The following is a 57671-nucleotide window of genomic DNA, read 5'->3' as shown; positions in this document are numbered from 1 at the left end:
GTTGCCGGGGTTGGTTTGTCGTTGGAAAATATGTCCCAGAGTATCCGCCAGTACCGTATCGGCGAACAGGGACTGATCTTTTTAGCCGATGAAAAAGGGGTGATTAAACTCCATCCCAATACCAAGTATATCGGTAAAAATATCACCAGTTTAGGGGTGGAAGATGCCGGTGCTTTATTGACTAAAACGGATTTTGCCGCCACCGAATATGAAAATAATGGCGTCGAGATGTTGGTGGCCAGCCGTTATATTCCCGCCATCGGCTGGCACCTGATTGCCGAGGTGCCTACCGAAGAAGTGTTCGGTGCCCTGGATGAAGTGACCTGGTCCCTGGTCGTGATGGGGCTGGTGATCGCGGTGATTTCCGTGGTGATCAGCGCCGGGGTTATTCACCGTTTGATTGCGCCGTTTGGCCAGCTGGCTGAAATGCTGGAGCAAATAGGCAAAGGCGGCGGCGATTTAACCCAGCGCCTGGATGACAGCCGCCATGATGAAGCCGGGCGTATGGCCAAAGGTTATAACCAGTTTGTGACCTATTTAGCCGAGTTGTTGCAGCGGGTTTCAAGTACAGGCAACGAACTTTATAGTGCTATTGAGCGTATCGATAACCAGGCAAAAACCATGGAGTCGGATATTGTCGAGCAGGTGGGGAAAATCGAACAAATTGCTACCGCCATGCATGAAATGGGCATGACCGCAGAAGAGATTGCCGCCAGTGCCAATAATGCCGCGGAAAATGCCCAGACTGCCGATAGCGCGGTGCAGCAGGGCAGCGATTCGGTGCAGCAGACTATTTCCAGTGTTACCGAGATGAGTGAGCAGTTACAAAATACCAGCGCCACCATCAGCCAGCTGGCGGAAGATGCCAACTCTATCGATACCGTGCTGGAAGTGATCCGCAGCGTATCCGAGCAAACTAACCTATTGGCGTTAAATGCCGCCATCGAAGCGGCCCGTGCCGGCGAGCAGGGGCGGGGTTTTGCCGTGGTGGCGGATGAGGTCAGAACCCTGGCGTCACGCAGCCACCAGTCTACCGAAGAAATCCGCACCATTATCGAGAAGCTGCAGACAAAAACCCGTGAGGTGGTCAATGCCATTGCCCAAAGTACCGAGCTTAGCGGCAACAGCCAGCAGGAAGCCAGTTATTCCGGTGATCATATTCACAGCATAGCGGACAACATTACCGTGATGAATGATATGAACCTGCAGATAGCGACGGCAACCGGAGAGCAGTCTAAGGTGGTGGGGGAAATTAATCCCCATGTTACCGCGATTGCCGATATTTCCCGGGAAAACAGTGAGGTGGTTAAGCAAACCTCCGATGATTGCGGCAATCTCAGGGATATGGCGCTGCAGTTAAACGAGCTGGTGTCGCGTTTTAAGTTTTAAGTTTATTACTCTTTAAGCAAGCCCTGGCAGTGTTTCAGCTATTTGGGCTTGCTCTTGCCAATCCTGCCTTTCCCCTTATTTTTCCTTGATTGCATCCTGTTTCGTTCATTGATTTATATTTAGACATATTTTGTAAAATAAATGTAATTGATAAAGCTGCCTTTCCCGGCCAGATATCGGGTATACTCCGGATTATTGTCACGAATTCCAGCTTATAACAACAAGGAGAAAAGAAAATGCGTATGGAAAAACTAGCATTACTGTTATCGGTTTTTTTAACGGGTAACGCTTTGGCGGCAAACTTATCCGAGTTTGCCACGCAGCGCCTGGCGGCGATGAATTTGCAGGTAGAAGAAGTCAGTGAGTCTACCATTCCCGGTTTTATGCAGGTTGTCACCGGGCAAGGGCTGTTTTATGTCTCCAATGACGGCAAACAGTTGCTGCAGGGGAATTTGTTCAATATCGAATCTGACAGACCGGTTAATTTAACCGAGCAGAAGTTATCCCAGCTCAGGGTCGCCGGTATCAATAAGCTTGAGTCCGGCTTAGTGACTTTCCCGGCAAAAGATGAAAAGTACCGTATTTCTGTTTTCACCGATACCAGCTGTGGTTATTGCGGTAAATTGCATCAGGAGATGCAAGGGTATAATGACCTCGGCATCACTGTGCAATATCTTGCTTTTCCAAGGGGCGGTCAGCGCTCACCGGCTTTTCAGGATTTAGCCAGTGTCTGGTGCGCCAAAGATCAGCAGTCGGCGATGACGGCGATGCAGGCGGGGGGCAGCAAAGCCGAGCAGCAACCTTTGTGTCAGGCGCCGATAGAAGAGCATTATCAGTTTGGCGTACGCTCCGGTGTTGACAGTACGCCGACGATCGTACTGGAAAACGGCATGTTATTACCCGGCTACCGCAACCCCGAAGATTTACTGGCCTTGCTGAAAAGAGCTGAAATCGCACAGTTGGCTGAAAAAGGCTAATCCTTTGGCTTAACTGCCGGACGGGGTGTTTCTGTGTCCTGTCGTTTAAAGCATAATGCTCGGGTATCCTGAAATTATGCTTTAACACTCTCTTCCCGAATATTTTGTCTCGCGGGCAAACTATGGTGAGCAAGCTAAGGCTGTTACTTTTGATGTGCCGATGTCGTTAATTGAATGACGCTGTCGATATTCTCGGTATTCCATAAATCGTCACAGTAGTTTTGATGAGAGCTCATTTCTTCGCCCAGTATGACTTTTTCAAGTTTGAGCTTGCCATCATTTTTCAGTCCCTGATGGTACAGGGATAACCTTTTTTCATCGGCCTGGCTCCAGCGCTCGCTAAACCTTGTTTTGGTGAGCATAAGGGTTTGATGGGCTTGTGAGAGGTTATCCAGTTCATAATAAGCGCGTGCTAAATAAATATTTGCCAGGTAACTGTCGGTCACGTTCGCGGCCAGGGAGACGACTTTCTGCCACTGCTCAAGCTTAATGTATTCGTCCAGCAAGGAAACCTGGGCATATCGGATGGATACCGGATAGCCTTGTTGCCGGTAAGTTTTTAGCGCCAACTCTATATGCCCGATGGCTTGTGACGACAACCCGGACTCTGAATAGGCCCAGGCCAATAATAAATGGCTGTCGGCGGTGATTGAACCGGAGCTGATAGCTGCATATTTTTCGATATTGGTTTTAAAGCCTTCGATGGCGCTGGCTAAAAATGCTTTTGCCCGGCTCCCTTCATTGTTGATGCCTTGATCCAACGCCGAAAAAGCATAAAAAAAGTAGCTGCGTTGTGCCCTGTGGGGATCATTGAGGGGATCGAGTAAAGCGATCGCCTGTTCAAGTGCCTGACGGGCCAGCTCTCCCTTATGATATTGAATAAAAAAGTAACCGATATAATTTAAGGTATCGATCAGATCAAGCCGGTTGCCGGTTTCAATAAATAAGGTTTTTGCCTGCTCCAGTGCCTCAAGGCGTTTTTTTACATCGAAGTAGTAGTTTTGGCCGATGGCCAGCAGGGTCAGGGCTTCGCCTCTTTTGTTGCCTAACTCCCGATAATATTTCAGCGCCTGCTCCAGTTTGGGCTGGTTTTGCCTGAGATTAACATCAGGATCTGTTTCCAGGCCGATATTGGTGGGGCTGCCCAGATAATATAAGGCATCCGCTTCGTTTTGCAGCGAGGCAAAAGGACGGCTTAATTCATCCGCCTGACTCAGCAAGGCGTGCCTTTGTTTGTTATCCCCCAATAGTTGGAAGTACTTTGCCTTGCTGCGTATTAACTGGGCTCTTTGATAACGCAGGGATTTATCCTTTGTTAATGCCAGCCCCTGCTTAAGTAACGTCTCGACTTCGTCGAGCCTGTGCTGTTGTATCAATAATTTTGCCAGGCCTAGATAGACGCTGCTGCCAAGAAAGGCATCTTGTGATAATGCCGGGACCGCAAGTAATTGCCGGTAATAGGCTTGCGCTTGCTCAAACTCTGCCAGCAGGGACAGGGTATCGGCCAGCTTAACGGTGGCGGCGAGATTGCCGGGTTCATTGAGCAAGGCTGCTTCAAAGTAACGTTTGGCTAATGTGGCGCCTTTCGTCTGCAGCGCCTGTGTGCCCTTGGCATAATCCTGCTGTGCGTCTTTGTTTTTAAAAAGCGCCAATGCCGCCTTGCCATCGGGAGATTGGCTTGTGCTTAAATGCTGTGCCACCTGGCTGATCAAGGAAGGTAAAGAGGAGGGCAGGTTAGGGAAACGGATGCTGCCGCTGGCAAAAACCCCTTTAAGATCATGGATACGATAATTGAAACGTAGGGCTTTACCGTCTTTATTAATGGTGGCGGCAATGGCATATTTGGCATTGATGCTACCGAGCAAGCCTGAAATCTGTTCGCTGTCGCTTAAGCGTTTATCCAGTTGGCGTATCGCCATTGCCCCCTGCAAGTGGTAGCTGGGAATTACCTGTAGCGGGATAAATTTTCTTAACCCCTGGGCGAACATGTCGGAATAGCCCAGTTCCAGCCATTGCAGCTTGCTGTCGCCGGTGTCGTTGATAAAAGGTAATACCGCGACTTCGGCCTTGCTGGCTGCTAAAGGCGCTTGCGGGGTATCTTTTACCGGCCAAAAAAAGACAGTGATAAAGAGGGCGAAAGCCAGTGCCAGAAAAGCCGCTGCTTTTATTTTAAGTCCGGGTTTACTTTGCCTCTCAGGCTGCGGGGAAAGGTTTGCTGCTTTTGCGCTTATCGGTTTTTCCGGGGCTTGTTGCTTGTTTTCACTTAGCTCAGGTGAAGTTCCACTTAGTTCTGGTTTCTCTGTTATCGGCGCACTTAACGCGACTTGGGGATAAATCCACTGATAACCTTTTAAGTGTACGGTGCGGATAAATTTTGGCGACTGGGCGGATTCAGCAAATAATTTGCGTAATTCCCTGATACTTTGCAGCAGGGAATTTTCCCTGAATTCTCCCTGCTGCCAGATGTTTTGTAATAACTCATCTTTGCTGACAACCCGCTCGCGGTTTTCTAATAAATAGAGCAGCACGTCGGCAACTTTTTTTCTTAAATACTGGCTGCCCGATTCCCGGTTGTCTGAGGGATCTTTTTGCCAGCTTAACTCACGGGTATCCGGATTGTAGGTAAAGATAGAAAACTGGTAACTGTGCATGTCTTGCTCTGGCCTGTCAGCTTAACCGGAATGATTGCCGTGATAGATGGCGATATGATACCGCCGGAGCAAGGGAAAAACAGTCTTTTTTTATTTTCCCCCTTTCTGCTGTGATTGTTAATAAAGTCAGTAATAATAAGGGCTACAGCGTTTTTTTAGCTAAATTTCAGGAAAATATAAGGTAAATATCAGCTTGCTGGCATAAGTTTTATCCCGTTTTTCCCCATACTGGCGTCATCTTAAGTCATGAGTTGGTAGCCGTTATGGAAACCTTTATAGAAACAAGCATAGGGGCATATTTAAGCGCCGGGCAGTTCTCCTTTATCAGTCTGGTCATGGTTTATTTTGCCGGTTTACTCACCAGCACCACGCCATGTGTTTATCCTATGATCCCCATAACTGTCGGTGTGTTTTCCCTGGAAACCCGTCATCAAGCAGACAGTAAAACTGGCCGCGGAAAATTTTTCGGCCCTTTGGTTTATGTTGCCGGGCTGGCGCTGGTATATGGCAGCCTGGGTATTTTTGCGGCGGCCACAGGCAAAATGTTTGGTGAAATATCGACTTCTCCGCTGGGTTATATTCTGATAGCCAACCTCTGCTTTATTTTTGCCTTGTCGATGATGGGCTATCTGAAAATCCCCCAGTGGCATCCGGGGCAGCAGTGGCTGAGAAAACTGACTAACCCTTACCTGAGATTATTTTTTATCGGTGCGGCTTCCGGCTTAGTAGCGGCTCCCTGCACAGCACCGGTATTGGGCATGTTGCTTATGTATATCGCGACAACGGGTGACCTGGTTTATGGCGGCGTGCTGATGGTGATCTTTGCCTACGGTTTGGGCTCATTATTACTGCTGTTCGCCTTTTCTTCGCAATGGTTCTCCCGTTTACCCAAGTCCGGGCGCTGGCTCAATATCAGCAAGGTTTTTATGGCCTTGTTGATGGTTTTAACCGGGGAGTATTTTCTGACCGAAGCCGGAAAACTACTGTTTTGACTTTTATATACAGGACGTATGGTATTCCGCGGTGACAGGAGGTCAAAGAGCGGTAGAAATTACAGGACGTATGGTATTCCGCGGTGACAGGAGGTCAAAGAGCGGTAGAAATTACAGGACGTATGGTATTCCGCGGTGACAGGAGGCCAAAGAGCGGTAGAAAATACAGGACGTATGGTATTCCGCGGTGACAGGAGGTCAAAGAGCGGTAGAAATTACAGGACGTATGGTATTCCGCGGTGACAGGAGGTCAAAGAGCGGTAGAAATTACAGGACGTATGGTATTCCGCGGTGACAGGAGGCCAAAGCGCGGTGGAAACAACTTATTTTAACTTTATCGAAACCAAGGAAAAAGTAATGAAAGATGACCTTTTAAGCCAAATAAAAAACCTCCCCCGGGCTGTACGAAAAAAAGGGAGATTAGTGCTGAGTTCGGTGCTGCTGATATCAAGTTTCAGTTATACGGCAGCAGCCGGGCAAGGGCTGGCGGGTCAACAAGCCCCGGACTTTGCCCTGACAACACTGGCGGGGAAGTCGCTGGTATTGGAGCAGTCGCTTACTAAACCCGTTTATCTTAAGTTTTGGGCAACCTGGTGCAGTTATTGTGAAGAAGAAATGCCGCACCTGCAGCAGGTACATGACTTGTATGGCGAGCAGCTTGATGTGGTGGCGGTGAATGTCGGCATGAACGACTCCATTGCCAGGGTAAATAAGTTTATGGAAAAGCGTCGCTTGTCGGTACCCGTTAGCTTTGATGCGGTGGGGGAGCTGGTAGAAAAATTTCATGTCACCGGTACGCCGCAGCATATCCTGATCGATAAAACCGGGAAAATTATCCATAGGTCGGCGCTGATCACCGATGATTTACAGCAAAAAATACTAAACGCAATCAAAGATTAACCGGAAGCAATCAGGAGAGAATGATGTTTTTTAAAATGGTTTTACCCGTGTTTACCTTTAGCCTGGCGGCTGCTGTTGCCGCCGCTGAACTTGAAAGCGGCAGTCGGGCCCCGGTTTTATACAGTGAAAATATTAAGGGTGAAGCGGTTAACAGCGAAGAAATCCTAAAAAATAAAGCGCTTTATCTGCTGTTTTTTGATCCTTACCGGCCGCGGGGCATTAGCCGGTCATTGGCCTTATACCAGCAATATAAGGAGCAGATAGAATTTATTGCGCTGGCCCCTGCCATGAACAGCACCCTGGCGACAGTGACAAAAGCGGCAAATGAGCTCGGCATTGATTATCCGGTGGTTTTTGATGAAAACCATCAAATATCCCGTTTATTTCATGCCTGGCACCAGCCGACCCAGGTATTGATAGGACAGGACGGCAAGGTGAAGTTTTACAGCCAAAGCGCCGCCGATATTCAGCCGCAGATGGCAGCCCTGGCCTTTGCCGGACAAGAAGCGGCCATTAAGGAGAAGAGCGAATGAAACATTTAATGATTAAGGTTAAAGCCCCGGCTGGAAAAATGGCGCTGCTGCCCAGGTTTATGCTGCCCAGGGTTATGCTGTTTTGTTTGCTGTTGTTGAGCTTTTCCTTGGCTAAGCCGGTGTATGCCAACAACTTGCATGACCATTTGCGTCGTATATCGGCGTTGGAATTGGCGTCGGCAGTTCATGATAACTCCGGAATCAAAGCGCCCGGCATCCATGGGCAAACTTTAAAGAAAAAAGCGTTTGATTATAGTGGTGGCAGCGATAAGCCGCTGGTGCTGATGTTTGCCGACAGCCTATGTCCGTTGCCGCATTTTCCCAATTGTCAGCAAGAAATCGCCGAGTTTAATCGCCTGGCCCGAAAATATGCCGACAAATTGGATTGGTTACAAGTGGTGAAGGGTTACTATGTTGATGAAGCCCATGTAAAACGTTATATCGAAAGGTTTGCCATTACGGCGCCGAGTATCTGGGATCGGAAAAATAAAATATTTACCGACTATCAGGTCTTTGCAAACCCTTATGTGGTGGTGATAAACCGCCGGGGGGAGATAGTTTTTCGTAAAGACGACTTTAGCGCGGAGCTGGAAAGCCAGCTATTAACTTTGCTGAATTAACCTGGCTTAGTTGATATAACCTGTATCCTTGCGGGGCCGCCAGGGGGAAGCTTTTTCCCTGGCGGCTTTATTTTATCTGGATTAGCTCCTGATCAAGGAGATTAATGCGTTGATAAAAATATCTATATCCGCCTGTTGGACATCAGCATGGGTTACCAGCCTCATGGGATTCGCTGCTGTGATCAGGATGTTTTTGGCTTTTAACTGTTCGGCTAAGACCTTCATTTCTATATCACGACTGACTTTGGCAAATACCATATTGGTTTGAATATGTTCAAGGTTGACTGCAAAGCCTGCGATTTCATTGAGGCGTTTACCTAGATAACGGGCATTTTCATGGTCCAGCGCCAGATTTTTAGGATTTTCTTTCAGGGCTATCTCGGCCGCCGCCGCGAGTATACCTACCTGGCGCATGCCGCCGCCGAGCACTTTACGCCAGCGCCTGGCTTTAGCAATCAGCTCGCTTGAGCCTAACAATAAAGAGCCGATCGGTGCTCCCAGGCCCTTAGAAAGGCAAATGGTCATGGAATCAAAATGTTTTGCTATCTCAATAATATCAACATCTAACGCACTGGCTGCATTGTAAACCCGGGCACCGTCAAGGTGTAACTTTAAGCCATGTTCATTGACAAACTCCCGGGCTCTGGCCAGATAGTCCAGTGGCAGCACCTTACCATTAATGGTGTTTTCCAGACTGAGCAAGGTGGTTTTGGCAAAGTGCGGGTCTATGGGTTTGATTGCCGCGCGCAGCTTGTCGAAAGAGAGGGTACCGTCTTTTTCATTTTCTATCGGTTGCGGCTGGATTGAGCCCAATACCGCAGCGCCACCCCCTTCAAACTTGTAGTTATGGGCCTGTTGCCCGCATAAATACTCGTCTCCCCGCTCGCAGTGCGCCATCAGGCCGAGCAGGTTTGCCTGGGTGCCTGAACTGCAAAAAATTGCTGACGAAAAACCATGCCGCTTAGCCGCCCAGGTTTCAAGGGCATTTACCGTAGGGTCATCGCCATAGACATCATCACCGACATCGGCATTGGCCATTGCCTGGCGCATTTTGGCATCGGGACGGGTTACGGTATCTGAACGAAAATCTATCATAACTTTCCTTTTAGGTTGGCAGAGGGCAAATCAACGGATAACTATATCATTTATCAGAAAAGTTCAGGCAAAGATTTTTGATAAAAAGCTTGTTGTTTATTTTGTGTTAAATAAATGTTTGTTTTTCTTGACTTGGTATCTGGTGCTGGCTATGTTGAAAATTGCAAATAAGGAGCTATCTATTTGTGAATATTAAAGAAAAATAACAGAAGCATAAGGAGATTGAAATGAAATTGAAATTAAATAAAAAGAAGTTAAAAAACCTTTCTCAGGATAAAAAGCGTTTGCCTGCTGAAATGACTCCTCAAGTCGGAGGCGGTTTATCCGGCGAGCCTTGTCTGTTCACTTTTAATTATAAGTGTTATCCCGAATCTGCTCACGTGCTTCACTGCACTTAATTCTTTTTGGCCAGCACCCGGCTGTAAAAACTGTGGTTTGATTTCCAAATAACAGCCCCGCTTTCGGGGCTTTTTACATTCAGGATGTAGGTATGCCGCGGTGTCATGGATGACAAAGAGCGGCGACATTCAGGACGTATGTATGCCGCGGTGTCATGGATGATAAAGAGCGGCGACATTCAGGATGTAGGTATGCCGCGGTGTCATGGATGACAAAGAGCGGCGACGTTCAGGATGTAGGTATGCCGCGGGACAAAGAGCGGCGACACTCTGGATGTATGCCGCGGTGTCATGGACGTCAGGAAAGGGGATTTTTTTCGTTATTGGGATCCGGGCTAAGCTTTTGATAAAATGGGCAGGAAGAAATAAAGCGGATATATAAATTGATTTCAAAAAAAGTAAGAGAGTTTTTTGTCTCCTTAATGGAGGCAAGAGCACAGACAAGCTCAGACATTGGTGCCAGTGCCGTTGGCTACGATCCTGAAACCGAACAATACACCGGGGTTTTTAATCCTGCTGTGGTCAATAAGTTCATTGACGAAGGCGTGCTTGAACTGGTGGCCGACGAAAATGGTTTAACGACGATATTACTCAATAACCGATCTGATTTTTTAAGTGGTTTTGCTTCCGGCGTCAGTGAAGCTAAATTGGGGCGGGATCAGTATTATGCCGACTATAATGCCAACCCTTTTGCTTTTTCCGTCGGTTATGAGCATTTTCTGCAGATAAACAAGAAAAAACGCCCGATACCGGGTTATTTGTGTCATGGTTTTGTTGATGAACAAACCGGTGAAATTCATAAGCAATAGCATTGAATAAGTTAGGAAGAGGATATGTGTGGTCGTTTTAGTGTTATCAATGAGCACTTAAGTGCCCGGGTCAGCGACTTGCTGGGGATCAGTTACAGTACAACTACTAATACCGACCTGTGCCCAAGCCAGTTCATTTCTGCCATTGCCGCCGACGGCAACAGCTATCAGCAGGGAGAGCTGGTATGGGGCATTAAGCCGGACTGGGCTAAACGCCTGCTGATTAATGCCCAGGCTGAAACGGCGGCGCAAAAGACCACCTTTAAACAGGCCTATGCCAATAACCGTTGCCTGGTGCCCATGACCGGCTGGTATGAGTGGCGCACGGATAACCGGTCCAATAAAAAAGAAAAGTTTCTGTTCACTCATGTCCGGGAACAACCGCTGTTTATGGCGGCCTTGTGGTTTGCCGGACAGCCCAATCAATTGGTTACCCTGACAACCAAGCCAAATGATCTCTGTGCTTTATACCATAAACGTATGCCGCTATTGGTTTTACCTGAGCATATCGACTATTGGCTCAGAGGGGCTCCGGCGCAGCTGGAGCCTTTGCTTGGTGCCGTTGATGATCACCTGATTAAGGTTGAAGCGGCATAAAGTATTTGCACTTATTTTGTCGTGATTTCATGTTAACGGTGATAAAAACTCTGCCAGATATTCTGTCTTGAGCCGCTCAATTTCGCCGTTTTCTCTCATGGCTTTGATAATAGAGGTGATTTGAGGGATCAGCGCCTGATGCTTTTTATGCAGATAGTGATATAAGTGTCTTTTGATAAAGGGCGGCTGCAGTAATTTGATGTTTTTAAGTTGTAATTTGTTAATGGCGACCTGGCCTTCCAGGCTTGAGGTGATTGCGATATCGATACGGCCGCCGGCTAACAATAAAAATAATTGCCTATTGCTAGCCACTAACTGGCGTTTCATTTCCCGGGTATATTGCTCGGCAAATTTAGTCCCCCGGCGTAAGCCGATAATATAGGTGGATAAACCGTTTTTTTCATCCGGTGCCAGGGTGCCTGAGCGGATAAACATGCTGCCTTCTAAGATATTAATCGGCACCGGGATCATACGTAAATTAGTATATTCCCCGCTGATGCCGGCGATCCTGTTTACTTCACCGTCGAGCTGACCGCTATTGGCGCTGATAAGAGATCTGGCGGCAGGCTGTTGCAGTACCCGGGTTTGGATACCTAAACGCCGGTATGCCCGATTGAGTATGCGGGCAGAAAGTTCTGCAAGGGGATCGTCCGGGGATGAAAAAATCAAGGTTGCCGGCTGGGGGCGATCTGTTATTTGCCGGGCAAACACGATATCGGCGGTGAGTAAATTCAGCAGCAAACAGCACAGTAAAGGTTTGATCATAAGAGAAATTTAGTTACCGCCTGATTTCTATTGAAATTCATGCTCTGCCTGTTATCTTAGCCCAACAAGATTATATACATAAAGGGATTTTATGTTTGTTGAATTTCGTTTGCCGATTTTTCCTGCCTAAATTGCCCCTGGTGAATCCCATAATCATGGATCTAATGTGCTGTTAATTTTGTTTTAGCTTGTTCGGCCACTTTTTAGCTGTGGCCAAATGAATAAAGGATTATTTATCTGCCCGCTTGTGTTACCCGGGCGGAGACCATTTGGAGGTTGTATATGAGAACAAATCGAATCGAGTCTATTGATATCTTGCGTGGGGTGGTCATGTTGTTGATGGCCCTGGATCATGTCCGGGATTATTATTTCAGGGATACTTTTTATTACGACCCCATGGATCTGGAGCAAACCTCACTGGCAATATTTTTTACCCGTTTTGTCACCCATTTTTGTGCTCCTGTATTTATTTTTTTAGCCGGTACCTCGGCTTTTTTTATGGCGCAAAGAATGCCGTTAAAAGACTTGTCGGCCTGGCTGCTCAAACGGGGGATCTGGCTGGTGATTCTGGAAGTGACCTTAGTCAAATTCGGCTGGGACTTTAATATTCATTATACGGAAACCAATTTACAGGTGATTTGGGTGCTGGGTATTTCCATGATCTTGCTCGCCGGTTTTATTCATTTACCCCACAAGCTCGGACTTAGCCTGGCGTTGCTGATGGTGGCCGGCCACAATCTGTTTGATGGTGTCAGTCCGCAGCTGGGCACTTTATGGTCGAATATCTGGATTTTCCTGCATCACAGGGATGTCATTCGTTTTGACGATATGACATTGGTGGTTGCCTATCCCATTGTGCCCTGGGCCGGGGTGATGTTGCTGGGCTATTATTTTGGCCGCATTTACCGCCAGGATTTCAGTCAGGCAAACAGGCTGAAATTATTGTCTCAGCTGGCCGCTTTTTCGATCGTGACGTTTTTCGTGTTGCGCTATTTTAACCTCTATGGCGATGCCCGTTTATGGCAGCAGATGGCAACGCCGGCCATGAGTTTGATGTCATTTTTTAATGTCAGTAAATATCCGCCGTCGCTGTTATATCTGCTGGTGACTCTGGGGCCGGCCTTTTTGTTGCTGGCCGCCCTGGAAAAAGTGCAAGGCCGCTGGACTGTGCCCCTGATCAAGATAGGACGGGTGCCTATGTTCTATTACCTGCTGCATCTTTATGTGATCCATCTCGGTGCTATGCTGGTGGCGGTGTTGCAGGGTTATGATGCTTCGGTGATGGTGCTGGATCATTTTATCGGCATGGTGACTGAGTTGCGTGGTTATGGCGTGGATTTAGCCAGTACCTATCTGATCTGGATCTTTATTGTCTTGCTGATGTATCCCTTGTGCCATTGCTATGATAACTATAAACGCCGCCATCCGGAAAAGGCCTGGCTCAGCTATTTGTAGAAAGGGAATTTAAAAAAAGAGTAAATTGCAGAGCAACGCCGGCAGCAGTCTACCGGCGTTGTCTGTTAGTGCTAAAAGGTTAACTCGGCCTTGACGGCAAAGTGGTCGCTCAGATCATACTTGGTAAAAACATCCTTGTGGATGCTGCGCGGTGTTACCACCCTGGCTTCTGACTCAAGCGGTGTTAAGTGCCGGGTAGAATATAAGACATAATCAAGGATCTCAGGTATGCCGGAGGTCCAGGCGTTGACATTGCCGTCGGCGGTATAAAGGTAACCGCCACTGCGGCTCACTTCTTCCGCCTGCAGGATATTGAGCATATTGATGTACTCCTGCTCATAGTTTGCCTTGTCGACATTGAGATCTCCGGCAATGATCACCGGCTCATCACTGCTGATATCCTTGGCTGTGATAAAGTCTGACATTTGCTGGAACTGGTTGGCCCGTGTGGTCTGGTTTTTTGGCTCCGGCCAGGCCTGGGTATGGCTGCCAAACAGGTGATAGATCTTGCCTTGTTTGTTGATTTTCCCGTAAATCACCCCTTTGGCGGCAATACAGTCGTCTGCGTCGCAGTCATTGTAGGTGATTTGATCTTCTGCTTCTATCGGCCAGCGGCTGACAATCAGTACGCCGCCGTCTTCCAGCGCGCCGCTACGATCGACAACTTTGGTCTGGTAGGGATATTCATCTTTCAGGCCGTTTAAAAAGTTGCTGCGGTTGCTGTTATCAAATAACTCGGAAAAGACAATGGCATCGTAACCGTCCAGCTCTTTGGTTAGCAGGTTCAGTCGCTCGCCGACGCTTTTTGACACTATGCCCGGCAGCAGGGCCCAGACATTGTAGGCCAGCACTTTAAAGTTGTTGCTCTGTCCTACGCTGGGGTATTGCGGCTTGGGATGAATAACATAATAAAAATCATCGCCGTTAACCCGGGCCGACTCTGCTTTGACCGCTATTGAGGTCTCGCTAGTGATAAAATCCCGGGTAATGCTATGGATATTTCTGTCGTCATACCAGGGGCTGTCGTCCATACCGTGCCAGATGGAACTGAAATTCCAGGTGCCGGTGAGTTTTTGCCGTAAAACCGTGCTGCTGCCGTCTTCACTGGTCACCTGGGTGTCAAAATAAAAGTCTTCGCCCCAGGTGATGCCGGTATCCCGGTTCATTTCCAAAAAACGCACTGTGGCCAAAGGAGGCACTTTGGTGGCGTGCTGTTTCCAGTGCTCGCCTTTGTTTAAGGAAGCGCCGTATTGGCTGATATCCAGGGTTAATTCTTGTTCGGTATTGTTGGTCAGATAGATATAACTTTCTGCGTTGCTGGCCAGGGAGGCCAGTAGCAGGCTAACGCCGGTGATAAATTTAAACAGATATTGCTGCATGAAACTTCCTTTTATTTATATTATGGTTTTTATATCAACGAGTTTGAGTGTTTAACCGGACTCTTTACTATTACGCGACCAAGGATTAAATTTTCTTGAGCGCAGGCTGTTTATCTTGCCTCTTAATCGATAAAGTTTCCAGTTGTTCAGCTCTGACGTGAAGCAGCTTGCCGGGGTTGTCCTTCTGTTTTTTCCGGGCTATTTACTCTTGGCTTTGTTTGCAGTTATTTAGCTTAGGGCCTGTTTATCTTTGGCCGTGAATTATCTTTTTGGCTGTTTTTGCACCTATCCGCGTTAGAAAAATGTCATGTAGAACAACTACACATCCATTTTTTTGCCTTGATATGTGCAAAAACCGCTCAAAAATCTTAATCCCCTCTAAAGATAAACAGGCCCTGGTTGTCAGTTTGATTTCCGGCCAATTAGCCGCTTTTTTCAACACGCCACGGGGGATTTAAGCGGTTTTCTCCGGCCCAGTAAAGTTTTATTTTGTTACCGCTGGGATCAAATAAAATCGCCTCCCGCCATAAAAACGACATGTCCTGGGGCATCTGGCTGAACTCGAGTCCTTTGGCTATTAACTGCTCAACCAGCTGGTCCAGCTCCTGATGTTCAAAATAAATGGTGGTTTTGTTGGTAAAAGTGTCTGTTTCCAGGGACAGGGAAAAGGTTGCTCCGCCTTCGGGACATTCAAAACGGGCGTAGTGCGGGGTATCGACGATTTGTAAAAAGCCCATTTTCCGGTAAAAGCTTGCCGCTTCTTCCATATCGTTAACGGGCAGGGTGACTTGATTTAAATTCATAAGTTTTCTCTCCTTTAACTTAAATTCATAGGGTGAGTTGCGGGTGGGCTTTTTAAGCGTGAATCACCTGTTTGGCATAGCTGTGTTTGTCGATATCCAAAATTTCAACCGTCAGGGATATCGCGCTTAGGCCCAGTTTACTCAATTGCTCTAAGATGGCCTGTGACAGCAAGTTTTTTTGCTCCGGGCTGCGTCCGCTCAGGAGCTTGGCCTGGACATGGATGAAAAACCGGCTGCCCTGGCCTAATTTGGCATGCTGATAGGCAAGTGCCCGGGTTTTGATATCCTGCTCGTCAAAGAGGGCGGCATTGACCGAGCCCAGGTGGACAGCCTTGATGATGTCCTGGATATGGGGTTCCAGCTCGGATGAATACTCGATAATGTTATGTGGCATAGTTGTCTCTGCTGTTTTGTTTCTGCACTACTTCTGCATTGTGGCGGTCAAGGCGCCTGCCCCTATCAGCATAGTGCCGCTGACTTTGTTAAAACCCGTTTGCAGTTTGGGTGATTGCACTTTTTGGCGCAGTTGTCCGGCAAACAGGCTATAAAAGGACACGCTTAACCCCGATACCAGTAAAAAGGACATCGCCAGTATCAATACCTGGGGCAGGTAAGGCTGGGCGGTATCGATAAATAACGGGAAGAAAGCCATAAAAAAGACGATGCCTTTGGGGTTTAATGCTGTCACCAGCAAGGCTTCCTTAAAGATGGTGCCGCTGGCTATACCTCCTTTATCCGTATCTTCTGCTTTTGTGGCTTTACTCCGCCATGCCTTGATGCCCAGATAACAGAGATAAGCCGCTCCCAGGTATTTAAAAACAGTAAACAGGGTTGCAGACAGCGCTAAAATGGCGCCCAGGCCAAGCACAGATAAACTCATGGCAATCATATCGCCGGATAAGACCCCTAAGAGCAAAGGCAACACGGAGCGTTTACCGTAAGTTAATGACTGGCCCATGACCAAGAGCAGGGTAGGTCCGGGTGAAAAGCATAACATCATTGCCGCCAGGGTAAATGAAATCCAGGTTTCTATGGTCATAAAAATCTCCTTAAAGTGCCGGCCGCTATTGTCTTAACCAAGGTCATAGCGGGCAACAGATTCGATAATAAACTTTATATACTTTTTTGTTTGTAAAGTAAATGATTTACTTATTGATGATGCGGTTTTGTTTTTAAAAACGCTCACCCTGGTTCAGGGGGAGCCGGCTTATGTGACAGCAGTATTTCTTGCATACGTATTCAGCTTTTTGGCCGGATAACAGGTTAAAGCAAAAAGAACGGTGTTAATGAAGCATGATTTTCAGTGGCCGAGGGAGCTTTTTTCGCCTGATAAAATGTTAATGCGCGCGTCCGGGAAAAATAATGGCTAAAGTTTCTTCCCTGTTTAAAACAGGCGCTGGCGGTATCATTTATCAGCAAGTGTTTGTGTTTTCAAGCTTAGTTTTTGCTTGTGCTCTATCTGCGGAAACTGTTTGTTGGTGATATGAGGTTTTGCCCTTTTTATAGGCTTGCACCGCTATTTTCCTTGTTCGATAATGGTGCCCGAAAATATGAATACGTATGCATCATATGTTCTTGGCCTGGAGTCCGCCTTATATTAGTTTCATCCACCCATGAGTGGGTCACTAAATAACCATCAAAGATCAGTTGGGAATGCTGAAGATAAATAAAACAAGGATGGAACGGGGGAAAGCATGATGAATTTTAAAGCAAGTAAAGTTACACTGGCGCTGCTCTCAAGCGGCTTTATGGCGGTTACACTGCCGGTATTGGCGGCTGAAGAGCAATCGGCTTCGGGTCAGGAACAAGGTGTTGGTGAAAAAGAAGCCGTGGTTGGCACCGAAGTCATAGAGATTAAAGGTATACGGCGCAGTCTTATCAGTTCACTGGATAAGAAACGTTTCTCAGATATGGTTTCTGAAGTGATTGATGCCGGGGACTTGAATTCTCTGCCGGATATTTCTATCGCCGATGCGTTAGGACGTCTTCCCGGTGTGACCACCGTCAGAGCCAGTGGTCAGTCTTCCCAGTTAAATATCCGCGGCATGAACGGTGATTTTATTCAGACGACCCTCAACGGCCGTGAACAGGCCAGTACCAGTGGTTATACCGCAGGCAGTCGCTGGATTGCTTTTGATCAATATCCGTCCGAGCTGATCTCCCAGGCAGCAGTATACAAATCTCCCAAAGCTTCCCTGGTGGAAGGGGGCGTTGCCGCAACGGTGGAGTTAAAAACGGCCAACCCGCTGGAAGCAAAAGAAGATCATAATTTTGTTACCAGTGCACGGCTTTCCTATAACGATGCTGCTTCAGATGTCGGTGCCGATGATATGGGCAACCGTTTCAGTTTTTCTTATCAGGGCAAGTTTCTTAATGAAACATTAGGTTTTGGCTTTGGACTGGCGCATATGGAGCAGCCAAATAATGCCGAAGAATATAGTGCGCGTAAGTATGAGCGGCTACAAGATTTTGACGGTGACGGTGTTCAGGAAAGAGCTCCAAACGGTTACCAGATACGTGCGGCAAAAGGCACGGATGAACGTTTAGGTTTGATGTCGACTTTAGTTTATCAGCCTAATGATGTTTTTAAGGCTCAATTTGATTTTTTCAGATCGGAATTTGAATCTGAAGATAAAATGAACGGCTTAAACATCGACGGCTTAAATAAGGATAACAGTTTATACAATGTTGCCAACCCGGTTATTTCTGATGGTTACCTGGTCGGCGGGGATGTTACCTTAACCGGCACTAACGGTCCCTGGGTGGAAATGCGCTCAGAAGATCAGTCAACCGATTCCACCACTGACAGTTTTGGTTTAAAACTCGAATGGGTATTTGACGATTACGAAATTTACTTTGATGCCGCCCATTCTAAAGGTAAAAAGACCCGTCTTGACCGTATTGCTTCCATGCATGCTTACGAATTCGGCACGCAAACTTTAGAAGATGGTACTGTGGTTGATACCTGGCAGGAACTTAGCGGCCAGGGCTTTTCTTTTGCCAATAACAGCAAAGATGCCGTCGATATGGTATTAAATACCGATTACACGGATTTATCTCATATGCGCCTTGGCGACTGGGAGCAGTTCCCCCATGAATATACCGATGAAATCGACAGCATCAAGGTAGACTTTAAATATCATCTTGATTCGGGTTTTATCAGCTCCATTGAAGTTGGCGCCCGCTGGTCCGACAGAACCTTCTCAGACAAACGTTCTACCTTCAGATGGGGAGCTCGTGAAGGGCAAAATGGTTATCAACTGCCGGACGGCACTATCGTGACCAACCAAAACTGTGAATTTAACCACTATGATCATGCCTGTACCCCGATTTCCCTGGACGGGTTCGCCACGGTCAAGAATATGAACGGTTTTTCCTACTTGGATTTAGACCTGGTGGGCATTGCTGATGCTGCTTTTGGCCTGGGTAACTATGATGCCCAACAAACCTGGGAGCATAACTGGACCCTGATTGAGAGCGGTTCGGTACGGGAGAAAGTACTGGCGGCTTACGCCATGGCCAACTTTGAAAGCGAAATTGGTGATATTCCGGTTACGGGTAACTTTGGTGTCCGGGTGGTGAAAACCGATACCAAATCCCGCGGTATCCAACAGCTTCAAGGGGATGAAACCGGTGACGGCATTACCGATGATAACGGTGTAACCCGCGACGATTACGCCAATGTAAATTACGGGCCTGAGTATACCGATACCTTGCCGTCTATTAACCTGAACTTCCAAATCAGCGATAATGAGCAAATCCGTTTTGCTGCGGCCAAAGTGATAGGTCGTCCGCCGGTACATCAGTTACGCGGCGGCGCCGGATCATGGGCGGATACCGCTAATGACGGTGTCAGTCAGCGTTATAATGTCTGGTCCAAAGGTAACCCGAACCTGGACCCCTTCCGCGCTACGCAATATGATTTATCCTATGAGCACTTCACCGAAGGCGGTGGTGCATTTGTTGCGGCATTATTTTGGAAAGATATCGATACCCTGATTGAAAGTGTCACCTATAACGAAGGGGAAATTGCCTGGTCACAAATCGGTATTGAAGCACCGGAAGGTTTTGTCGAAGGCCAGTACCAAACGACACAAAATAATGATCAGGGGGGTTATATCCGCGGGGTAGAATTGGCTTATACCACGGTATTTACCCAGTTGCCGGGTGTCTTCTCTACCTTAGGTATGAATACTAACTATTCCTATACCGAGAGTGAAACCACGGTCGATGGCGGCGGTGTTTTTGATGATCAGCAACTGTCGCTTCCCGGTCTGTCTAAGCATGTCTTTAGTGCGACTTTATTCTGGGATATCGACAATTTCAGTACCCATTTAAATGTTCGCTACCGCGATGATTATATCTATGAGGGGTCAACGCCCGGCGGTACTGCCTATCAATATGCCGATGCCTATACCGTGGTCGACTGGCAGGGAACTTATTCCTTTGATAATGGTGTAGATGCGGTATTGCAGGTGAATAACCTGACCGACGAAGCTAATACCACTAACTATGGTACGTCGCTGGCTAGCGGGGAATACAAGAAGTTCGGTCGCCAGTTCTTCCTTGGGGTTAATTACTCATTCTAGTGTTAATTGGATAAGTGTTAACGTGAACTGTCATTGAAAAGAAAACCACTTGATCGCAAGATTAAGTGGTTTTTTATATACAGGACGTATGGTCAACTTACACGCTCCAGGCGTAAGTTAAGTACCTAAAGTCCAGTACGGCAATGCCGAGGTTTAACGGAAGAAAGAGAGCGGCTATAGACAGGATGTATATTGGTTGTGATGTTATGGATGACAAGCAAGGAGGATTAACCGGGGCGTTATCGGTGCTTTGTTGTTAAGTTGGCCGTGCCGCCAGGTAATGAAAAGATCGAGGAGTATATGATGTCTGAACATCAGGCTAAATCAATTGTTATTGTCGGCGGCGGTACTGCCGGTTGGATGGCCGCTAATTTGATGGCGAAAAGCTGGCAACATCTGGGTTTTAATATTCGTTTAATCGAATCTCCGGATATCGGCATTATCGGTGTGGGCGAAGGGTCTACCCCCCAGCTTAAAGGGTTTATGGATTTTCTGGGCATTAAGGAAAGTGATTGGATGGGACAATGTAATGCCACCTATAAAAATGGTATTGAATTTGTCAATTGGTCGACTAAACCCGGATTTTCCCGCTATTTTCATCCGTTTCCGGCGCAAACCGATGACTATAGCGCCCCGGGCTTTTTTCATAATAGTTATATCCGCCGTAAAGGCATCTCGGTTGAAGGACATCCCGATCACTTTTTTCTGGCCAGCTACCTGGCCAAACATAAATTAGCACCTATCCCGGAATTTCATTTTCCTTTTGAAACCAATTATGGCTATCACTTTGATTCGGCCTTACTCGGCAAATTTTTGGCGGGAAAGGCACAAGAATTCGGCGTCACTCATACCCGGGGAACCGTTGCCGAGGTGAAGTTGCATCTTAACGGCGATATCCAAAGTGTGATCACACAAGCTGGTGAAACTATTGCCGGGGATATCTTTATTGACTGCACCGGATTTGCCAGTTTATTGCTGCAACAGCAGCTGAAGGTGCCGTTTAAAAGCTTTGGCAATAACCTCTTTAATGATGCCGCGGTCGTATTGCCGACAGAGCAAACGCAGCAGCTAGGTTCACAAACCATTTCCACTGCGCTAAAACATGGTTGGGCCTGGGAAATCCCGTTAACCAACCGTAACGGCAATGGTTATGTTTACAGTTCGGCTTATTCCAGCAGCGATAGTGCCGAAACGGAATTAAGGGCCAAGCTTGGCTTGCTTGATGCTGACGTTGAGGCGCGCCACTTAAAAATGAAAGTTGGCAGGGTAGAGCAACACTGGCATAAAAACTGTGTTGCCGTCGGTTTATCCCAGGGCTTTATCGAGCCGTTGGAAGCCACCGCCTTGCACCTGGTGCAGGAAACGGTGCAAGGCTTTATTGACTGCTACCAAAAAGGCAACTTTTCCGGCCAATATCAGGGGGAGTTTAATGCCAGTGTCAATGCCCGCTTTGAGGCCGTGCGCGATTATATTGTCGGCCATTATCGTATTAACTCACGCACCGACAGTCAGTACTGGCTGGATAATGCCAATAACAACCAGCTTTCGGCGAGCCTGGTTGCTATTTTACAATGTTGGATGCGGGGGGATAACCTCAGTGATGAACTGGATCGTCAGAAAATTGATCATTACTATCCGTCGATATCCTGGCATTGCTTGCTGGCGGGTTATGGTTTGTATCCTGATAGCGGGCAATTAAAGCCCGGTAATGAATATGCCAATAAGTATAATATCGGGCAGATCACTGACTTTATCAGCCGTTGCGGATTGAACTTTAAACCACACCGCCAGAAGCTGGCGGAATTGAGTGCGGGTTAACTTTTTACTTAAACTTTTGCTTAAATTCAGGGAGAGTTTTAAATCGCTGAAATGTTTTATCGTTTACATCATGTTGTTAAAGTTTTACCTTCACTTTTTACTTTAAACCGGGCAAGCAGGTGACAATGAAAAATATTCAATTAGGAAAATCCGGGCTAAACTCCTCACGGTTTATATACGGCTGTATGCGCATTACCGGCGATAACTCTTCAGCGGACAGGGCAAAAGGGAAACTGGCGCTGCGCACCGCCATTGAAGCAGGTTATAACCACTTTGATCATGCCGATATCTATGCCGGCGGTTTAAGCGAATCTTTATTTGCCGAGGTATTAAAAGAAAACCCCGGGCTGAGGGAGCAGTTGATTATCACTTCCAAGGCCGGGATCCGTATTGAGAATACCCCAAACCCTGGCGATCCCAAATGTTACGATTTTAGCCGGGATTATTTAGTGAATAGTGTTGACGGTATCCTCAAACGGCTGGAAATCGAGACATTGGATATGTTTTTACTGCACCGCCCGGATTATTTATTTCATGCCGCTGAGGTGGCGGATACCTTAATGCAGCTCCACAGTGCCGGTAAGGTGAAACATTTCGGCGTCAGCAACTTCACGCCCTCCCAGCTCAGCTTATTGCAATCGGCATTGCCTTTGCCGCTGATGGTAAATCAGGTGGAAATTAATATCCATAATATCAACAGCTTTACCGATGGCACCCTAGATCAGTGTCAGCAGTTGGGGATAACTCCGGTTGCCTGGTGCCCCCTTGGCGGTGTGGCTTATTCGGCCTGGGGCAACACCTTTAGCGCCGCAGACGAGCAAAGGATCGAAAATGAGTTAACCCTGCAGGCGGAAAAATATCAATGTCAGCCGTGGCAGGTGATCCTTGCCTGGTTATTGAAACATCCGGCGCAAATATGTCCTATTATCGGTTCCACTACGCCTGAGCGTATTCTTGCCGCCAAGCAATCCCTGGAGTTGGATTACAGCCGGGAAGATTGGTATCGCCTGCTTGAAGCCCGAAATGGTGAGCCGGTTCCTTAGTTGGCAAAGGAGAATTTATTGCTTTGAGGAATGATGTTATTCCCCTTTAATCTAATGCAAAACATTACAAGGCATTACAGGATATTAACAAGTACCCGTCAGGGTGTTATTATTTTCTTTACTGTGGATTGGAACCATCCCGATCTTACAGGCTGTGCTGTTAATTTTTTGTTTTATGTAAGAGGGGGGAAAGATGGACAAAACTGATGATCAGAGTAAAAAAAGCAGAGCCAACCTTTCGGAAAAATTTTCCCCATATCAATCTCTTATGGCCATTTTATTGATCAGTATGCTGGTTTTTGCCAGTGTACTTTTGTATCCCTCTAAAATTTCTGAGCAATTTAATTTTCCTTCGCTCAGCCTGTGGCAATACAACAGTGAAACTTCTTTGCTACCCAAACCTTCCGGGGAAAAAGTGGCTAAAGATAAGCTGGAGCCATCATCTTTTATGACCAGTGAACAGGTGAATTTAGGGCAACTGCTGCTTGAGTTGGCCAATGCAAAAAATTCCGGCACCTCAACATCTTATAACCAGGCGATGGGTCAGGGAGCCTGATTTTCACTTATCTCGATTTTTATTCTTGTTGGCAGGTACAAATAAGGTTATAAATAATTGCTTGTGCATTTGGGTTGATGATACGGCTTCACCAGCGGGGGATAAATGTTAAAAAATAGCGCCTTTATAGTGATTTTTTCCCTGCAATGTATTTCAGTCGCTTGTGCCCAGGAACCCCTTGAAGTTGTTACCGAAGACTGGCCCCCTTATAGTTTCTTGTTACCCGATGGCAGTGTCGGCGGGATCGCGACAGAGAAAGTCCGCACTGTGCTGGATAAAGCCGGGCTTGAATACCGCATTAACCTTTATCCCTGGGTACGCGCCTATAAGATGGCGCTGACGCAAAAGAACGTCTTGATCTATTCCATATACCGCTCCAGGGAGCGGGAGTCAAAATTTCAATGGCTTTGCCCGTTATTGCCGACACATCCCATGTATTTTTATGCTTTATCCAATCGAAAAGATATTAAGGTCAAGACTTTGGAAGATCTTAAGCAATACACCATAGGGATCACCAAAGAAGAGTATGGCTATCAATATTTGCTTGAGCATGGCTTCAAAGAAAAGCAGCACCTGGACATCACCCCTAACTACGACATTAATCTGCGTAAGCTGATCGAGAAAAGGGTGGATTTTATTATCGAATCCAGCCATACCATGCAAATGAGGTTACAGGGCATAGGTTATAACTTTGAGCAGGTGACGCCGGTTTTTGAGATGGATACAGATACGGTTGCCGATAATTGCATGGCTTTTAGCCTGAAGACACCGCCAGAAATTGTCGAGCAGGTAAGGCAGGTTTTTTTCCAGCGAACAGAAAGATAATAAGTTGTCTTCCTGTTTTTTACATTGTAAATAAAATGTAATTTTCATTTACAATGGTTGGCAACTACATTAGGGTGATTTAAAGGTTTGACAGTAATCAAGCCTTTAAATTTTCTAAAAAATAAAAGGAATAACAATGAAATCAAATTTAAAGAAAATTGCAGCCATCGCGTTCACAGGTATTACACTTTCAGCAGCTTCTTATGCCTATGCAGCAAGTTCCGGCTATATTAAAGAATTCGTTTATTATTCTGATGCAAGTTATTCAACGCCTGTTGGCGAAAAAGTGGTTAACCAATGTCGTGGAACCACTTATTCGAGTGGCCAAGTCACTTCTTATGTAAGACTTGTTGGTATGGAAATGTGCGGTGGCAATGAGTTTTAACTAAAACGCATAAACACTTGTTGTGCATTTAGCCAGTCTTATCCAGGACTGGCTTTTTTATAGTTTGCTCTAAATAGAAGGTTTACAAAGTTGAGTTGTTATATTAATGTTAATTTTCAGGTGAGTTGTGGTAGCGAACTCGGTCGGAAAGACCGGGCCCTCGTTTTCTAATCCTGGTTAATGTTAAAAACAATAAAAGGGTTAACCTATGCAAACATCTTTAAAAAAACTTATTTCAATCGGCTTGACCGGTGCAACCATTTTTGGCGCTTCTTATGCCTATGCCGCATTTTCTATTTTAGAATTTGCTTTTTATTCTGATGCCAGTTATTCAACGGTTGTCGGAGAGAGGGTTGTTAACCAGTGCACTAATAGTAGCTATACTTCAGGCACGGTGACGCCTTATATGAGGATTGTCGGCTCTGAGTCTTGTGGCGGTGGAATTCGCCGATAAGCAAGGATTTTCTCGGGGTTAATCCGGGAAGTTATATTCGGGCAGGCGGTGAAAACTAAGCGACCAGTTTAAGTTGGAAAACCGTCCATTAATAAAGCCAGTTATCCGGGATAACTGGCTTTTTCTTTACGCCATATCGGCGTGAGCATTAACTACTTTACTGTTAAAACTGAGCAGTAAAGTCGATAGTGTACAGATCGTAATCGATGTCACTGTCGGTATTGCTTTGGTAGCTGGCGCCTAAGGCGTAGTTTTTGTTGAAGTAATGCTTGGCGCCGACAGAGTAGTCGTCGTCGTCATTGTAGCTGGCTGCCATTGATGTGTGGCTGTTGAAGAAATATTCCACACGGCCTGCCAGATCATTGTCGGCATCGTCAATATCACTGAAAGAGACTTCTGCTGTCAGGTAACGGCCTTGTCCCAAGTCGGTGAAGTATTTTGTTGCCAGGGTCTGAACATCAGTATCGTCATCGGTAGAGTAAGTAAAACCGATATAATCACTGTCATTAATCTGATGGTTATATGAAGCAGAAAACAGATATTCATCGTTATTATCATCTTTAACAACTTTGATTAAAAAGTCATCAGAGATCAAGTAACCTAAGGTCAGGCTATAAGTATCGTCGCTACCGCTATGATCAAAGTCGTTATAGTGGTATGTCGCACCGACTAATAGCTTGTCGATAAAGGCTTCGCCGCCTAAGGTGAAATTTTTGCTGAAATCGGTATCGGTGAAGCTGCCAAATACATTGCTGGTTTTATTGATATATTCGAACTCATCCAGCGGCCCTAAAGTTGACTTTTTGTCGAAATAATAACGGCTGTTGAGGGAAAAAGCATCGCTGTCGTTATATTTGGTATCTAAGTCGCTGTATGAAACGGAAGAAAAAGACTGGTAATCCTCAGCGTGGACTCCGGTGCTGGCTAAAAGGGAAGTGCCGGTTAATAATAAGGCGGCAATAGGTAATAATTTCATAAAACATTCCTGATTGTAGTTTGACATTGTCAGTGTTAAAAATGACGGGCGCATACTAAATGTTTCGTACGAAAGATGCTAGCTATTAAGTTTATGAAAATGTTAGTAATTGTAAAAGTTGTGTGGAAAAAAAACAAAAACAGCATGTTTTCTATTCTTGTTTTGTTTACTGATATAAAACAGATTATTAACAAGGTGGCGGCGTAGGAGAGAGGAATAGCCTGTGCAGCCAGCAAGGGTAGTGGCAAAGCGTAAACTTGCTTCCCGATAAGTTGCTAAAGGGAAGCTTTTTGTTAAACAGGCCCAGGCCTTAAGCAAATATTCTTTGGGACCAGCGGGTAAGGCCGGCGGTCACACTGCCAAAATTATCTCCAATAATAAACTGGCTGTCGGGGTATTGGGCTTGTAAATGATCTCTTAGCACCGGGGACTTTGCCGTACCGCCGGTAACAAAAATGGCATCCGGCTGGCAACCGGCCTGTTTTACGGTGTCTTGCATTAACTCATTGATGCTGGTTAATTCCCGTTTGGCGGCGTCGAGCAGCAGTAACCGGCTGACATCAGCTGTTTTATCTCCGCTTGGGTTATTGGCGGGATTATTAAGATAGTCCAGCGCAATTTTACCGCTGTCATTGTCGCTCAGGGCAATTTTTGCCTGCTCGGCACTGTTGACCAGCTGGTAACTGAGTTTTTCCTGGTGTACTTGTATTAAGTGTTCGACCAGCTCGGGTTGCTCGGCGTCACGTTTCAGCTGTTGCAGGAAGCGGCCGTTAGCTCCGCTGTAAAATTCTGTCTGGGCATTGATATTGTTGATGGCCACGGCTTCGCGGTAGCTGTTGACCGGCATAGGCTTGCCACTTTTAAGTAAGCTGTCCATGCCCAGCTGTGGCATAATGCCTTTAAGCGCCAGCTGGATATCAAAATCATTTCCGCCGATACGTTGCCCGCTGTGGCCGAGTAAATGCACACTTCTGTCCAGGCTTGGCATCAGCTGCGGGCCCATCAGTTGCATAGAGCAGTCGGTAGTACCGCCGCCGATATCCACCACTAATACCCGGGTTTCCCGCTCAAGGCTAGCTTCAAACTCAAACCCGGCGGCAATGGGTTCGAACTGGAATTCTATATCCCGGTACCCGACCCGTTTGGCGGCATTGGTGAGTACATCAATTGCCTGTTTATTGCTTTCTTCACCTTTTAATCCCTGGAAATTTACCGGCCGGCCGATCACCACCTGGTGTAACTCCTGCTGCAATGCCTGCTCCGCCAACTGCTTAACATGGGCCATCATCGCCGCGACGATATCTTCGAACAGGGCGATTTGCTGGGGTTTGAGGCCGCTGGCGCCGAGGAAAGATTTAGGGGACTTAATATAATAGCCTTCCGACGGGTCTTCGAGGTAGCGCTCAAGCGCCTGTTTGCCAAAAAACAAATCGCCGGGAATATCATCCAGTGCCAGCTCGCGTAACATGCTCTGGCCTCTTTGTAACTGGAAGCGCCTTAAACCGGAAAATTCTGCTTTAGCACCCGGGCTTAACTGCTGCTGCAACCAGTTAACTATCACTTCCCTGCTGGGGGCATATAGTGAGGAAGGCATATAGGTGCCGTGATCGGCTAATGAGATCAGCTCAGGCTTATCCCCCGACATGATCCCCAGGGCGCAGTTTGAAGTACCGTAATCAAAACCTAACATTTTTCCTCTCCGGTTTGCAAAAAAGCCGCGTAGCATACGGGGAAAAACGCCGATACGCAAGGGCAAGGGGATTTTCGTCAGAAAGAAAAAGACAACTTTAAATGGGGGAAGAAACCACTTAAAAAAGTACTTTTATTAATCAATGTATTAGCCGTGAAGCAAAATTTAATGCGCGGTATAGGGCTGTTTTTTTATGACCTCGTGATTGACATTATTTCCTCATGAATTTATTATCGACGAAACGTCACTGACGAATCGTCATTTAAAATTCGGTAATTAAAACTGACGACAACATGGTAAACGATCCCTTATGGCACCAAAAATATTAGATGAACATAGCTTGCAGGCCCGAGAGCAAGAAATTATTGATGCGGCTATTGCCTTAATTGCCCGCCTCGGGGTGGCTAATGTCACCATGGATAAGGTGGTGGCAGAAGTCTCTTATTCCAAAGGCACAGTGTATAAACACTTTACCGGCAAAGAAGACTTGTTGCTGGCGATAGGTAACCAGGCCATCACTATTATGTCGGATTTATTTTTCCGGGCCTACCGTTATCCCGGCTGCGCCCGCGAACGTATGTTGCTGATCAACTTCTCTTATCTGATCTATGCCATTTTACATCCAGCCCTGTTTCAATCGGCTATTTGTGCAAAAAGCCCGAATGTCTACGAGAAATCGACGGAAAAGCGGGTGCAAGAGCAGGAACAACTGGAAATGAAGCTGATGGGGATTTTTTTTGGCCTGATTGAAGAGGCCATTGCCGACAAGAGTTTTACCTTACCCCCTCATATGGATATGCAACAGATTTGTTTTTCCAACTGGTCGCTGGGATACGGGGTGATCTCTTTGCTGGCGGATGAGCTGGAGTCATGCAGTGGCCGTATGGGGCTTGTGGTGGAGCGGGAGCTGTTCAACCAGCATAACTTATTGCTCGACGGCATGCAGTGGGCGCCGTTGAGTTTTGAAAAAGATTATAAAGCCAGTCTGAAAAAAGCTTTGGAAGAAGTCTTCGGCGAAGAGCTGGCGAGGATAAAAGCCTTGGGGCGTGAACTTAATTTTTAATCACATTTTTCACATGACAAGCGGTACGAGTTAAGATAATATTTTGTACGAAATTCGTACAGGCCTTGCATGTGAAAAACAAAGAATAACGCGGTGTAAAAGCCGTTTTTTTTACAGAGTATAGTGACGATTCGTCACAATGGAGAGGGCAATGAAAGAGAAGTTTTTCAGCTTTGTCGGCAAACATCCTATATGGGTGATTTTAGTTTGTCTGGCATTGGTGGTTACCGCGGCAGGCGGGGCTCAAAAGCTGGTTTTTAAAAATGACTACCGGATATTTTTCGGGGAAGAAAACCCCCAGCTGATGGCATTTGAAACCATGCAAAAAGTTTACAGTAAAAGCGACAGTGTCTCTTTTATTGTTGTACCTAAGGGGGATAGTATTTTTACTGCCGAGCATCTGGCGGCGTTAAAACAGCTGACCAAAGAAAGCTGGCAGGTGCCGTATTCTACCCGGGTAGACTCTGTCACTAACTTTCAGTATACCTTCGCCGAAGAAGACGACATGATCGTCGAAGATTTGGTGATGAATCCGCAAAGGTTAACTCCGGCTAAACTGGCGAAAATCAAGGAGGTTGCCCTGAACGAACCTCTACTGGTCAACAAGATCATTTCTCCCAGCGGCCATGTTTCCGTGGTTAATGTTACCGTACAGCTACCCGGCATAGATCCCATCACAGAAGTGCCGGAAGTGGCAACTTTTGTCCGGGAGATCAAAGCCAAGTTCCTGGCGGATAACCCCGGCACTGAAGTTTATTTGTCCGGTATGGTGATGATGAACAGCGCCTTTGGCGAAGCTTCTCTTAACGATAGTGCGACCCTGATCCCGCTGATGTTTTTAGTGGTGATTATCACTATCGGTTTCTTACTGAGAACGATTACCGGCACCTTTGCCACTATCCTGGTTATCGCCGTAAGTATCGTAACGACCATGGGCCTGGCCGGCTGGTTGGGCTTTTATCTGAGCGGGCCTTCTTCTTCGGCACCGACCATGATCCTGACACTGGCAGTGGCGGACTGTATCCACATTCTTACCTCTATGTTTTACGAGATGCGCCAGGGAGCGGATAAGCGCAGCGCCATTGCCACGAGTTTACGCATTAACCTGCAGCCGATTTTCTTAACCAGTGCCACTACGGCTATCGGCTTTTTAAGCATGAACTTTTCCGATTCACCGCCGTTCCGTGATTTGGGCAACCTGGTAGCCATTGGCGTTATGCTGGCTTTTGTTTTTTCTATGACTATCTTCCCGGCCTTGCTGACGGTGTTGCCGGTGAAAGTGAAACAACAGAAAAATGGCCGCAAAGATAAAATGGCCTCGCTTGCCGACTTAGTGATCAACAAGCGTCGGTTATTACTACCGCTGACCAGCGCCATCATTATTGCCTCAGCGTTTTTTATTCCCAACAATGAATTAAACGACGATTTTGTTAAATACTTTGATGAAAGCGTGCCGTTTCGGGCATCAACCGACTTTATGTCGGACAACCTGTCCGGCATGATGCTGATGGAAGTTTCGGTGCAAACGCAGACTCCAAGCGGTATCAACGATCCTGAATACCTGCAGACGATTTCCGATTTCAGTGACTGGTTGCGTCAGTTGCCGGTAACCGATCATGTTAATACCATTACCGATACCTTAAAACGCTTAAATAAAAACATGCACGCAGACGATCCTACCTGGTATAAGTTACCGGACAGCCAGGAAATGTCGGCGCAATACCTGCTGTTATATGAAATGTCCTTGCCATATGGTCTGGACCTTAATAACCAGCTGGATGTCGATAAGTCTTCTACCCGTATTATTGCCACCTTTAAAAACCTGACCAGCAACGAGCTGGTAACCCTTGAAGGGGAAATTAATGCCTGGTTTGCCGAGCATGCGCCCCAATATAAAATGGATGTTGCCAGCCCGAGCCTGATGTTTGCCCATATCGGTCAGCGTAATATTTTCAGCATGTTGCTGGGTACTACTCTGGCCCTGGTATTGATTTCTGTGCTGCTGGGTATTGCCCTGCGCAGCTGGCGTTACGGCGCGATTAGTTTATTGCCTAACATGATCCCCGCCGCTGTTGGTTTTGGTTTATGGGGGCTTTACGACGGCCAGGTGGGTCTTGGCATGTCTGTGGTGATCGGTATGACCTTAGGTATCGTAGTAGATGATACCGTACATTTCTTAAGTAAGTATTTACATGCCCGTCGCGATAAAAATCTCGACAGTAAAAAAGCCGTGCATTATGCCTTTGATAATGTTGGCCGTGCCTTATGGATCACCACTTTTGTACTGGTGGCCGGGTTTGGCGTACTGGCGCAATCAACTTTTAAAATGAATGCCGATATGGGCTTGTTAACCGCAACGACCATCTTTATAGCCCTTGTTGTTGATTTCTTATTTTTACCGCCGCTGTTGATGGCGATTGATAATTCCAAAGCGAAAAAAGTTCAGGAGTAAATTATGTTGACTCATTCCTTGTTAAAGAAAAATAAAATAGCCGCGGTATTTGCCGCGACAGCCTTAACGCTGCTGAGCAGCATGGCTCAGGCACAAAGCCCGCAAGAGCAGGGCCTGGCGATTTCTAAAGAATCTAAAGAGCGGGATCTCGGCTGGAGTGACAGCACCGCAGATATGTTGATGTTGCTGCGTAATAAGCAGGGACAGGAAAGCGTGCGGGAAATTAAGATGAGAAGCATGGAAGTGGCCAACGACGGCGATAAGAGTCTGACCATTTTTAATAAACCCCGGGATGTTAAAGGCACGGCGTTTTTAAGTTTCTCCCACCCGGTGGAAGCGGATGACCAATGGTTATACCTGCCGGCATTAAAGCGGGTCAAACGTATTTCTTCCCGTAACAAGTCCGGTCCTTTTATGGGCTCTGAATTTGCTTTTGAAGATTTAAGCTCTTTTGAAATTGAAAAATACACCTACAAGTATTTAGGGGATGAAATGGCCAACGGCCTGGACAGCTTCAAGGTTGAGCAATTCCCGGTGGATGAAAATTCAGGTTATACCCGCCGTATCGTCTGGATCGATAAAAAAGACTATCTGATACAAAAGATTGATTTTTATGATCGCAAAAATTCCCTGTTAAAAACCTTGACCTACAAGGGCTATCAGCAGTACCTGAACAAGCACTGGCGCGCCCAGAGCATGGAAATGGTCAATCACCAAAATGGTAAAAGTACTGAGTTGAAATGGGATAACTATGCCTTTAAAACCGGTTTAACCGACGGTGACTTTAATAAAAACTCTTTAAAACGGGTGCGTTAATATGGCGGCTAAATGGCTGACGGCCACAGCGGTATCACTCACTCTGGCGGCAAGCACTAACGTGCTTGCCGAGGAATTTGAGCTTAGCGGTAAGGTGGGGATGGATGCCCGTTATTTTCTTGAGGACAGTCAATATAGCGGGCAATTTGACAACAGCCAGTTTTCGGTATTTGTCGAGCCGGAATTTTACTGGAGTTGGAACAATGGTGACGACAGTCTGACCTTTAAGCCCTATTACCGGTTAGATAACCAGGATGATGAACGCAGCCACGGTGATATCAGGGAGTTCTCTTATATTCATGCCGGCGATGACTGGGAGCTTAGGGCCGGGATCCGCAAAGAATTCTGGGGGGTGACTGAATTCCAGCACCTGGTGGATGTTATCAACCAGAGTGACAGCATTGAAGATGTTGACGGTGAAGACAAGCTTGGCCAGCTGATGGTCAACTTATCCCTGGTGGAAGACTGGGGCATAGTAGATCTTTATCTGTTGCCGGGCTTTCGTGAGCGTACTTTCGCCTCAGAAGACGGACGTTTACGCGGCCCTGTGGTGATAAATGGTGACGATGCCGAATATGAATCCTCTGCCGGGCAGCAGCACCTTGATTTTGCCGTGCGCTGGAGCCATACCCTGGGGAATTTTGATATCGGCAGCTACTGGTTTCACGGTACCAATCGTGAGCCAGTGTTCATCTTATCTCAAGGTCAGAGCGGGGAAGGCGGCCAAACCGAGCTGACTCCCTATTACCAGCAAATGGATCAGCTGGGGCTGGATGTCCAGGCCACCATAGAAGACTGGTTATGGAAGTTTGAAAGTATTTACCGTCATACCGAAACCGATAATTTCTGGGCTGCCCAGGCGGGTTTTGAATATACCTATGTCGGGGTGATGGATACTGTGGCTGATGTCGGCTTATTGCTGGAATACGGTTGGGATTCTCGCGGTGAAGCCGACTTAAGGTCGACCGGTGCGGCAATGCAAAATGATTTGTTTATCGGCAGCCGACTTGCCTTTAATGATGTTCAAAGCAGTGAGATCCTTTTTGGTATGGGGGCTGATCTTGAACATAATGCGGTGAGTTTTGTTATGGAAGCCACCCGGCGTTTTGGTGAAGATTATAAGGTGAATCTGGATATACGTTTATATCAGAGCAACGACCCCTTTGATGCCCTTTACAGCATAAAGGATGACGACCACTTGCAGCTGACGGTGGAGCGTTATTTTTAGGGAGTTTTAGCTGTTAAATTGATTTCCTGGTAAGGAGCCTGTGTCTTAGGGACTCAGGCTCCTTTTTTATACATGGAGGTATTTATCCTGCGCTTTTCTTTTTATAAAGAGCAGGATGAACAGGAGCAGGGTTTATACATGGAGGTATGTATCCTGCGCTTTCCTTTTTATAAAGAGAAGGATGAACAGGAGCAGGCTTTATATACGTACATCTACCTGGTGCACGCCATAACCTCGGCCGTTTTCACCGATGGCAAAACTCGAACGTCTCATTTGTGCCTCTACTTGATCATTCTCATCATAAAAGCTGTAGGGAGTGTCGATGGCTGACAGGTTTATTGCCGCAATTCCGGCATCTTCCAGAGATAACCAGCGCTGTTGTGCCCCCGGCTCAGCTTCTCCTTCGCTCTCTCCTTTGGGTTGCCATAAATACAATTGGTCAAAATGTTCATCGTCTTGGTCGATAAAACCGTTTTGGTTGCTGTCAAAGGCAGCCAATTCATGAAAACCGTTGCCGCTGGCAGGACCAAAGAGTTCGCTGCCGTCATCGGCGCGGCCATTGGCATTTTGATCAAAGACCAGGTAACCGACATCACCGGAAAATATCGGTAGCTTATCCAGGGTATTATCGCTATTGATATCAAATGCCTGACCGCCTTCGATATGTCCCAGGCTTTGGTTGCCGAACTGTACCAGCAGGGGATCTTGCAGATTACCTGCCCGGGTAGCAAAACGGCGGTAACGTGTGCTTTCACTGCTGATGTTAAATTCATAACTCAGGGATATTTGCTTGTCATCAAGCTGGAATTGTCCCTGCATTTGGTAGCTTAAACTTTGCTCCCGGGTAAACCACTCTTCAACCTGCACCTGTTCCCCAGCCCTGAAGACTTGATTGTCCACCATCACAAAGTCAGCACCGCTATTGGCGGCATTAATTGCCTGATCCGGGTTCAGGGCATTGCCTTGCCCGGAATCCGGTGGGGAGGCGAAATCAAAAAGGTACTCTTCCAGATCCAGTTCTTTACCAAAATAGGCGGCCAGAATAAGCTTGATCGACTCCAGGCGAGGACTGAGTGGCCGGGCATAAATGGTTTCTGCTGAGGGGGGCGGGCTGGTGCTGTTGATGGCAACGGGTAACTCGTCAGATATCGTCTGGGGTTGACCGGGGCTTTCGCTTTCTTCCTGAGTTGGCCGCGGTGTTGCCGCTGTTTGTGGCCCGGTTCTGCTCAGGGTACGGCCACTGGTTTGGGTGTGCTGATACTGCTGCTGTTGGGATACTGCAAGCGTATGGATAGCCATGATGGACTCCTGTTGATATGGCTTGTTATCGGCAGTAGTGGCTAAAAGCTGAGTAAAATTTCATCCTTTATTTGTGCTTTAGCTCAAACAAGGCCATGCAAATATTTATCTCGCTGTTCTTTGGGAAATTTTTCAATGCTATACCTGAGCATGGTCCTGGACATTTTTTGGTAATGTTGTTGTAAAAACTTTTGTTCCAGGGGCAGGTCTCGTTTGCCCAGCTCTCTGAGCATCCAGCCTACGGCTTTGTGGATCAGGTCGTGATCGTCACTCAGTAGTATCTCGGCGATGGCCAGGGTCGGCTGATATTGTTGGTATTTGATAAAGTGCAAGGTGGCAATGATGGCGATCCTGCGCTCCCACAACACTTGCGAATGCGCCAGTTGTGTTAGCGGTGTTTTATCCCGGTTTAGCAGGTAACCGCCGACAATGACATGGGCGGAGGTATCCACCAGATCCCAGTTATTAATATGTTGGGTATTGCTCAGATAAAGCTGGTAAATGGCTTCGCGCTCAGCTTCGTTTGCCCGTTTGAAGCGGTAAACCAGCAGCAATAAGGCAAACAGCCTGATTTCGTGGTAAGGGGAGGATAATACCTGTTCAGCCGTCTTAAGGGGGACTTTCTTAAAGTGTTTTACCTGCTGGCGCAGCACAGGAACCCGGATGCCGAGAAATTTATCGCCATAACCGTATTCCCCCTTGGCGGTTTTAAAAAAGCGCTGCGAGTGTGCGGCGATATCGGGGTTGGCCAGTTTTGTTAAGTGTTCGCTTATGCTCTGGTAGCTCATGAGTGGATCTTCCCGTTGTTGAGCTTTTTTCGATGAGAGGCGAGCTGATGAGCTTCATACGTTGAAAAAAGAGCCTGTTGTTATAACGCCAGGATAACAGCAGGCTCACGTTTATTTTTATTGTTTACAGTACCCGGATACTGGCCTTGTTGATCATTAACGGCTCGGTAGGTTTACCGCGGCGGCTGCCTAATTTTTCCAGCTTTGCCAGGGTGGTGTCTAAGCCTTCGATCACTTCACCAAAAATGGTGTGCTTGCCGTCAAGGAAAGGTGTCGGTTTAAAGGTGATGAAAAACTGGCTGCCGTCGGTACCCGGTCCGGCGTTGGCCATGCTTAAAATGCCCGGCTTGTCGTGGGAAACGGTATCGGAGAATTCGCCGTCGTATTTATAACCCGGGTTACCGCGGCCATTGCCTAAAGGATCGCCCCCTTGCGCCATAAATCCGGGGATCACTCGGTGAAAGGTCAAGCCGTCGTAAAAACCCAGCTGGGTTAAATAGATGGTGCTGCTGACATGCATAGGCGCCACTTCGGGGTTGAGTTTAATGGATAACTTGCCCTGGTTGGTTTCCAGATCCCAGATGTAACTTTTGCCCTGGGTGAACTCCATCATTTCCGGCTGCTTTAGCTTGGTTTTCCAGTCATCCTGGCTTTTATCGATTTGTTGGCTGGCGATAAAGTTATCGGCTTTTTTAAGCGCCTGATCTTTATCACTACATGCCCCCAGGTTGACCAGCAGCAGGGCCGCTGTGCTCCAGACAAGAAGTTTTTTGCTGATACTCGGCATTGTCATTTCCTATTTTGCAATGAGATTCTTTTTATGGGCATACTTTATTATCTTTACCATTGAATAAACAAGTAAATTACCTGTTCAACGGTGAAATTATTTTTCCTTTGTTGCGCTTTATCATAACCGGGCGGTGATGCTGCCTGTGCTGAGGTGGTGTTTCTTTTCCTGTGCGGCCGCCTTGATGATCCCCAATTGCAGTTCAACATGGATGTTACCGTCAGCTTCACTGGATAACAGCAACATGCGGCTTTCCCCGTTGAGATTGAGCTGTTGCTCCCGGCTAAACCGGTATAACTGCTGCCATTGCTGCTCCAGCTGTACCGCCTTGCCGGTAAAGGTCAATGAAGCGCAATCAAAGGCCTTGGCTTTGCGGTATTTATAAGGAGGCAGGCGCTTGGTTCTTTTCGATACCGGGAAGCCGATATCGGCGGTTATCTGCTGTTTGCTTTGTTGTTCACCTGAGCGGTAACTCAGTATTAACGGGCCATCGATTTTAGCATTGGAGCGTTTGGCCAGTTTGACACTCATGTCCATGGCCTTGGTTTTAATTTTATCCGCCAGCTGGTGTTTTTCTGTCTCGATCCGGGTGTAGAAAAAGTGGAAGGGCTGTACGGATTTTATTGAAATGTTATTGGCGCTGTTACCTGGTAATACACCTGTGCTGCCGGCCATGGCCTGTGCCGATAAAACCAATATACACAAGCCGGTAAAAATGCCGCTTGAAAAGCGGTTGTTGAATTGCCTGATGACCTTTTGCATATAATCCCTCCCTTGATTCATTCATCTTGATTACCATAACAAATATTACTAAATGGTAAAGCCTGATTTGGGTGATTATTGCCGTGGGGGATGATTTTTCTTGGTTAGTGCATCAAAGCCCTTTATCATCCGCTTATTCAAGCCAAGATCAGAAAAAATAATGAGTAAGAAATTTTACGTTGTCTGGAAAGGAGCCAAAACCGGGATTTTTACTTCCTGGGGAGAGACCAAAGCTTTAATTGATGGTCGCTCAGACGCCCAATACATGGGGTTTCCTTCTTTAGCCGAAGCCGAAGCCGCATTTGCCCAATCTTATACCAAGGCCTTGATGAAAAGATCCCTGGCAAAAGGTAAGGCATCGGGGGCAGGAAATGGCAAAAAAGAAGCGCAGGGACCCGGCTATCAAGGTCAGAGCCAAAGCAAATCGGCGCAGGTACAAATTTATTGCGATGGCGCCTGTTCGCCTAATCCGGGCAAGTCAGGCACAGGGCTTGCGATTTATGAGAACTCGGTATTAACACAGCTGAGATACGGGTTATACCATCCGATGGGCACCAATAATACCGCAGAGCTGGGCGGTATCCTGGAGTCGATGTTATTGGCGCAAGCTTATATTGAGCAAGGAAAAACGGTAGAGATATTATCCGATTCCAAATATTCCATCGATTGCATCACCAAATGGGCCAAAGGCTGGCAAGCGAAAGGCTGGACCCGGGGCAAGGGAGAGGAAATTAAAAACCTGGAGATAATCCAGCGCAGTTTTGCCCTGTATGAACAACTGAAATCTCAGCTCTTTATCAGCCATGTAAAAGGACATGCCAATATCGAAGGCAATGAACTGGCCGATCGCATGGCGGTATATGCAAGAATGAAACAGGAAACCGCTTTGGTGGTTTATCAGGATGCCCTGGATATTCCTGCCATTCTGGCGATGCCATCCGGTTAAGGCTTAATTGCCCGTTTTCATGTTATTTAGCCCCTGATATATTTTGTGATAATAGCGGCAAATTAACGCTGAAAGAAATGACAGACGGTAACTGTCTGTCATTTTTTATTATGGTGCTCTGGATGTTGAATTTACGGAATAAATTGATAAACACTGTGCTGATATTAGCAATAGGGCTGTTTTCGCCTGTTGTTGCAGCTTTGCTGCCGGTAACCGGGCACTTACCCATCAGTAAACTGTCATTAACCGCTTTTGAACGCTGTTTCCCCGAAGATTCTGCATTTCGCCGGCATGATGAGATTAAAAAAAGGATTTTACGCGCTAATGTCGCAATGGATGAAGGTCGCTCTGCATTAAGTCGGGAAGATAAAGAGATAGCGGGAGAGAGGGGCTATTTTACCTTACTAAATCGCATTGATAACTGGCACTTTTATAACCCCAATAAAAAACAACCGAAAAAAACGCAACAGGGACTAATACATAAGTCTTATGACAGGTTGTGGCTTGAAGCTCTCGAATACTTTATCAATCATAAAAAGTGGGAAAATAAAGTGCTGTTTTTGGGTGCCCTGATGCATTTATTAGAAGATACCGGCGTACCGGCCCATGTTGTGCCTGTTTATCATGGCCCGACTATCGTTGAAATCATGGGGGATTTCGAAAAATATACCGATTATATGCAAGAGAAAAACTATGTTAGCGGTAAGGGCCTGACCGAGATGATTAAGGATGAGATCGACCTGATCCCGCCGGATGAAGCAAGGTTGAGGGCATATGTTAACTCAGGCTTTAGCCGCGAATGTCATCAGATTAAGCAAAGCCAAGTCATGACCCCGCAGCAAATCCGTGATGATCTGGCTGAAGTGACTTTGGCCGGGCTAAATCGCGAGATTGCAGGCTGCAAAGGCAAACGCTGGAATATTTTTTGGGATAACCCCGTGAGAAATGAAGCGGGAGAGGCGTTAGAAGATGATTATTTCCGTGCTTATAATACCGATGATGATTTTCCTTTATTCAATCATCATGGCTTAATTAAAAACACTAAGGGTGAAGTCGTCTGTACCATGGGGGAAGCCGATGCCCGTTATCAGGAGTTTGTTTATGAACTGCATAAGCAAATGATCAAAAGTGATGTCCGGTTACTTCGATGGGCGTCGAGTCAATTTTCGCAATAATAACCGGTGAAATGATAAAAGAAGCTGCAGTGCCGGCTGTTTTGTCATTGTATTATTGATATTTGTTATAAATCGCCTTTATTTCTCCCTGGCGTACCATTACCCCGAGGGCATCATTTAACTGTGGTAGCAGGTAGGCCTTATTTGGGTGGAGCCTCATTTTCACTTCCACCTGGTTAATTACCCCGCCGACTTCAAATTCCCGGTATTGCGGATGATGTTTCTGATGATAGTAATAGCTTTGTGCGCCTATGAAGATGTATTTTACCCTGTCTGCCTGTAATAATTTCAGCAGATGTTGTTCTGACAAGCCATCGACCCGCTTGATTGCGCCTGAGCTAAATGCGTCTTCATATTTGGGGTAGGCATAACTGCGGATCACACCTATGGTTTTTCCGGTGAGATCTGCCGGGGTTGAAAATGCCAGGCGGTTTTGCTTTTTAAAGACCAGAAGATCGGTGGAGCTTGCATAAGCAATGCTATACAAGGCTTTTACCGGGCTGGATTGGCGCCAGAGTTCGTTGATGCCCGGTTCTATATCCACACGGCCTAAATCAAATTCTTTTACCGCCCGGGGCGGAGTGTAGGCGTGCATGGTAAAGGTGTGCTCGGTCAGTGCAGATAAGCGGGAAAAAATGTCGATATGAATGCCGCCAAACTTACCGTTTTGTCTGATGGTGTACGGGGGATTAGCCTCGGAAAGTAAGATGACCTTTATTGTTTCTCCATGGACTTTAGCGTGGTGGAATAAAGTGCTCACCAGGGCGAGGCTGAACAGAATATTGCTTAGGTAAGGCTTCATAATAAGCTAAAGTTAATTTTTACCTTATTATAGTAAAAGGGCATCGGGTTTGTTTACACATCAATCAAAGCGTTAGAAACTGGTTATTTATCATGTTCTTTGTCTGATAAAGAGCGGGTGCTGTTTTTTGTTTCTGCCGGGAAAAGATAAAGCAGGCTTAAACTTCATTTTGGCAGCTATACAAGCCATGCCATCAAAAGCCCGTTCCTGTTCTATACTAAGAGGGTCGTAAATCTGCGATGTAGTTTAGGTAGTAGTTGTATGAACAAGCCACTTCAAATAGAGCAGTTTGAATGGAGTCAGAGTCAACCGATTAGTCAGCAATTACCGTACACCTTTACTAACGGATTAGTGTTTAATGGCCTTAACGGACAGTGTGGCAATTGTGGGCAGCTTATCCGGCCTGATGATATACATGGGTCTATTTCTACCTTGTCGGCAGAACGTTGCCTGATGGTAGCTAAGGGCTATTGTTATTATTGCGATACCCTGACATGTTTTAATTTCATCATAGATCAGGAGGGGCAAGCCCAGGTTGTGGATATCGAAAAATCCACCGCAGCACACAATTGCACTAAGCCCAATTAATATCCGGGCAGGTTTTTTGTCTTAATTACAATCATCATAATCAAAAACGGCGTGGGTAAGCTCCCACGCCTTTTTTTATACATGGAGGTATTTATCCTGTGAGTATATGGATATGCAGGAGCAGGGTTTATACATGGAGGTATTTATCCTGCGAGCATATGGATATGCAGGAGCAGGGTTTATACATGGACGTATTTCAGCCTGTTCTACCGGTGGAGAGGGCAATGCATCCTGAAAGTAATCCTGTGTGCATATGGAGATGCAGGAGCAGGGGTTATACATGTGTCTCGTCCTGAGATAAGTTGCACTTTAGCTTGTGTTTAATCTCTTGTTAAAACTGCATTTCCCCGTGATACACTAAGCCTATTTCATGTTAGCCAAATCATTTGCCGGTAACTGTCACTATGTTAGCTTTTGTTAAATCCCATTATGCCGGGATCTTTGTCTGCGCCATTACTGCCATTGCCGCCAATGCCCTGGCGCACCGTTACCAGGCACCTGTGATGTTATTTGCCCTTTTGCTTGGTTTGGCGCTGCATTTTTTATATGACTCTAAAAGACACCAGGTAGGTATAGACTTTTGCAGTAAAGCCGTTTTACGTTTTGCCGTGGCCTTGCTGGGAGTACGCATCGCCTTTGCCGACATTGTTTCACTGGGGGTGATGCCGCCGCTGATCGTTATTGGCAGTATGCTGGTCACTATTTTTTTTGGTGTTTTCCTGGCACGTTTGCTGGGGTTGCCTAAAGTATTCGGGGTACTTTCCGGCGGGGCGGTGGCGGTATGCGGGGTTTCTGCGGCCGCGGCCATTTCCACTGTCTTGCCGAAAAAAGCCCATCAGGAGAAATTTTTTGCCCTGACGGTGATCAGCATTACCGCGTTAGGCACCCTGGCCATGTTGACCTATCCGCTGGTGACTGACTTTCTTGGGCTCAGCGATGAACAGGCGGGGGTTTTTATCGGCGGCGCCATTCATGATGTTGCCCAGGTGGTCGGGGCGGGTTATTCCGTTTCCACCGAAACCGGGGATATTGCCACTTACATCAAGTTGCTGCGGGTGGCCTTGCTTTTGCCGATTGTGGTGATGATATTTTTTGCTTTTAAAGAGAAAAGTTCGCGTTTAAGTGGCGGTGTCAGCAGCTTTATTCCGGGGTTTTTAATCGCGTTTTTTATGCTGGCGCTGGTGAATAATTTAGGTTTTATTCCCGCGCCCCTGGTGGAAATTATCAAAAGCATTTCCGGCGGCGCCCTGGTGGTGGCTATGGTGGCGATAGGCGTGAAAACCTCGTTAAAACAGGTGGTATCCGTGGGCTGGAAGCCGGTCTTTTTGATGACTATGGAAACTGTCTTTTTTGCCCTGTTGATATTGGCGGGTATTTTCTTTATCGGCTGATCTTAGTGGATAACTTGTCTTAGCGACTTGCTGACAAGTGTAAAAAATGTAGTTAAATGTAACTGCCGGGTATACTTATGTATAGCTTAAAAATTATTTTGTAATCAAAGTGTTACCCTGCCTGTTTTACCGCTTGTTTCACTTTTCATCTTCTGGTTTCCGGTCTTATAATCTTTGTCATCAAGTTATTTCCCGTGCAAAGAAACCTATGATCAATAACCGATACTTACTTGCTTTTTCATTACTGTCCCTGCTTCCCGGCTGCGGCAGTTCAGACTCGGATGAAGATAAAACCCCGGTTGAACCGGTGGAACAAACCTTCACCCTGACCTCACTTATCACCAATAAATGCGGTAAGGAGTCAGCCTTTACCCAGGTGGAATTGTTATTACAGGATGATAACTGGCAATTGCTGGAAAAATATTTACCGAATGAAAATGGGGTGATCAGTTTCAGTACCACATCGGCCAATATTAATTACACCCTGGTGGCGAAAAATCAGCAGGGAGATCAACAGCAGGGGTTGGATATTGTCAGTTTTTACCAGGCAGACAGTTCAGTGGCGGCAAAATATTACGGCCGTTATGATCAACAGCTGGATAACAGCAGTTGTGAGTGTGTGACCCAGGATGTGGAGTTAAGGCACAGGTCGTTCACTACCCGGGGTTTAGTAGCCAGTTCATTGCCCTATGCCGGCTTTGAGGAAGTGGACGAGCAAACCACTTTATACCGGGATGTTGAAGCCTGCCGTATCATTGGTGAAACCTGGCCGGTGCAGTCATTTATGGTGCTGGGCACAGATAATGCCGGGGATGCCATAGGCGCCGCGGATATCCATGATAATTTCGATGGCAACGACGACTTGTTGTGGGAGTTTTCTGCGGTGGAGGTTGCCGATGAAATCGCGCTGGAAAATGATCAGCAGTTGATGTTCTCGGCGCAAATTATCCAGGGCAACAAACATTTTCCGCTTACGGTTGCACAAGGCGACAGTAGTTTGATTTTATTCAACAGCCATTTGTATAGCAGCGAAGCGGACTATATCAGTCAGACCAACCGTGTGTACCAGTTAAAAGATACCTTCTTCGGTACCACCTTAACCGAGGCCAGCCATCAAAAAATCTCCAGTGATTATGCCCAGTCGTTTGAAGTGGAAGTCTCGGAGAATAAGCCTGATGTTGATGATGAAAACTTTTCCGAACTGGGCAGTGACGGCAGTTACGATTACAGCGGGGCGGGCAATTATCCGCTGGCGGTGATCACTTATACCTATTCCGCTTACGATGCCGATATCGGTTTATTCCCGGTCAAATGGACCAGTTATGGCCCGGATGAGGGCGTTTTGCCAAGTTCGGTGCCTTTGTCCGGATATGAAGATATTATCAATGACGATACCGATGTCCAGCTCACCGATATTGAACTTATCCGCAGCATGAGCAGTTCCGACTACCAGGATTATATCCGTTACTATCAGCAGGCAAAGCAGCAGGAAGTTGAGAGTAAAAACGTGGATAGCAGTGATTTTGTCAGTGATCTGAAAAAGTTACATTTGCAGATTAACCTTAATTAGGGGAGGAAATTAAAGGAGGAAACCTGAACAGGCATCAAGTGTATTTCATAGCAACAAAAAGCCCGCATCGCGGGCTTTTTGTTTTAATCCCCTAAGTTTTTCGGCTTTGAGATTAATGTTTGAACTGTAAAAAAGCAGTTCGTAATCATTACTGGCGATAATTCAAGGTCAGTAAATATTGCGCCGGTTGACCGACATAATGATTATTGGTGACATAATCCCGGTCGAACAGGTTATTGGCTTTTAACGTTAACTTCCACTGGCTGTTAAAGCTATAGGCGGCGCTGAGGTTGACCAGGGTATGGCTGGGCAATTCTGTTGTGCTTGGCCATTCGCTGTCTTCACGTTTCCCTTGATAATTGACGCTGGCAAGCAGATTCAGGTTATCAAAATCCCGGCTGATTTGATAACGGGCGGTATGTTTTGCCCTGCGGATCAATGGCTTGTTAGTGCCGTCATTAACCGCATCCAGATAGCCCAGCTGCAGGGATTGCGAGAAACCGAACAAATCCGCTGTTAAATTTAACTCGGCCCCTTTGATGGTGGCCTTATGAATGTTTAACGGGTTGTATTTAAAGTTTTCATCCGGCACCCATTCGATCAAGTCATCTATTTTGGTTTTATAGACACTCAGTTCGGTTTGGATATCGGCAACACTGGTTTTAAGTAAAATTTCGGCGCTGTTGGAGGTTTCCGCTTTTAATTCGGGGTTGCCGTAAGAAAAGGCATCTTCCGGGTAGTAGAGGTCGTTAAAGCTCGGCTCTTTAAAACCCCGGCCTAAATTGATGCTGATCAGTGACTGGTCGCCAAAGCGTAACCCGGCGCTGGCATTGTAGGTAAACTTATTGTCTATGCCTTCAATATCATCGTAACGCAGTGCGCCGTCAAGCAGGATAGTCTCTTCATCGTAGGCGATATGGCCGTATAGCGCTTTTTTATCACGCTCGGTTTTATCGTATCCCGGCTGATTGTTTGCTCTTTTTTTGGTATCGACTTCTTCCCGGGTTAAATCCACTCCTACACTGGTGGTTAATGCCTGAGAAACCTGATAGCTGCCAAGCCAGTTTGCCTGCAGACGTTTGGTTTCAAAAAAGCTGCCGTCTTTTTTGTTGCCGCCTTCAATAAAATCGATGGATTCATCAATTTGCTGGCCCCAGGAGAATTGCTGATACCAGAGTCCGGTGTCCTGGATGGCGGTTAAATGCCATTGTTTGGTCTCTAGTTCGCTTTTATTGTTGCCGCCAAAGGCGCTGTCATAATCGCTTTGTCCCTGGTTATATTTTGCCAGCCAGTTTACCCGCCACTGTGGGTTGATGTTCTGGGTGCCGATGATGGAAATATCTTCTCTGTGATAGCCGTCATCATCCGGCTCTGCGTTGTCCAGGACATCATAACCTTCCGCCGATTTGGCTGATAAGGTGATGGTGGTTTTGCCGTCGCCATGGGCAAAAGCACTGCTTAAGCTGCCTTGCTGCTGGGACTGGTTGCCGACAGATAAATCAAGGGCCAGTTCACCGGCATTTAACTGGCGGGTAAAAATCTGGATCACGCCGCCGATGGCATCAGAGCCCCACAGGGATGCCCTCGGGCCTTTGATAATTTCGACTCTTTCTATCTGGTCTGTTGAAATGTTGGCAAATTCTACCAAACCTAAGGTGGCAGAGCCGATACGTTGTCCGTCGATGATCACTAAGGTATGGCCGGCGTTGGTGCCCCGGCTGAAGATGCCGGTTGTCTGGGCAATACCGCCGTTTTGGGATAATTGAAAGCCGTTGACATCGTTGATCAGTTCGGCGATGGAAAGCGCCGGAGATAAATCTATCTCTTCCCGGGTGATGATTTTGACACTGCTTAAGATATCGGCGCTGTTTTGCTGGATACGGCTTGCCGTGACCACCAGGGTTTCATCCACCGAAATGCCGCTCTTGGCTGAACCGCTTTCGGCTGGTGCTGCTACTGCAAGCGTTGATGTTAATGCGCTGGCAACGCTTAATGCAAGTATGTTTTTTTTCATATTTTCCTCAATGAAGCACCCACCGTGCTTGATGTGATTAACAATACCAGGCCGGTCTCCGGACTTATCACTTTGCCGGTAAAGCAAAGTGAATTACCGTTGCGGGGGCAGTACAGGATTCATACCCGGGGTATAACACCTGTTTCCCGTTTCACTGCGGCCAAGCCGGCTGATTCGAAAAATGAGCCTGTGTCCTGGCAGCAGCACCTGATATCAGATTGATGCCCGGGCAGCTATTCCCGGGCGCTTAAAGTCGTTCGTTTTCCTGTTTATATGCCGGATAAATAAGACTGGCGTACCTTGTCGATATCCAGGCACAGCTTATCCAGAGCCAGCAAACTGCGGCGCGTCATGCGGTGCAGGGCGTCGGCATCCGGGGTGATAATATTGTTTTCACTCACCGCCTGTATTGTCGGCCAGTCGCGCCAGTTAAAGCCTTCTTTGTCTTTTTGGTTGACCGACAGCGGCTGGATGATGAGTTGTATCGGAGTTTTTAATACCTGCTCGATATTGACCTGGGGATACGGGCTGCTCACCTGTTCAAACGGGTTCTCGGCGCGGCAGATATTCAGGTGTTGCTGCGGCCAGCTGCCCCTGGCGATAGTGGTGAGTGGCCTTGACCATAATTCATAAAAGGCGGTGATGGTTTGTTTATCGCGGTAACGGTCTTTAATATCGTCAAGCTGCTTAAGAAATGCATCTGCTACTTGCCGTCCCTGCTCGCTGTGGCCGGATAAATCGGCGAACTGGCGCAGCTCTTTGGCAATATCGCGAAAGGTTTTCGGCTCGGAGTAAACCACCTTAAAGCCGAGCTGGCTTAACCTGGCTAAATCATCGCTGGGGTTGCCGCTTTTCCAGGCAATGATTAAGTCGGGCTGCAGGGCGATCACTTTTTCCAGTTGCAGCCGGATATAGTTGCCTATGCTGGGGATATTTTTCGCCTGCTCGGGATAGTCGGCAAAATCTGTGGTGGCGATGATTTGTTTGCCTGCACCGACATCATAAAGCATCTCAACAATATGGGGGGAGAGGGCGATAATTTTTGGTAATGGTTTGCTTTCTGTCTCCTGTGGCTTGGCGGCTAGGGAAAGACTCGTCAACAACACAGTTGCCAGGGTTATCATCAGGGAAACTTTTACGGTGACAGCTTTGAACAAGATCATTACCAGTCAATTCCTTTTTGTGCTTTTACCCCGGCATCAAAGGCGTGCTTAACCGAGCGTACTTCGCTGACGGTATCGGCAAGATCGATCAGTGCCCGGTGACAGGCGCGACCGGTGACGACCACATGCTGCATTTTCGGGCGGTTGCGGATAGCCTCGACAACCTCATCCAGATCCAGGTATTTATAGGTGAGCATATAGGTAAGTTCATCCAGTAATACCAGGTCGATATGGGGATCGCTGAGTAAACGTTTACTTTCCTGCCATACCTTGCTGGCTGCAGCTATGTCGCTGGTTTTGTCCTGGGTATTCCAGGTAAAACCTGTGCCCATGACATGAAATTCTACCCCGGCATTGGCCAGCAATTCCCGCTCGCCGCAGGCCCAGCTGCCTTTGATATATTGCACTACCGCGGCATTTAAACCATGGCCGACCGCGCGGGCAACCGTACCGAAACCTGAGGTCGACTTGCCCTTGCCGTTGCCTGTGATCACGATAAACAAGCCTTTTTCCTGCTGGGCGCTGTCGATTTTCGCATCCACTTTTTCCTTGGTGCGCTGCATCCTTTGCTGGTGCTGAAGTTCTTTATCGTTTGAGGTAGCCATAACGTTTTCCTGCTGTTGTTTCTTCAATAACCTTGCTAATAACTATGGGTCATTTTTGCTAATTTTTTCGGGTCCGATACATGATCAATAAAAAGAAAATACTGCCGGTAGCGGAGGTAATGATGCCGATGGGAATTTCGGCATTTTCCAGTGCGGTGCGGGCAATAACATCGACCCAGAGGATAAAGGTACCGCCGATAAGCATTGAACCTAAAATCAAGGGGATAGTGGTGACGCCGAGTATCTGCCTGACAATATGGGGGATCATTAAACCGACAAAACCTATGCCGCCGCAGTAGGCGACGATAGTGGCGGTTAAGGCCGCACACAGGGCCAGCATTATCAACCTGAGTTTATCGGCATTGACACCTAAGCTGGCGGCGCTTTCATCGCCGAGCAACAGGGCATCGATATGGCGGTGAAAGGCGAGAATGACCATCAGGGCAAACACCAAAACCGAACTTATCACATAAAAATTTGCCAGCTCGACCCGGGCCAGGCTGCCCATTAACCAGAATAATACCCGGTTGGTGGCAAAGGGCTCCCCCAGATAAAGCAAAAACTGGCTGATGGCAGCGAGCATAAAAGAAACCGCGACCCCCGCCAGTAAAAGCTGCTCCATGCGCTGCAGGGCCTTGGCGATTAGCACCACTATCACTACGGCAAATAAAGCGCCGAGAAATGCCGCCAGCGGCAGTGCCAGGGTCAGCATGTTCGCCAGGGTGATGCTGGCGATAGTAGCGCCCAGGCCTGCACCTGAGACTATGCCGAACAGGTAAGGGTCTGCCAGTGGATTGCGGGTGGTATTTTGTAAAATAGCCCCGGCTATCGCCAGGCCCATACCGGCAACTAAACCCACCAGGATGCGGGGCACCCGAACCTGGTAGAGCACCATATCGATTACTGGTGTCGGACAGGAGGCGGTGAAGCAGGTAAGGAGTTGCTGCGCCCTGATATTAACCGGACCAAAGGTGAGGGCGCCGCCGATACTGCTCAGGCATAATAATGCCAGTAAGCATAATTTTATCGGTAAGCGGTGCAATTGGGCCTGACTCATTGGCTTGCTTCTCCTGCATCCCTTGCATTACTTGCATAAGTGTTGTGTTCGGGCAGGTGAAAATAAACCCGGGTTTTTCCGGTAACAGGATCTAACTCCTGCTGACAGTTAAGGCGGAAGACCTGTGTTAATCGCGAGCTGCTCAACACTTTTTCGGGGGCGCCATCGGCAATAACCTGCCCTTGGTCGAGCAAGAGTAAACGGCGGCAATATTGTGCGGCCAGGTTTAAATCATGTACCGTCATCACCACAGTGATTTTTAAGCTTTTTACCAAGTTTAAAATCTGGTGCTGATAATAGACATCCAGATGATTGGTGGGTTCATCCAAAATCAAGACCTCGGCCCTTTGCACTAAGGCCCGTGCGATCAATACCCGCTGCTGCTCACCGCCGGATAAGGTATTGAAGGCATCATGGATTTTATCCGCTAAGCCGACTTTTTCCAGCGCCAGTTCAATTTGGTGTTTATCAAAATCATTATCCAGGCTAAAAAGGGTTTTATGGGGCAATAAACCCATGCGTACGATATCGGATACCGAAAGGTTAAATACCGGGGCCGCTTTTTGTGCCACCAAGGCAAAGGATTTCGCCAGTTCCCGCGGAGCATAGCTGCTGATATTTTTGCCTTTAAAGTTTACCGAGCCGGTAAAGTCTTTTTGCTGGTTGAGCAGACAATTGAGCAAACTGGTTTTACCGGCACCGTTGGGGCCGATAATGCCCAATACCTCACCTTTCGCCACTGTCAGTGAGATATCTTTGAGGATGCGTTTATCGCCGACTGCCCAGCTAAGCCTGTCCAGGCTAATAAGGGCCGGCATTAATCTGTACCTGCCGATATTGTGCGGTTAATTGTCTGGCTTAACATCTTTTGCCCCGGCCTTGAATTTAATGTTTTAAGCTAGCAGGTGCAGGAAGAGAGTACAAATAGCACTGAAAAGTCAATGAATTGTCACTCAAGGTGTAGGCCCGCACCTTTAGTTCATAAGTGTTCAATGGCAGGTTTCCTGGCTTTAGGGATAACCCGATAATACCCTTCCCGGCTTTTGCCAGTGGTTTGTATTATCAGCCCTGTTTACAGTTGCGGGTACAGCCGTGGATTAATGTTTAAAAGTCAACACTTTAAGACAAGCACCACGTTCCCTATTAAGTTTGCTTTATGCGGCTTCATTTTTGAAAGAGAAAAAGCGAAGCCTAAAGAAAACACCATCTTAGGGCGGCAGTGTACTGGTTATTTTTATCACTGGCAAGCTTTAGCGGTTTAGATGGCTAAATAAGTTGAGTGAAATAAAAAAGCCGCCGGTAAAGTTGCGGCGGCTTAAATGGTGAAGAAATTGGCTTTCTCTTCGGCTCTTATTTAGTGCATGCTTAGTGAATCTTCAGCTAATGTTAAGTGACGGCACCTGCCGCTATCTCATCTTGATACTGCTCTTTTTTCGATTTGGCCAAACCAAAATCTTCCAGTATGGTATACAGGCAAGGCAGTACAAACAGCACCAGCAAGGTGGAAGTGGCAATACCGAAGACGATACTGGTGGCCAGCGGGATCAATATTTGCGCCTGCAAGCTGGTTTCAAACAACAGCGGCGTCATCCCGGCGATAGTGGTGACCGAGGTTAAGAATACCGCGCGGAACCTGTCGTAGCTGGCTTTGGCCGCCGCCTGGTGTACCGAATGTCCTTCTTCCACCCGTTTTTTGACAAACTCTACCAGCAAGATCGAGTCGTTGACAACAATACCCGCCAGGGAAACAAAGCCTAACATCGAAGGCATGGTAAAGCTTAACCCCATCAGCAAATGCCCCCAGATGGTGCCTATCATCGCCAGCGGAATGGCCACTAACACGATTACAGGTTCGACATAACTGCGGAACTGGAAGGAAAGCAGTAAAAATACTCCTAAAATGCCGAAAACAAACGACTGCACCATAGATTGCTGGGTAATGGCGGAGTTCTTGGTTTCCCCTTCCTGACTCAGCTTAATATCCGGATATCTTTGCTGGAAATCCGGTAGCCAGCGTTTGGTCAGATCTTTCATCACTTTTTGGGTGTTGTTGACCGTGCCGTCGATATCCCCGTAGACGGTAACCGCCCTTTGGTTGTTGTAACGGCCGATGCGTGAATAGCCGCGGGTGGCGGTAATTTCTGCCACTGCCGACAAAGGGATAATGGCACCGCTGGTGGGGTGAATGATCGGGAAGTTATCGAAATCGGCAAATTCATCCCGGGACTCGGGGGTTAACATCACGGTAATTTCGAAGGTTTCCAGATCGACATTGGTTTCCAGTACCTTGTTGCCCTGGAAGGCGCTTCTGACCTGGTTGGCTATGGTCTGGGCGTCTATGCCTAAGTTATAGGCGCCGTCTTTTAATTTCAGGGTAAATTCAGGCTTGCCGGGCCTGAGATCGTCTAACAGGTTGTTGACCCCGGGATAACCGGCCAGCCAGGTTTGCAGTTCGAACGAGGCTTGCGCCAGCTCATTGAGATCATTGCCGGTCAGACGTATCTGGATGGCCCTGCCGCTGGGACCTATGCTCGGCTCTTTAAAGGATAGGGTCAGGGCATCCGGGATAATGCCGCTGCTTTGTCGCCAGCGGTTGATAAAATGCTGCATCTTGGTATTGCGTATTTCCGCCGACAGCAAGTCGACATCTATGGTGGCCAGGTGGGGGCCGGATTCGAATGCATCCGAATTCTGATTGAAGCTTACGGCAAATGATTTGACTAAGGTATGAGCTTCGTCTGCCTGCAGTTCCTGCGAGGTTTTATCCAGCGCGGTTAACAGCTGTTCAACCACACGCTCGGTTTGCTTTAACGGCGTGCCCGCCGGCATTAATATTTGTGCCTGCAGCCTGTCCCCTTCGACATTGGGGAAAGCAGAGAACTGCAAGATGCCCGAGGCGAGCATGCTTACCGACAACAGGAAGAACGCCAGTACGGCGCCGATAAAGGCATAACGGTAATGGATGATTTTTTCCACCAGTACATAAGTGCGGGTTCTTAAGTGCTCGAATTTCTGCTCGAACTTAACGCGGAACCTGGACGGTTTTTGCTTTTCGCCATGGGTGAGGGAATGGTGCAAATGATTGGGCAAGATAAAAAATGCCTCGATCAGGGAAACGGAAATCACCGAAATTAGCACGATAGGGATCACTTTAAGGATCTGCCCGAGATCTCCCTGGAGAAATACCAGGCCGATAAAAATGCACAAAGTAGTGGCATAGGAAGAGGCAACCCCACGGGCGACGATTTTAGTCCCCTTTATCGCCGCTTCCATGGGTTTTAAGCCTTTTTTCAGCTGGGTGCCGATAGACTCGGCAATAACGATAGCATCATCCATTAAGATGCCCAGCGCCAGCAACAGGGCAACCATGGAAATCATATTGATGGTAATGCCCATATGGCCGAGCACAAAGGCGCTGGCTAAGAATGAGACCGGCAGTCCCATTACCACCCAGAAGGCATAACGTACGGTAAAAAACAGCCACATGGTGGCAAAGACCAGCAGCAGTCCCTGCCAGGCGTTGGTGAGCAGCATATTGATGCGGTCTTTGACTATGCTGGTGGCATCCTGGGTAATATCGAGGGAGACACCGGCAGGCAGGCGGGCGGATTCGGTAACTATGATCTCTTCCACCGCCGCCAGCACCTCCAAACTGTCGTCTATGGTATTTTTTTCTATTTTCAGCAGGGCGGCGGGGCGGCCGTTAAATTCTACCTTGTCTTCAGCCAGTTCAAAGGTGTCGATTATGGTGGCGATTTCCCCGAGGCGGACTTCATTGCCTTGTTCGCCGGTTAAAATCACCAGCTGGGCCAGATCCAGGGCGCTGCGTCTTTCATCGCTAAAGCGAAGTTGGGTTTCGCTGTTTTGTGTTTCAATCGAACCCAGCGGCAAGTCGAGGTCCTGCTTGCTGATAAGACTTACCAGTTGCTGCAGATCCAGACCGTAACGGCGCAGGTTTTCCTGGGAAACCTGTACCCTGAGCTGGCGCTCGGAAAAACCGCTGATCTTCACCAGCGGGATCTGGGGGTGTTGCAAGATACGCTGCTTGAGGCTTTCCGCCAGGGTTTTTAGCTCAGATCTTGGCAGGTCTGCAGTTAAGGCGACGGAAATCACATGTTGGGTGCGGCCTTTTTCCGTCACCACAGGCTCTTCGGCGTTATCGGGAAATTCGTTGATGCCGTCGATGGCGGTTTTAACATCATCGGTGAATTTAACGAAATCCCCCTGCTCGAGCATTTTTATCGTCATCAAGCCGAGGTTTTGCCTGGCTTCACAGACTTTTTCCTCGATAAAACTGATGCCGTCAAGGGCGTCTTCGAGCGGCAAACAGATCCCCTGCTCGACATCCACAGGTGTTGCCCCCGGATAGGGAACATTGACCTGCAGCGAGTAGGCTTTGACTTCCGGAAAGGTTTCCCGCTTGATATCCGGCAGGACACTGATGCCCATAAAGATCAGCAGCAGCATCAATAAGTTGGCCGCCGTCGGGTGGGCGGTAAAATAGCGTATCATTGTGCTTTCCTCACCCAGGTATCCAGTTGCTGCTGCAGGGCCAGGTCATCGACCGGGGACAGGCTCATGCCCTGTACCGCGGGGAAAACATCCGAGGTAATAATTTTATCTCCCGGTTTTAGGGTATCGGTAAACAGGGCCAGCTCTCCCTGCAGCTGGACTTTGTTGAGATTGAGGCGCTCCAGGGTATCTGCTTCACCTACCCGATAGATTTGTCCCTGGTGCAGGGCGAATCTGGGGGCGACTACAAATGTTTTTTGAGCGCCGTGCAGGTTTACTTTCATATAGTTGCCTGCCAGCAAGGGGGGCTTGACGCCGGGATCGATATTTTTATAGACGCCTTCAACACTGACTACAACCCCCAGGGTGCGGGTTTGGGAGTCTATGCTGCCGGACAGGCGTTCTACTTTTGCCTGCCAGCTCAGGGACTCGTTACCGGCCGCATACAAGGTGGCGCTCAGGCCGAGGGAGCTGAAGATATCACTCATGGTTCTGTCTGACAGCAAGTCTTCATAATTGAGTTGGCTGCGGTCAAAGCTGGCGGCAATCTGGCTGAACTGCTGCAGGGAAAACTGGGCATTGACTATCATTTTGTCTATGCCGTAAGCTTCGAATAACAAGGTATTGGTGCTGACGTACTGATCGAGTTCGGCGCTTACCGCACTGATGCGGCCGTTAAAAGGCAGGCGGATTTCGGTGCGGGCCAGGTCGCGTTTACTTTGCTCTAACTGCGCCTGTGAAATTTCAATTTTCGCCTGTAAGACTTCGATATCCGAGGGCAGGGTGATCTGGGTATTTTTCAGCTGCTGGACTTCTTGCTGTTGCTGCAGCATGTTTTGTCTTTCGGCGTCCAAGGTCGACAGGGAAACGGCGCCGGACTTACGCAATTTTTCCAGGCGGGCCAGTTCTTTTTGCCGCACTTTCAGTTTTTCGTTGGCCAGCTTCAGATCCAGCTTGTTGTTTTCTACCGTCAGTTCCATTTCTTTTAAACTGGCTTGGCTGGATAACAGATCTGCCTGTGCCTGCTTTAAATTGAGCTGGTAATCCCTGTCGTCGATGCGCAGCAGCAGGGTATCTTTAGCCAGTATTTCACCTACTTTTAATTCCGGGTGAATATAGGTGATGCGCCCGGATACTTCTGCTTTGGCCTGCAGCGTCAGATCAGGTTCAACCGTGCCAAAGCCGGTGATGGCGGGACGGATCATGTGCTCGGCTACGGTTACGGTATCTACCGGCACCGAAGGCCGGGCCTGGGGATTGTGTTTCATTTGCGGCTGCAGTTTAACGATCAACACCATTAAGGCAATACCGCCGGCAAGTATCGCGGGTAAGGCAAACTTTGTCTTTAAGAAGGATTTTAACCATGTTTTCATTGGGCTGGCCCTTTAGTCATTCCGGATATAAAAAGTTGATAAATATGCTCAGTCCATTGCGGGGTATTGAGTTCCTGGTTTGTGATTTGCCATGCCTGCTCCCTTATCGGAGTCACGATAAAGGGGGTGACGATTAAGCTGATCAAAGAAAAGGCGGCATATTTGGGGTTAATGTCAGCGCGTATTTTTCCCTGTGCCTGCTGCCCGGCGATAAGCTCAGGTAAAAGGCCAGCCATGCGTTTGGGAAAACGTTCGATCATGGCAGCCCCTAAGGTTGAATCCGGGGTCATGGCTTCACTGTGTACCAATTTCATTAATCCCGGGTTTTGATTGACCATAGTGAGCATAAAAGTGATCACAGCTTTTATTGGTTCTTTTTCCCGGTGTAAATCACGCAGGCGGCTAAATTCTTTATCCGAGAGCTGATCTAATAAGGCAATAAATAAACCTTCTTTGTTATCAAAGTAATAACTGACCATGGCGGAGTTCACTCCCGCCACTTTACCTAATTCACGTATGGTGATTTCGCTAAAGCTTTTTTCACTTAACAGGGCTAGTGCGGCATCAAGCAATTTTTGCTTTTGCAATGCCTGTTTTTCGCTGTCGACCGGACGGCCTTTGCTGCTTGTCTGGTTTCCCTTATCTGGCATTAGAGTACTGGTATTTAACTAATCATGTGATTAATTAAATCGTATGGTGAGATATTAGTCAAATAGAATAGCCAACTTTAATGTAAAGAACTGTCATTTCTTATATGGAATTGTCAAAGCGTTAAGGTTGGTGATCGAGACTTAGGACTTGAAGGTCAAGAGGGGAGGCACAACAGCATTAGCAGTACGAGCCGAGCTGGCAGTTGCGAGGGCAAGGTTTGTTTTTAAAATAAAAAAGGGAGCCGAGGCTCCCTTAAATAGATAAGTGGTAAATATTACCTGGTTTACCAGATTTTAACGCGCTTTTCAGGCGGTAAGTACATGGCATCGCCTTCTTTAACGTCGAAGGCTTCATAGAATTCATTCATATTCGATAATGAACCCAGAGCGCGGAACTCGCCCGGCGAATGCGGATCGGTGGCTACGCGGTTACGCATAGTTTTTTCAACCATTTTACTGCGCCAGATTTGTGCATAACCCATGAAGAAGCGCTGGTCGCCGGTCAAGCCGTCAATCACAGGGGCTTCTTTACCGTCTAAAGAGGCCTTGTAGGCTTTATAAGCGATAGTGACACCGGAAAGGTCGCCGATGTTTTCACCTAAGGTTAATTCGCCGTTGACGTGTAAATCGTCAAATACTTTGTAGCCCTGGTACTGATCAACAAGGGATTTGGTACGCTTGGCGAATTCGGCTAAATCCTGCTCTGACCACCAGTTACGCAGATTACCTTCGGCATCGTATTTGCTGCCTTGATCATCGAAACCATGGCCCATTTCATGACCGATCACCGCGCCGATACCGCCGTAGTTTACCGCATCGTCGGCAGCCATATTAAAGAATGGCGGCTGTAAAATAGCGGCAGGGAACACGATTTCGTTACGGGTCGGGCTGTAATAAGCATTAACCGTTTGCGGTGTCATGCCCCATTCCCATTTGCGGATTGGGCCGCTGAGTTTTTCCAGTTGTTTTTGGCTGCTTACGGTGCGAGAGCGGATAATATTGCCGACTAAGTCGTTGCCTTTGATGGTCAGTGAAGAGTAATCTTCCCACTTATCCGGGTAGCCGATTTTCGGGGTAAAGGCGGCTAATTTCACATGGGCGGCTTTTTGGGTCTCTTTAGACATCCATTCCAGCTCGTCGATGCTCTGGCCATAGGAGCTACGTAAATTCTCAACTAAAGTGCTCATGCGAGATTTTGCTTGTGGGGTGAAATGACGACCCACGTACACTTTACCTATGACTTCACCTAAGTTGTTGTTAACCACAGCCACGCCGCGTTTCCACAATGGACGTTGCTCCTGGCGGCCGTTAAGCTGCTTGGAGAAAAAGTCAAAATCTTCATTAACGATATCCTGGCCAAGGTAAGAGGCGAAGCTGCTTAAGGTATGGAAAGTTAAATAGCTTTTCCAGTCTTCAAGCGAGGTTTCGGCAAAGATGGTGCCGAAAGCTTTAACGAAGTCAGGCTGGTTGATGATGATGTCTTTTTCACCGGCAACCCCCATGGCAGCCAGGTAAGCCTGCCAGTTAAAGCCATCTGTGAGGCTGGATAAATCAGCGGTAGCAAATTTGTTGTAACGCTTTTCGCTGTTGCGGCTTTCAACCCGGGTCCAGTGATGCTCGGCCAGTTGGCTTTCCAGGTCCATAATGGTTTTTGCTGCCGTCTGGCCGTCAGTAAGACCGGCAAGCTTGTACATGTTTTCAATATGGGTCAGGTAACCGCTGCGCAATTTAACAAAACGCTCTGCTTCATTAAAATAATAATCTCTATCCGGCAAGCCTAAACCGCTTTGCCAGATATGGCTGGCATAGCGGCTGGAGTTTTTGGCGTCGATGCTGATATAAAAGCCCAGCGGGTTGGCGATGCCAAGGGCATCGTATTTGGCAAAGAAGCTGGCAAGCTGATCTTTGTCATCGATATTGTTGATCACATCCAGGATATGCTGAATTGGTTTAATACCCTGAGCATCGCGCTCTGCGGTATCCATATAAGAGCGGAACAAGTCGGCTACTTTTTGCTCGTCGCTGCCGTTTTTCAAACTTTTAGCATCGGCCAGCTCTTCGATAATGGCTTTAACATCATCATCGGCTTTATCGCGCAGATCATAAAAAGAGCCGATAGTGGTTTTATTGCTGGGGATATCATGGGACTTTAACCAGCCACCGTTGATATATTGATAAAAGTTGTCCTGGGGACGGACGCTCATGTCCATATTCGCTTTTTCAATGCCCGAGGCTAAAGCGGTTTTTTGCATAGCAGTATTTGTTGAATTTGTTTCTTCTGTGGTGTTACAACCGGCTACTAACAACAAAGAAGAGCATAAAGCACTTGTTATTATCGTTTTCATATGGGGAGCTATTTCCTGTGTAATTAAATGTTATCTCAAGTGATATTTAGCGGACAAGTCAAAGAATGCCCGACAAATCGCACTGTTTGATAATGTCATGCAGCAGATAGTAAGGCTTATAGTCCATAAACGCCAGTATGGGACACATACTATTAACATTTTATGACAATTTAGCGTCAGGATAATTTTACATTTGGGTAACAGCTGTTAACCGGTTTACAGCGCGGGAAAGCAGGGCTTTTTGGCGTTAACTGTTTATGCTAAAAGTAAAAATTACCTTTGTGGCTGCATATGGGACAGGAACAGGTTTAGCGCGCACTCACACATTTCTTCAATACTGCCGGCGTCGGCATAAATACCGTCAATCAATAACCTGGCGATACCATGCATGGTGCCCCAGGTGACCTGGGCCAGTCTCAGGGTATTTTCACCTTCGGGCATCAGGCCTTTTTGCTGCCAGATCTTGGTCATTTCCACCTGGTACTGGAAGTTGGGGTAGGCGATATCCCGTAAGGTCTGGGTGCTTTTGGCCCCTTTCCAGATGGTACCGCCAAACATTAAGTCATATAAAGCCGGGTTTTCGGCG

At 47.3% G+C, this 57671-nt stretch carries 50 protein-coding genes and 2 riboswitches (2 of these 52 cut by a window edge); of the genes, 26 read left to right on the top strand and 24 right to left on the bottom strand.

The genetic code is table 11. The features are described 5' to 3' along the window. Together QL234_RS23600 and dsbC are read left to right on the top strand one after the other, a co-directional pair. Positions 1 to 1389, top strand: the 3' portion of a protein-coding gene (locus tag QL234_RS23600; RefSeq protein WP_281560225.1) for a methyl-accepting chemotaxis protein. Its footprint begins 534 nt before the window's first position; the window shows 1389 of its 1923 coding nt (coding positions 535–1923); the start codon falls outside the window, past its left edge; the stop codon is at positions 1387 to 1389. A gap of 242 nt (positions 1390 to 1631) precedes the next feature. After that, complete coding sequence (gene dsbC / locus QL234_RS23595; RefSeq protein ID WP_160298201.1) at positions 1632 to 2366, top strand: bifunctional protein-disulfide isomerase/oxidoreductase DsbC; 735 nt, start codon at positions 1632 to 1634, stop codon at positions 2364 to 2366. Between the two features lie 143 nt (positions 2367 to 2509). On the opposite strand, the gene QL234_RS23590 is transcribed toward dsbC, so the two are convergent. Continuing rightward, entirely contained in the window at positions 2510 to 5017 is a 2508-nt protein-coding gene (locus tag QL234_RS23590) for a winged helix-turn-helix domain-containing protein (RefSeq protein WP_281560224.1), read from the bottom strand. A 263-nt stretch (positions 5018 to 5280) separates the two neighbouring features. Here QL234_RS23590 and QL234_RS23585 point away from each other — a divergent pair, with 263 nt between their 5' ends. The 4 genes from QL234_RS23585 (at position 5281) to QL234_RS23570 (ending at position 8062) form a co-directional block, all read left to right on the top strand. Further along, positions 5281 to 6009, top strand: a complete 729-nt coding sequence (locus QL234_RS23585; protein WP_281560223.1) for a cytochrome c biogenesis protein CcdA — start codon at positions 5281 to 5283, stop codon at positions 6007 to 6009. Positions 6010 to 6366: 357 nt separating this feature from the next. Beyond that, on the top strand, positions 6367 to 6909 hold the full coding sequence (locus QL234_RS23580) for a TlpA disulfide reductase family protein (protein WP_281560222.1): 543 nt from the start codon (positions 6367 to 6369) through the stop codon (positions 6907 to 6909). Positions 6910 to 6929: 20 nt separating this feature from the next. Continuing rightward, positions 6930 to 7442 carry a redoxin domain-containing protein gene (locus QL234_RS23575; protein ID WP_281560221.1) on the top strand — a complete coding sequence of 171 codons (513 nt, stop codon included), beginning with the start codon at positions 6930 to 6932 and terminating at the stop codon, positions 7440 to 7442. Next, positions 7439 to 8062 (top strand): TlpA disulfide reductase family protein, encoded by a 624-nt coding sequence (locus tag QL234_RS23570; protein ID WP_281560220.1) that lies wholly within the window; start codon positions 7439 to 7441, stop codon positions 8060 to 8062. The genes QL234_RS23575 and QL234_RS23570 overlap by 4 nt, the downstream gene beginning before the upstream one ends. A gap of 81 nt (positions 8063 to 8143) precedes the next feature. On the opposite strand, the gene ltaE is transcribed toward QL234_RS23570, so the two are convergent. Then, a complete protein-coding gene (ltaE, locus tag QL234_RS23565) occupies positions 8144 to 9157 on the bottom strand; it encodes a low-specificity L-threonine aldolase (protein WP_281560219.1) in 1014 nt (337 codons plus the stop codon). Positions 9158 to 9384: 227 nt separating this feature from the next. Between ltaE and QL234_RS23560 the strand changes: the two genes are divergently transcribed. The 3 genes from QL234_RS23560 to QL234_RS23550 all read left to right on the top strand — a co-directional run bounded on the left by QL234_RS23560 (position 9385) and on the right by QL234_RS23550 (position 10961). Beyond that, positions 9385 to 9555 (top strand): hypothetical protein, encoded by a 171-nt coding sequence (locus QL234_RS23560; protein WP_281560218.1) that lies wholly within the window; start codon positions 9385 to 9387, stop codon positions 9553 to 9555. A 383-nt stretch (positions 9556 to 9938) separates the two neighbouring features. Next, positions 9939 to 10364 (top strand): hypothetical protein, encoded by a 426-nt coding sequence (locus QL234_RS23555; protein WP_281560217.1) that lies wholly within the window; start codon positions 9939 to 9941, stop codon positions 10362 to 10364. Between the two features lie 24 nt (positions 10365 to 10388). Continuing rightward, complete coding sequence (locus tag QL234_RS23550) at positions 10389 to 10961, top strand: SOS response-associated peptidase (RefSeq protein ID WP_281560216.1); 573 nt, start codon at positions 10389 to 10391, stop codon at positions 10959 to 10961. Positions 10962 to 10988: 27 nt separating this feature from the next. On the opposite strand, the gene QL234_RS23545 is transcribed toward QL234_RS23550, so the two are convergent. Beyond that, positions 10989 to 11726 (bottom strand): transporter substrate-binding domain-containing protein, encoded by a 738-nt coding sequence (locus tag QL234_RS23545; RefSeq protein WP_281560215.1) that lies wholly within the window; start codon positions 11724 to 11726, stop codon positions 10989 to 10991. 282 nt (positions 11727 to 12008) lie between these two features. Here QL234_RS23545 and QL234_RS23540 point away from each other — a divergent pair, with 282 nt between their 5' ends. Continuing rightward, on the top strand, positions 12009 to 13181 hold the full coding sequence (locus QL234_RS23540) for a heparan-alpha-glucosaminide N-acetyltransferase domain-containing protein (protein WP_281560214.1): 1173 nt from the start codon (positions 12009 to 12011) through the stop codon (positions 13179 to 13181). Between the two features lie 71 nt (positions 13182 to 13252). On the opposite strand, the gene QL234_RS23535 is transcribed toward QL234_RS23540, so the two are convergent. The 4 genes from QL234_RS23535 to QL234_RS23520 form a co-directional block, all read right to left on the bottom strand. Beyond that, entirely contained in the window at positions 13253 to 14560 is a 1308-nt protein-coding gene (locus QL234_RS23535) for a sphingomyelin phosphodiesterase (protein ID WP_281560213.1), read from the bottom strand. A 422-nt stretch (positions 14561 to 14982) separates the two neighbouring features. Next, a complete protein-coding gene (locus QL234_RS23530) occupies positions 14983 to 15363 on the bottom strand; it encodes a VOC family protein (protein WP_281560212.1) in 381 nt (126 codons plus the stop codon). A gap of 52 nt (positions 15364 to 15415) precedes the next feature. Further along, complete coding sequence (locus tag QL234_RS23525; protein WP_281560211.1) at positions 15416 to 15757, bottom strand: 5-carboxymethyl-2-hydroxymuconate Delta-isomerase; 342 nt, start codon at positions 15755 to 15757, stop codon at positions 15416 to 15418. 27 nt (positions 15758 to 15784) lie between these two features. After that, entirely contained in the window at positions 15785 to 16402 is a 618-nt protein-coding gene (locus tag QL234_RS23520) for a LysE family translocator (protein WP_281560210.1), read from the bottom strand. 655 nt (positions 16403 to 17057) lie between these two features. On the opposite strand from QL234_RS23520, the gene QL234_RS23515 reads away from it, so the two are divergent. From QL234_RS23515 to QL234_RS23485, 7 genes are all read left to right on the top strand, one after another. Further along, on the top strand, positions 17058 to 19952 hold the full coding sequence (locus tag QL234_RS23515; RefSeq protein WP_281560209.1) for a TonB-dependent receptor: 2895 nt from the start codon (positions 17058 to 17060) through the stop codon (positions 19950 to 19952). A 300-nt stretch (positions 19953 to 20252) separates the two neighbouring features. Then, entirely contained in the window at positions 20253 to 21770 is a 1518-nt protein-coding gene (locus tag QL234_RS23510) for a tryptophan halogenase family protein (protein WP_281560208.1), read from the top strand. A 125-nt stretch (positions 21771 to 21895) separates the two neighbouring features. Further along, entirely contained in the window at positions 21896 to 22813 is a 918-nt protein-coding gene (locus QL234_RS23505; RefSeq protein ID WP_281560207.1) for an aldo/keto reductase, read from the top strand. Positions 22814 to 23006: 193 nt separating this feature from the next. Then, positions 23007 to 23369, top strand: coding sequence for a hypothetical protein (locus QL234_RS23500; RefSeq protein ID WP_281560206.1), 363 nt, complete (start codon positions 23007 to 23009; stop codon positions 23367 to 23369). Positions 23370 to 23474: 105 nt separating this feature from the next. After that, on the top strand, positions 23475 to 24194 hold the full coding sequence (locus QL234_RS23495; RefSeq protein ID WP_281560205.1) for a transporter substrate-binding domain-containing protein: 720 nt from the start codon (positions 23475 to 23477) through the stop codon (positions 24192 to 24194). A gap of 136 nt (positions 24195 to 24330) precedes the next feature. Continuing rightward, positions 24331 to 24579, top strand: coding sequence for a DUF6289 family protein (locus tag QL234_RS23490; RefSeq protein ID WP_281560204.1), 249 nt, complete (start codon positions 24331 to 24333; stop codon positions 24577 to 24579). A gap of 208 nt (positions 24580 to 24787) precedes the next feature. After that, positions 24788 to 25033: a DUF6289 family protein gene (locus QL234_RS23485; protein ID WP_281560203.1), complete on the top strand. Its 246-nt coding sequence runs from the start codon at positions 24788 to 24790 to the stop codon at positions 25031 to 25033. A 163-nt stretch (positions 25034 to 25196) separates the two neighbouring features. Here QL234_RS23485 and QL234_RS23480 read toward each other — a convergent pair whose 3' ends face one another. Together QL234_RS23480 and yegD are read right to left on the bottom strand one after the other, a co-directional pair. Then, positions 25197 to 26009: a putative porin gene (locus QL234_RS23480; protein ID WP_281560202.1), complete on the bottom strand. Its 813-nt coding sequence runs from the start codon at positions 26007 to 26009 to the stop codon at positions 25197 to 25199. 310 nt (positions 26010 to 26319) lie between these two features. Then, positions 26320 to 27699 (bottom strand): molecular chaperone, encoded by a 1380-nt coding sequence (yegD, locus tag QL234_RS23475; protein ID WP_281560201.1) that lies wholly within the window; start codon positions 27697 to 27699, stop codon positions 26320 to 26322. 310 nt (positions 27700 to 28009) lie between these two features. Here yegD and QL234_RS23470 point away from each other — a divergent pair, with 310 nt between their 5' ends. The 4 genes from QL234_RS23470 to QL234_RS23455 all read left to right on the top strand — a co-directional run bounded on the left by QL234_RS23470 (position 28010) and on the right by QL234_RS23455 (position 33258). Then, positions 28010 to 28762 (top strand): TetR/AcrR family transcriptional regulator, encoded by a 753-nt coding sequence (locus QL234_RS23470; RefSeq protein ID WP_281560200.1) that lies wholly within the window; start codon positions 28010 to 28012, stop codon positions 28760 to 28762. Between the two features lie 151 nt (positions 28763 to 28913). After that, entirely contained in the window at positions 28914 to 31214 is a 2301-nt protein-coding gene (locus QL234_RS23465; protein WP_281560199.1) for an MMPL family transporter, read from the top strand. Positions 31215 to 31295: 81 nt separating this feature from the next. Then, the gene (locus QL234_RS23460; RefSeq protein ID WP_281560296.1) at positions 31296 to 32030 is read left to right on the top strand and encodes an outer membrane lipoprotein-sorting protein; all 735 of its coding nucleotides are present in this window, start codon (positions 31296 to 31298) and stop codon (positions 32028 to 32030) included. A gap of 1 nt (position 32031) precedes the next feature. After that, positions 32032 to 33258, top strand: a complete 1227-nt coding sequence (locus QL234_RS23455) for a hypothetical protein (protein ID WP_281560198.1) — start codon at positions 32032 to 32034, stop codon at positions 33256 to 33258. A gap of 198 nt (positions 33259 to 33456) precedes the next feature. Here QL234_RS23455 and QL234_RS23450 read toward each other — a convergent pair whose 3' ends face one another. The 4 genes from QL234_RS23450 to QL234_RS23435 all read right to left on the bottom strand — a co-directional run bounded on the left by QL234_RS23450 (position 33457) and on the right by QL234_RS23435 (position 36894). Next, the gene (locus QL234_RS23450) at positions 33457 to 34557 is read right to left on the bottom strand and encodes a hypothetical protein (RefSeq protein WP_281560197.1); all 1101 of its coding nucleotides are present in this window, start codon (positions 34555 to 34557) and stop codon (positions 33457 to 33459) included. 83 nt (positions 34558 to 34640) lie between these two features. Continuing rightward, entirely contained in the window at positions 34641 to 35345 is a 705-nt protein-coding gene (locus QL234_RS23445) for a DNA alkylation repair protein (protein ID WP_281560196.1), read from the bottom strand. A 124-nt stretch (positions 35346 to 35469) separates the two neighbouring features. Continuing rightward, positions 35470 to 36132, bottom strand: a complete 663-nt coding sequence (locus tag QL234_RS23440; RefSeq protein WP_281560195.1) for a peptidylprolyl isomerase — start codon at positions 36130 to 36132, stop codon at positions 35470 to 35472. Positions 36133 to 36252: 120 nt separating this feature from the next. Further along, complete coding sequence (locus QL234_RS23435) at positions 36253 to 36894, bottom strand: GyrI-like domain-containing protein (protein WP_281560194.1); 642 nt, start codon at positions 36892 to 36894, stop codon at positions 36253 to 36255. A gap of 160 nt (positions 36895 to 37054) precedes the next feature. On the opposite strand from QL234_RS23435, the gene QL234_RS23430 reads away from it, so the two are divergent. Both QL234_RS23430 and QL234_RS23425 read left to right on the top strand, forming a co-directional pair. Next, positions 37055 to 37840, top strand: coding sequence for a ribonuclease H family protein (locus tag QL234_RS23430; protein WP_281560193.1), 786 nt, complete (start codon positions 37055 to 37057; stop codon positions 37838 to 37840). Positions 37841 to 37962: 122 nt separating this feature from the next. Beyond that, positions 37963 to 39015 (top strand): hypothetical protein, encoded by a 1053-nt coding sequence (locus QL234_RS23425; RefSeq protein WP_281560192.1) that lies wholly within the window; start codon positions 37963 to 37965, stop codon positions 39013 to 39015. A gap of 52 nt (positions 39016 to 39067) precedes the next feature. Here the strand turns inward: QL234_RS23425 and QL234_RS23420 are convergent, their stop codons facing one another. Next, entirely contained in the window at positions 39068 to 39817 is a 750-nt protein-coding gene (locus tag QL234_RS23420) for a transporter substrate-binding domain-containing protein (protein WP_281560191.1), read from the bottom strand. Between the two features lie 261 nt (positions 39818 to 40078). On the opposite strand from QL234_RS23420, the gene QL234_RS23415 reads away from it, so the two are divergent. The 3 genes from QL234_RS23415 (at position 40079) to QL234_RS23405 (ending at position 43366) form a co-directional block, all read left to right on the top strand. Further along, a complete protein-coding gene (locus QL234_RS23415; RefSeq protein ID WP_281560190.1) occupies positions 40079 to 40405 on the top strand; it encodes a hypothetical protein in 327 nt (108 codons plus the stop codon). Positions 40406 to 40809: 404 nt separating this feature from the next. Then, a complete protein-coding gene (locus tag QL234_RS23410; protein WP_281560189.1) occupies positions 40810 to 41796 on the top strand; it encodes a putative sulfate exporter family transporter in 987 nt (328 codons plus the stop codon). Positions 41797 to 42004: 208 nt separating this feature from the next. Next, the gene (locus QL234_RS23405) at positions 42005 to 43366 is read left to right on the top strand and encodes a hypothetical protein (protein ID WP_281560188.1); all 1362 of its coding nucleotides are present in this window, start codon (positions 42005 to 42007) and stop codon (positions 43364 to 43366) included. A 148-nt stretch (positions 43367 to 43514) separates the two neighbouring features. Here QL234_RS23405 and QL234_RS23400 read toward each other — a convergent pair whose 3' ends face one another. From QL234_RS23400 to QL234_RS23355, 10 genes are all read right to left on the bottom strand, one after another. Beyond that, positions 43515 to 45380, bottom strand: a complete 1866-nt coding sequence (locus QL234_RS23400) for a TonB-dependent receptor (protein WP_281560187.1) — start codon at positions 45378 to 45380, stop codon at positions 43515 to 43517. A 31-nt stretch (positions 45381 to 45411) separates the two neighbouring features. Continuing rightward, positions 45412 to 45565: riboswitch (cobalamin riboswitch) on the bottom strand. 84 nt (positions 45566 to 45649) lie between these two features. After that, positions 45650 to 46543, bottom strand: a complete 894-nt coding sequence (locus QL234_RS23395; RefSeq protein WP_281560186.1) for a cobalamin-binding protein — start codon at positions 46541 to 46543, stop codon at positions 45650 to 45652. Further along, the gene (gene cobO / locus QL234_RS23390; RefSeq protein WP_281560185.1) at positions 46543 to 47148 is read right to left on the bottom strand and encodes a cob(I)yrinic acid a,c-diamide adenosyltransferase; all 606 of its coding nucleotides are present in this window, start codon (positions 47146 to 47148) and stop codon (positions 46543 to 46545) included. The genes QL234_RS23395 and cobO overlap by 1 nt, the downstream gene beginning before the upstream one ends. A 58-nt stretch (positions 47149 to 47206) precedes the next feature. After that, entirely contained in the window at positions 47207 to 48205 is a 999-nt protein-coding gene (locus QL234_RS23385; RefSeq protein WP_281560184.1) for an iron ABC transporter permease, read from the bottom strand. After that, positions 48202 to 49023: an ABC transporter ATP-binding protein gene (locus QL234_RS23380; RefSeq protein WP_281560183.1), complete on the bottom strand. Its 822-nt coding sequence runs from the start codon at positions 49021 to 49023 to the stop codon at positions 48202 to 48204. Before QL234_RS23380 ends, QL234_RS23385 begins: the two co-directional genes overlap by 4 nt. 158 nt (positions 49024 to 49181) lie before the next feature. Next, positions 49182 to 49389, bottom strand: a riboswitch (cobalamin riboswitch). A gap of 202 nt (positions 49390 to 49591) precedes the next feature. Next, a complete protein-coding gene (locus QL234_RS23375) occupies positions 49592 to 52717 on the bottom strand; it encodes an efflux RND transporter permease subunit (protein WP_281560182.1) in 3126 nt (1041 codons plus the stop codon). After that, positions 52714 to 54090 carry a hypothetical protein gene (locus QL234_RS23370; RefSeq protein ID WP_281560181.1) on the bottom strand — a complete coding sequence of 459 codons (1377 nt, stop codon included), beginning with the start codon at positions 54088 to 54090 and terminating at the stop codon, positions 52714 to 52716. The genes QL234_RS23375 and QL234_RS23370 overlap by 4 nt, the downstream gene beginning before the upstream one ends. Beyond that, positions 54087 to 54740 (bottom strand): TetR/AcrR family transcriptional regulator, encoded by a 654-nt coding sequence (locus QL234_RS23365; protein WP_281560180.1) that lies wholly within the window; start codon positions 54738 to 54740, stop codon positions 54087 to 54089. The genes QL234_RS23370 and QL234_RS23365 overlap by 4 nt, the downstream gene beginning before the upstream one ends. Positions 54741 to 55024: 284 nt before the next feature. Continuing rightward, positions 55025 to 57085: a M13 family metallopeptidase gene (locus QL234_RS23360; RefSeq protein ID WP_281560179.1), complete on the bottom strand. Its 2061-nt coding sequence runs from the start codon at positions 57083 to 57085 to the stop codon at positions 55025 to 55027. A gap of 273 nt (positions 57086 to 57358) precedes the next feature. Then, on the bottom strand, positions 57359 to 57671 hold the end of the coding sequence (locus QL234_RS23355) for a TetR/AcrR family transcriptional regulator (RefSeq protein ID WP_281560178.1). Its footprint extends 314 nt past the window's final position; 313 of the gene's 627 nt are visible here — the last part of the coding sequence; the start codon falls outside the window, past its right edge; the stop codon is at positions 57359 to 57361.

This window comes from Thalassomonas sp. RHCl1 (assembly GCF_947387555.1).
Taxonomy (GTDB): Bacteria; Pseudomonadota; Gammaproteobacteria; order Enterobacterales; family Alteromonadaceae; genus Thalassomonas.
Note: the sequence above shows the minus strand (reverse complement) of the source record. Positions and strands in the feature narration are given on the sequence as shown.

Bases quoted from the DNA above. Each gene is read 5' to 3' on its own strand.
- QL234_RS23460 (WP_281560296.1), top strand. From the start codon at position 31,296: ATGGCTCAGGCACAAAGCCCGCAAGAGCAGGGCCTGGCGATTTCTAAA.
- QL234_RS23585 (WP_281560223.1), top strand. From the start codon at position 5,281: ATGGAAACCTTTATAGAAACAAGCATAGGGGCATATTTAAGCGCCGGG.
- QL234_RS23515 (WP_281560209.1), top strand. From the start codon at position 17,058: ATGATGAATTTTAAAGCAAGTAAAGTTACACTGGCGCTGCTCTCAAGC.
- QL234_RS23480 (WP_281560202.1), bottom strand. From the start codon at position 26,009: ATGAAATTATTACCTATTGCCGCCTTATTATTAACCGGCACTTCCCTT.
- QL234_RS23450 (WP_281560197.1), bottom strand. From the start codon at position 34,557: ATGGCTATCCATACGCTTGCAGTATCCCAACAGCAGCAGTATCAGCAC.
- QL234_RS23425 (WP_281560192.1), top strand. From the start codon at position 37,963: ATGTTGAATTTACGGAATAAATTGATAAACACTGTGCTGATATTAGCA.
- QL234_RS23400 (WP_281560187.1), bottom strand. From the start codon at position 45,380: ATGAAAAAAAACATACTTGCATTAAGCGTTGCCAGCGCATTAACATCA.
- QL234_RS23500 (WP_281560206.1), top strand. From the start codon at position 23,007: ATGGACAAAACTGATGATCAGAGTAAAAAAAGCAGAGCCAACCTTTCG.
- QL234_RS23420 (WP_281560191.1), bottom strand. From the start codon at position 39,817: ATGAAGCCTTACCTAAGCAATATTCTGTTCAGCCTCGCCCTGGTGAGC.
- QL234_RS23530 (WP_281560212.1), bottom strand. From the start codon at position 15,363: ATGAATTTAAATCAAGTCACCCTGCCCGTTAACGATATGGAAGAAGCG.
- QL234_RS23455 (WP_281560198.1), top strand. From the start codon at position 32,032: ATGGCGGCTAAATGGCTGACGGCCACAGCGGTATCACTCACTCTGGCG.
- QL234_RS23505 (WP_281560207.1), top strand. From the start codon at position 21,896: ATGAAAAATATTCAATTAGGAAAATCCGGGCTAAACTCCTCACGGTTT.
- QL234_RS23445 (WP_281560196.1), bottom strand. From the start codon at position 35,345: ATGAGCTACCAGAGCATAAGCGAACACTTAACAAAACTGGCCAACCCC.
- QL234_RS23570 (WP_281560220.1), top strand. From the start codon at position 7,439: ATGAAACATTTAATGATTAAGGTTAAAGCCCCGGCTGGAAAAATGGCG.
- QL234_RS23485 (WP_281560203.1), top strand. From the start codon at position 24,788: ATGCAAACATCTTTAAAAAAACTTATTTCAATCGGCTTGACCGGTGCA.
- QL234_RS23465 (WP_281560199.1), top strand. From the start codon at position 28,914: ATGAAAGAGAAGTTTTTCAGCTTTGTCGGCAAACATCCTATATGGGTG.
- QL234_RS23415 (WP_281560190.1), top strand. From the start codon at position 40,079: ATGAACAAGCCACTTCAAATAGAGCAGTTTGAATGGAGTCAGAGTCAA.
- QL234_RS23470 (WP_281560200.1), top strand. From the start codon at position 28,010: ATGGCACCAAAAATATTAGATGAACATAGCTTGCAGGCCCGAGAGCAA.
- ltaE (WP_281560219.1), bottom strand. From the start codon at position 9,157: ATGATAGATTTTCGTTCAGATACCGTAACCCGTCCCGATGCCAAAATG.
- QL234_RS23395 (WP_281560186.1), bottom strand. From the start codon at position 46,543: ATGATCTTGTTCAAAGCTGTCACCGTAAAAGTTTCCCTGATGATAACC.
- QL234_RS23510 (WP_281560208.1), top strand. From the start codon at position 20,253: ATGATGTCTGAACATCAGGCTAAATCAATTGTTATTGTCGGCGGCGGT.
- cobO (WP_281560185.1), bottom strand. From the start codon at position 47,148: ATGGCTACCTCAAACGATAAAGAACTTCAGCACCAGCAAAGGATGCAG.
- QL234_RS23410 (WP_281560189.1), top strand. From the start codon at position 40,810: ATGTTAGCTTTTGTTAAATCCCATTATGCCGGGATCTTTGTCTGCGCC.
- QL234_RS23360 (WP_281560179.1), bottom strand. From the start codon at position 57,085: ATGAAAACGATAATAACAAGTGCTTTATGCTCTTCTTTGTTGTTAGTA.
- QL234_RS23495 (WP_281560205.1), top strand. From the start codon at position 23,475: ATGTTAAAAAATAGCGCCTTTATAGTGATTTTTTCCCTGCAATGTATT.
- yegD (WP_281560201.1), bottom strand. From the start codon at position 27,699: ATGTTAGGTTTTGATTACGGTACTTCAAACTGCGCCCTGGGGATCATG.
- QL234_RS23385 (WP_281560184.1), bottom strand. From the start codon at position 48,205: ATGAGTCAGGCCCAATTGCACCGCTTACCGATAAAATTATGCTTACTG.
- QL234_RS23590 (WP_281560224.1), bottom strand. From the start codon at position 5,017: ATGCACAGTTACCAGTTTTCTATCTTTACCTACAATCCGGATACCCGT.
- QL234_RS23430 (WP_281560193.1), top strand. From the start codon at position 37,055: ATGAGTAAGAAATTTTACGTTGTCTGGAAAGGAGCCAAAACCGGGATT.
- QL234_RS23575 (WP_281560221.1), top strand. From the start codon at position 6,930: ATGATGTTTTTTAAAATGGTTTTACCCGTGTTTACCTTTAGCCTGGCG.
- QL234_RS23540 (WP_281560214.1), top strand. From the start codon at position 12,009: ATGAGAACAAATCGAATCGAGTCTATTGATATCTTGCGTGGGGTGGTC.
- QL234_RS23440 (WP_281560195.1), bottom strand. From the start codon at position 36,132: ATGCCGAGTATCAGCAAAAAACTTCTTGTCTGGAGCACAGCGGCCCTG.
- QL234_RS23365 (WP_281560180.1), bottom strand. From the start codon at position 54,740: ATGCCAGATAAGGGAAACCAGACAAGCAGCAAAGGCCGTCCGGTCGAC.
- QL234_RS23375 (WP_281560182.1), bottom strand. From the start codon at position 52,717: ATGATACGCTATTTTACCGCCCACCCGACGGCGGCCAACTTATTGATG.
- QL234_RS23525 (WP_281560211.1), bottom strand. From the start codon at position 15,757: ATGCCACATAACATTATCGAGTATTCATCCGAGCTGGAACCCCATATC.
- QL234_RS23490 (WP_281560204.1), top strand. From the start codon at position 24,331: ATGAAATCAAATTTAAAGAAAATTGCAGCCATCGCGTTCACAGGTATT.
- QL234_RS23580 (WP_281560222.1), top strand. From the start codon at position 6,367: ATGAAAGATGACCTTTTAAGCCAAATAAAAAACCTCCCCCGGGCTGTA.
- QL234_RS23550 (WP_281560216.1), top strand. From the start codon at position 10,389: ATGTGTGGTCGTTTTAGTGTTATCAATGAGCACTTAAGTGCCCGGGTC.
- QL234_RS23380 (WP_281560183.1), bottom strand. From the start codon at position 49,023: ATGCCGGCCCTTATTAGCCTGGACAGGCTTAGCTGGGCAGTCGGCGAT.
- QL234_RS23545 (WP_281560215.1), bottom strand. From the start codon at position 11,726: ATGATCAAACCTTTACTGTGCTGTTTGCTGCTGAATTTACTCACCGCC.
- QL234_RS23520 (WP_281560210.1), bottom strand. From the start codon at position 16,402: ATGACCATAGAAACCTGGATTTCATTTACCCTGGCGGCAATGATGTTA.
- QL234_RS23435 (WP_281560194.1), bottom strand. From the start codon at position 36,894: ATGCAAAAGGTCATCAGGCAATTCAACAACCGCTTTTCAAGCGGCATT.
- QL234_RS23370 (WP_281560181.1), bottom strand. From the start codon at position 54,090: ATGAAAACATGGTTAAAATCCTTCTTAAAGACAAAGTTTGCCTTACCC.
- QL234_RS23535 (WP_281560213.1), bottom strand. From the start codon at position 14,560: ATGCAGCAATATCTGTTTAAATTTATCACCGGCGTTAGCCTGCTACTG.
- QL234_RS23405 (WP_281560188.1), top strand. From the start codon at position 42,005: ATGATCAATAACCGATACTTACTTGCTTTTTCATTACTGTCCCTGCTT.
- QL234_RS23560 (WP_281560218.1), top strand. From the start codon at position 9,385: ATGAAATTGAAATTAAATAAAAAGAAGTTAAAAAACCTTTCTCAGGAT.
- dsbC (WP_160298201.1), top strand. From the start codon at position 1,632: ATGGAAAAACTAGCATTACTGTTATCGGTTTTTTTAACGGGTAACGCT.